Genomic DNA, 57671 nt, shown 5'->3' on the forward strand with positions numbered 1-57671 from the left:
AGGGCCCGGCTGTAGCTCGACCAGTTCGTTGTGCGAAAAAGAGGGATCGGCTTGCTCATAGAGCCAACCTAACCCGCTGACTCACAAACATGAATCCATGAGCCGGCCGGATAGTGCAACAAAGCCCCCTGAAGGCATTGAGCAATCTGACCCGCTATTTCTTCCGTGGCGAGGCTCTTCCCGCGATCGCCGATGTCGAGGGCGTCCGCCTGAAAGGCGAAGAGCCGCATGCAACGCCGCCGCGCAGCGCCCGTAAGCGCCAGGACAGCCCCCGCCAGCGCCTGGCGCAAGAGTTTCGCGGCTTGCGCGATACCCTGAGCCGCGATCCGGCGCAGGCCGATGAACAGATGTCGCTATTCTCAGTCAGCCTGATACGCGATCTGCCCGAGGCAAGCCCCCTTATGAATGATGCCCTTTCTCGGCTGCGCTCTGGCGATGATCCGTCACCCGCGCTCGACCGGCTTGCCGAGGCGCTGGACGGCCCGCCAAAGCTGGTCGCGGGTCCTGGTGACTGGACACCGATGCTATGGCCAGAGCCCGCGCCGAAAACGGCAGCGGAACCTGACATGCCCCCGGAGGCCCAGCCATGACCTTCACCTTCGCAACCGTAAAATATGAATCCGGTGACTGGGAAAGCGCCCCGAACCTGCCTGCGGCGCTGATCGACACGCTGGCAAAATACACCACCCTGCCCCTGTCGCCCTCTGGCGCGATTGTCGAACTCGGCTCGGACGAGATTTTCGAATATCCGTTCACATTCATGACCGGGCATTTCCCGGTCCGCTTTACCGACCGCGAACGCGCGAACCTCAGGCGCTATATTGATCGCGGTGGCTTCATGCTGATTGATGACCACAATCACGATATCGAGGGGGTCTTTCACCTGAGCGTGGTCGAAGAGATGAACCGGATCTTCGGCGGGCTTGAGGTCGTTCCGAACGATCATGAGATCTATCGCGCCTTTTTCACCTTTGAGGATGGCCCGCCAACGACCAGCCATGAGATGAACGGCTGGGGCGACCAGCTGGTTCATGAAGAGCTGTTTGCGGTGTTCCGCAATGGCCGGATCGGGTTGCTCTACAGCAACAAGGATTATTCCTCTGAATGGGATATGCGCCCGGAAAGCAAGCGCTTCATGGGGCTTGATCCGACGCTGTTCGGCGTGAACCTCGTTGTTTACGCGCTAAGCCGGTGACGGGGACGCGGATGATGAGAGACAGACAGATGTCAATGCGGCAGATCCTGGAACATGGCTTGCATGGGGTGGCGGTGATCGCCCTCGGAACCGCGCTATGGATCCTATCCGACAGCCAGGGCCAGGGGCCTGCCGCGCATCGCCAGCAGGTCACCGCGCCTGATCTGCGGGCCTGGACCAGGACACCGCCTGCCGGGGTCGGGCTTGATCTGGCAGAGCTGCCCGCGGCCGCGCACCGCGACTGGCTGGCGGCGCTGGCCGCCACGGGCACCCTGGTGAGCTGGCAGGCCTCTGCGCCGCTTCCGGCGCGCGGCGCAAGCCTGGAGCCGGTCGCCGACCCGCGCGCGCCCCTGCGGCTTTGGGTCAGTGCGGGCGATGGCGACACGCAGATCCGGCTGACGACAGGGCGTGAGGCAGAGGCTGGCCCCCCGCATATGTTGACCGGGGGCAAGGGCGTGTTCACACTTGCACCCGGCCCTGCAGTCGCAGGGTTCAGCCAGGCCCCGGGGGCAAAGGATATGGCCGCCGGATCGCCAGGTGCCAGCTCTTTGATCCGGGAATCCCTGGCGCTGAAGCCGCTTCTTTTGCTGGGGGCCCCCTCCTGGGAAGCGCGTTTCATGGCGCAGGCGCTGGAGGAACATGGCTGGCTGGTCGATGCCAGGCTGAAAGCCTCTGACACGGCGATCCTTGGGGTCACGCCAACTGACATCATCAAAAACACCCCACCGCCGCGCCGCGCTCAGCGTGGTCAGACCGGCGGCGGCAGGGCAGGCGGCGCCCGGAAACCGGCCGAGGCAGCCGCGCCGCCACCAGAGCCGACACCCCCGGTAATCAGCCCGGAAAACTATGCCGCAGTCATCGTAACCGATGCCAGCGCCGGGGATTATGCCGACGAGATCCGCGCCTATGTCGCGGCAGGCGGCGGACTTATCGTGACCGGACCGGATCTGCCAGCGGGGCTGACGACGATCCTGCCATCATCGCATTTTGACACGGCGCGTGAGCCCTCGAAATTCGGTGAGACTGCGCAACCGCGTGACGCGCTGGAGCTTTATCCGCTGGGCACCTTGCGTGAGGATGCGACCGCCCTTGAACAAAGCACAGAGGGCATCGCAGTCGCGCTGCGCCGCGAGGGAAAGGGGCTTGTGTTGCAAAGCGGCTATCACGATCTCTGGCGCTGGCAGATGAACGGCACGGCTGCCGATACCGAAGAGCAGTTCCGTCTCTGGCTTGCGGCGCTGCCGGCAGCTGTGGCTGACAGCCAGATGGTGCCAACCGCGGCCGATCCGGCGCTATTGGCAAAAAGCGATCCCGCTCCGCTTTCGGCCTGGTTTCAGGCGTTTGGCGAACCCGGCGCAAAGCCCGCCGCTACCGGGCAGTCTGTGTTACGGCCAGATCTGGGCTGGCTCGGCTTTCTCGCGCTGATTGCTATGGGCGCGCTGTCGCTGCAATGGGCCTCGCGCAGATTGCGCAATCTGCCCTGAGTTTCTTTTTAACCGCCGCGCCCCCCCCCATTGCTTCGCCCGGCCCCATGCCTGTGAAAGCGGAACAGCGACTACTTGCCTGAAAGCAGCCGCTGTCCTGCAAATCTCTGTTGTCAGGCTCTGCTAATTCCGCAGCAGGCGTGCTTCAAAAGCCTTTATATGCCTTCGGCTCAATACCCCGTAACAGGCCGGAGTTTCTTTCAACTCTGGAAATACGTCAAATATCTCATGCCGGGCCGCGCTGTCCAATGCGCTCATCGCGGTATCGCCTGGGTGAAAACTTTCCGACGGAACGCCCTCGGCGAAAATTATCTGGTGCCTGTCAAACATCACATGAAAATATTCGACAAGGCCGCCCGGCTGCAGCCGGATCGAGTGATCATTGACCAGATGTTTCGCAGGCACCAGGACCTCATCTTCCCCGAACAGAAGCTGCGCTTTCCAGCCAGTGATCAGCATACTGTGCTGTTGGGAAACCAGCAGCGGCCGTTTATTGCCAATGGCTCCTTTGCAAAACAGCACCGGGGCCATTGATCCTCTTGCGGGCATAACCCGCGAGCCAATCCACCGAATTTCCTGCAAGCCATCATCTTTGGTTCGCACCAGGTCCCCTGCCGCAAGGTCTTCTATATTGCGCAGGCCTGAGCAGGTTTCGATCAGCGTCCCCCTTGCGAAACATACCGGCATTCCGTCGGTGAAATCATAGCCGATCGTGGTGAGCGAGATGCTCATACTGACGCCAGCGAGTAAAGGCGCACCATCAGGATAATAGAGGTATGTGCGCATCCCCGCGCCAAGGCCAGATGCAAGTCCGGATGCAACCCCGGGGTAATAGACCTGAAAGACCAGGACCGGGCTTGGGAACCCGATGTCCAGGCCCAGAACGTCCAGAAGAACAGCCTCGCCATAGCCGACGAAAACGGCGTTAGATGATCCGTCCGAACCCGACCAGCCTGCAGTATCGCCCGGGTTTAAAATGCCATCAGCATCAGAGAGTGTGGCGCTTACCTGCGGGCTGAGCAGGCCGGCTAAAAGTAAATTGGCGTCGCCTCCAACAGCAATCGATACAAGGGTATTCAGCCTTACTAAGGTTCCCCCCCCACCTGGAATTTGAAACTCCAAATTTGCCTCCCGTAGTTCTTCCGGTGCGCGACAGCCAGGCACAACCGAAAGTTGTATTTGAGAGATTTGAATCAAATTAAGGTAGAAATGTGGCAGATCATGCGAAGCAGATTTGCTTTCGAAAGCGCATCAAAGGGCCCTGCCCCGCCTGCATTTCGCGGCGATTTCCCGTGCCACCCATAGGGTTTGCAAGACCCGCCCGGAAAGAGCCTTGCCATGAACACCTCGGTTTACGCCATGCGTTCTTAGCCCCCAGCTGGCCAGCCGGGGGGGCATTTCGCAATGTGCAGGCGGGATTGAAACAGAACGGGCGCTCGGGCTTTCTTCTGCGCGTTATTCAATTTCCAGCGGGGTGATCGCTACATCCGCAACGCCTTCGATCTGCAGAATATCGTCCATCAATGGCATCCAGTCATGGACCTGCGCACCAACAGCGCCAACAACCGTCAGGCAAAGCGTGGTGCTCTGATCGCTTGTCTTCAGGCCCGAGGATTGAAGACGCACCTGATGATCGCGCAGCGTTGCAAGCAGCCTGTCAAAGCTGGCGGGGGATTTGCCTGCTGCCGTTACATCGATCCGGATCGACTTAAAGCTCGGCAGAGCTTTCTGCAGCAGCCTGAGCGCTATCAATATTGCAATTGCGCAGGTCAGGCCGATGATGCCCAGCTCGATCATATCAGTGCCGAAGATCACACCCAGAGCAGCCGTCAGCCAAAGCGAAGCCGCCGTGGTCAAACCGTGAACCGAGGCACCGTTTCGAAAAATTACACCCGCGCCCAGGAAGCCTACGCCCGTGATTACCGCATGGGGCATGCGCGACATGTCAGACACGATCTGCGTGCCCTCGGGCAGGAAGGCCACCCATTCCGCCATTCTGAGCCCAAGAAGCGTCAGCAGGCACGAGGCGAAACAGACCAGGGTATGTGTCCGCAGACCGGCATCTTTGCCCTGCAGTTCCCGCTCCCCCCCGATCAGTATCCCTGAAATAATGCTGAACACTATGGGGACCATCATGTCCTTGTCGGTGAACCCCTGAAATATCGCCTCGAAATCCATACTCGCTTTCCGACTTTCTCGTTACTTTCCAGGCATCATCCCGCGTGCGCTCTGCAAGTCTGCACCACCTCGGGGAAGGGGCTGGCCCTTACAGGTTTCGCCCCCTGAAAAGCGCAAGCCCCACAGGCAGCTGTCAAACCTGAGCACGGTGCAGACAGACCTCTCGCTGACGGACAGCAGGACAATGCAACAGCGGGATGCGCCAGCGGGATGCGCCTGCACCTGTCCTTCATCCTGGGGCGGGCGGGGAATTTGGGCAAGCCGCAGACCTCACCGCAGATGCAAGGCAGGCAAAGCTATGCTCATGCCCTGCGCCAGGCCCTCCTGCGCCCAATGCGATGCCACGAAATACGGGGCAGCACCGGGCCCCGGGTATCAGCAAGACCAGGATCCCTGTGCGGCGGTGATAATCCGGGAAATTCCCAGGATACCCGAATATCGAAAGCCGCCCCGGAATACCCAGGGCGGCTCTTTTCGTGCTGGCTTTTTCCATTCTGGCGCTTGCATCTCAGCCAAAACCAGGCCTGCGCAAGGACCGTTGGCTGTTACTCAGCGGCTTTAAAATGGGCCTCAGCTGCGGCCAGTACTTCACGCGCGACAGCCGCTTCTTCGAAGCCTTTGGCTTCCATCCCGCCATCCGGGCCTTTGTAATTTGCGAACCAAAGACCAATGATGTCGCTGACACCGGGGTATTCACTGTCAAGCTGCGCCATGCTCTCGATATGCGAGAACGGAGAGCCTTCCGCAAGAACCGCGATAAGCTTGTCATCCTGCTCACCGCCATCAAGCATTTTCAGGACGCCGATCAACCGAACATTCGTCACCTCGCCCCGCGGGATAGCCTGTCCGATCACAAGAACATCCAGCGGATCGCCATCACCGCCCAGATCCTTCGGAAGGGCCGTGCCAGGGATGGCCCCGTAGTTTCCGGGGTAGCCAAGGTAATTCACGATGCGGGGCTTGTCGTTCTTATACTCCCAGTAGACCGCTTTCGGGTCTTCCTTGCTGACCTCCCATTTGGCCGAGGTGCCTGTGGGGATCTCGACAATCGCGCGCACCGAGCCGTCTGCATTGGTCGGCGCAAGCTTCATCAGATCATCGCTGCCAACGATAGTGAACTGATCTTTAACCTGCATGGCGTCACTGTTGCGGGTGCTGTCTGCATAGGCCAGACCACCGATGGTTTCGGCGCCAGCCGCCGGGGACAAAGCGACAAGCCCCAGCGAGGCGGTCAGGATTGCTGCGATTTTCATCAGGTCTCTCCACTCAGATTTCTGAGCGCGTGTAGCAAGGCAAGTTGACAGATACGTGACGGGGTGCGGGATCGGGCGCGGGGAAAAATCCCCCTTGTTGCAGACCCGCTAAGCCTATGGGCGCCCCTCGCTTCCCAGGCGGGCCCGCCGCAGTCACAGCCCCGGCACAGCTGTCAAAGCTTGCGCAGATATGCCGCTGAGACATAGCCTTTCAGCCCGCGGGCCTGCTTAAGAGAGACCTTGCACCAGCGCGTGCTGCCGCTTTGCTCACAACTCTGGACCCTGACCAATGCGCCATTCGGCAAGCCGACGATTATGCGATAGCCGATGCCCGGGCCAGAGCGCATCTTCAGCATATCCTCGGCTTCGACCCCGACGACCTCATACTCACCCGCGACGCCGGCCTGCACCGGAGACAGAAAGACCACGGCGGCAAGTGCTGTGGTTGCGAAAAATTGGATGGCGCGGTGCATTTGCCTCTCCTGCTTTTTGTATTGGCCCGGCATGGGCGGCCACTGGTAACCTGCGGGCGCGGGCGCGTCCACAGGAAGAGCAGGGCCGTCTGCGAACCCGGCAGATCCTGACCAGGCACCGTCAGAGGCGACGGCCCTTCTGCGACGAAGGATCTCCAAGACGGCGGAATATCCACCAAAAGGCCGGTAAAACCGCCGCTGGTGTCGGGACAGAAAACGTCCAATAATTTCCCGGCACGGTTTCCCCGCGAAATCTGGATCTCAGCACGAACCGCCTGGCGTCAATCCTCTTCCGGCGCGACCGGCAGATCAATCGAAGGGACAGGATCACGGCTTAGCAGCCCCGCATCTTCCATCGCCTCAATATCGGGCAGATCACGCAATGAGGCAAAGCCGAAATGCTCCAGAAAGCCCTGCGTTGTGACCCAGGTATAGGGTGCGCCCGGCTCCGGGCTGCGCGGACCACGCCCGATCAGCCCCTGACGAAACAGACGCGCGACCGTATCGCGGCTGACCTCGCGCCCCGTCATCCGCGAGATGGCACCACGCGTCACCGGCTGCAGATAGGCGACAGCCGTCAGGATCAGCGCCTCACCGGGCGTAAGGTTGCGACTGCTGTCAGCCGGGGCCAGCGCCGCCCGGATCGCCGGAGCAAAACGTGAGCGCGTGCGCATCTGCCAGCCCGCCGCCACCCGCGCGATTTCATAGGGGCGGTCTTGCAGACTGTTGGCGACATCCTCGATCAGAAGATCCAGGCTGACCCCCTGCCCCACCACCCGGGCCAGCACCTCACGCGTGACCGGGGTCGGGCTGGCGAAGATCACCGCCTCAGCCCGCGCCATCCATTCGCGCCAGCGCATCGCCTGGGGCAGATCGGGCAACTCAGGATCAAAGCGATCAGCCGCCATGGTCAAAGCCCGTATAGCCGGAAGGTCGCCCGGCCGGTCAACTCGCGCACCGCCCCCGCATCAATCAGCCGGTCATAGAACCGACGGGCCGAGCGGTCGCTGGTTTCGGCCCCCGCCCCGGCGGCCAGCGCATCCTCATCCAGAAGTGCTGCGACCCTTGCGGCGGCATCGCGGCCCCGCAGGCGCGGCGCGGCGCGCAGCAAAACCTCAGACCTGCGCAAAAGATCGGCGTGCTCATCCGCGGCCGCCAGCGCCGCGACCGCAAAGCCCCGCGCACAGGCATCGCGCCAGGCCGCCCCCTGCCCCGCCAGCCGCAGATCGGCCCGCTTCAGCCCAAGCGCCAGCAAAGGCACCGGAACCGCCCAGCCCAATGCCCGCGCCAGAACCGCATCGGCCAGCGCCAACCCGCGCCGAGCCGCACCAGATTGGGCCGGGCCGCCCGTGATCAGCACCTCGGCGGCGCTAGCGGCTTCGGCAATCGCAGCGCCACGTTGCGGCAATGCCAGCGCCAGATCATGCAGCCGTTCCACCAGATCCTGGTCGCCCTGCAACCCAAAACGCTGCGGCAACTGCGCCGCCCAATCCTGCAACCGCCCCCCCCGCGAAGAGGCCAGCCAGCGACACCCCGCATAGATCTGCGCCGCCGGGCCGGGGTCATCCCCCTCACGCCGCAAGACCCAATGATCGCGCAGCCTGGCCTGATCAACCCGATGACCATCAAGCTGAGCGATCACCTCTGCGACCGCGAGCGCCCGTCGCTTGCGCCACAACGCCCCCGGTGCCGTCATCGCGCGCGCCAGCGGATCCAGCCAGGCCAGTGCCGCACCGGCCGCAAAGCCGGGATCCCCCTCATGCGCCAGCCGCAACCAGCGCGGCACCGACGGATGCGCGGCCGTCAGCTCTGGCAAAGGCGGGCGGATCTTCGCCCGCGAAGCGCTGCGTGATGGGGGCTGTGGCTGGGTCATGCCCGCTCCAGCAGCTGCGCCATATCCCGCAGACCGCGCAGCACCAGATCCCGATCTGCAGTCGCGCCACCGATGCGGATCGACCAGCCCTTCGCTTCTTCATGCGCCTCGATCACCAACCCCGAAGGCAGAATATGCCGCGCCGTCGGCTCGCGTTTTGGACGCCCGCCCCGGCTGGGATCGGCGGGCTTTTCAACCAGCGCGGCCAGCGCCTTATCCAGATGGACCGCCTCTTCAGCTGCGCTTGCCGGGCTGTGAAGGGCCAGGCTTTCGCGCAGCCGCCCCTCGGCCCCGTCGCGCAGGGCAGCCGCCAGTCGCAGACCATCTTTTTCCCGCAACTGTTCGGGGAAGGCGAGCATATCGCCCAGCTCTTCAAAGACCAGCGCGAAAGAGCGGATCTTCGAACGCTTAGCCTTTGAGGCCACCGGGAACAGCGCATCCACCGCCGCCTCGACATTGGCAAAAGCGCCCTGTTGCACGGCCAGAACCGCAATCCGCCCGCGCTCATATTGGCTAAGCCCGGCGCGGACCTCATTCTCTTCGACCATCGCGGCAATCGGCCCGCCCATGGTTTCCGGGTCGCGCAACACGGCGCGGATCCGGTCGTGGCGCGGATCGCCGCTCAGCGCTTTCAGCGCCCGAACCGCCATCAGCCGCCGATAGCCCGACAAAAGACCATAGCCGCCACCGGGCAACGTGAAGACCTCAATCGGCAGCCGCAGCCCATTCTTTGCAATCGAGAGCTTCAGCTCTTCCATCTCTTCGGCGCCAATCGCGCTGCGATCACGCACCAGCGCATCGGCGTCGATGCCGTCAATCGGCAGCTCCAGCATGACCAGCCCCTGGCCCTGCGCCTCGCGCCAGGCATTGGCATCAGCGTGATCGCGGGCTGCGGCCAGCCGTTCATGCGTGGGGCGCGGATCGGCAGCGGCAGCGGCCTCGGCCGCAACGGCGGCAATCGGGGCCATGGTCGGCCGGGCCAGCGACGTTTCGCGGCGAAACTCTTCCTCGACGCGGTTGATATCGGCCAGCGATGGCGGCACCAGGGTTCTGCGTTTTGCCATATCCTCAGCCCTCCTCGCCGGCTTTTGCCATCTGCTGATCACGCCACCAGGTGCCAAGGATCAGCTCTTTCACCTCGGCCCAGGTGCGGTCAAAGGTTTCGCGCCCGCGCACCCAGGTGTCACGATTGTAGTCGCGGTAATCGGTCTCATAGATGCCCGAGACCTGCTCGCCCGCCTGCCCCACCATCGCCGTCACATCCTGACGGTAAGTGGTCATGAAATCGCCAAACCAGGCCTGAACCACATTGGCCAGATCGGTCTGCTGGGCAGCATCAAAACGGGTGATCAGCGCCCTGACCGCGTCCCATTCAAAGCGCATCTCAGGCAGCCCCGATCCACGACGGGCGCGATTCTCCCCCTCTTCGATAGAGGCGAAGGTCGAATAGATCATATCGAAAAAGCGCCCGGTCGAGTCGAATTCGAGGAAAGACGCCCCCAGTGGCACCAGCAGGATATCAGCGGCCGACAGCGCATTGATGGTCAGATAGCCAAGCGCGGGCGGGGTATCGAGCAGGATGATGTCATAGTCATCGAGCAACCCGCCCTCTGAAAGCGCGTTGGAAAGCGCATCCCAAAGCTGCCAGGACCGCAGCTGCATCCGCCAGACGGGAACCTGAAACTCGGCCCAGTAAAGATTCAGCTGCGCCCCGATCAGATCGATATTCGGCCAATGGGTCTTTTGCACAAGGTTTCGCGGCGAAACCTTCAGCGCCTCGGTCAGGGTTTCATCAAAGGTGAAAGGGGCCTCGCCATTGGCGGTGCGGATCTCATTCTCTTCCTGCAGCCGCAACGCATAGTCGCGGGCCAGCAGCGGGAAAACGGTGCTCCATTCATCTTCAACCTTGCCGCCCATGATCGAGGTCATCGAGCCCTGGCTGTCCAGATCGATCACCAGCACCTTATAACCATCCAGCGCTGCCGACATCGCCAGATGCGCCGCGGTCGAGGTCTTGCCAACACCGCCCTTGAAGTTCGCAATCGCCACGACTTTTGCGGGCAGACCCTCGGGCCGCCAGGCGCGGTATTCGCGGCCCCGCGCGCCCTCAGCCGCGAAATGCGTGCGCAGCGCAAGCACCTCTTCGAGTGTGAACCATTTGGAACCGCCTTCACCCTCGCCCTGGGGCAGATCAGGGTTCAGCCGCAAAACCCGGCGCAGATGGGCGGAATTGACCGGGATCAGATATTTGCAGACCTCCCAGGTCGAGAAGCGGCGCAGACGCTTTTTCCCATCCGGCGCATAGCCACGGCGGGCAAGATCATCGCGGCCCCGCGTCGCAAAAGCGGCAGCCTTGGCAAAGCGGGCGGTATCAATCGGCTCTGCCAGTTTCTGCGCCGCCTGGGCAGGATCAATGTTGAAATAGGGAGGAAGTTCGACCTTGCCCTGAGTCGCTGGTTTCTGTGCCATTGCTTGCCTGTATGTCCGCAGTTTATGCTGATATCGCCGCAACTATGGCACATCGTCTGGCGAATGGGAATCTCTGCATTCGACCAGGAGGCTGTTCTTCTGAGAAAATATTCAGATCAGACGCAATCAGCCAGTTGTTTAATGGATTTTTTTCTCTTTAGAAGCTTTAGAACGTCACTAATCCAGCAAAAACAGCAGGTTCAGGGCCGTTTGGTGCCCATATTCAGGGTCAGAGGCACCTGAATGCAGGCGCAAAGGTATCCGGATACAGGAAGAGAGGTTCCGATTCGCAGGGATCCCCCCGGAAAACGGGGGTGGGCATGCGAAAAAGGCCATAACAGAGCCTGTTTTGCCAGGGGGGCCGATTCTATACATAAACTATCCACAGGGGGGATACCGCAGACGGATACCTTTCGCCAGCGACCAGCTGCTTCAGGTATCCGTTTACGGTGAGCTGGATTTCCGGAGGTGACAGGCTGCTGACGGGTCTCCGCGATCTTCTTGCCTTTGGATACCTTTTGCCGGATGATCACAGGCAATCAAAGGGCAGCTGGCAGATTCGTAAGATCCTGCACAGCCCCTGAATGACCTGCTGGCATGTGCGCATATGAGGTGCTCATGCACAGGCAGGCGTGGCACGAGGGCAGGCGATGCAGGTTTCAGAACGAATGGCAGGCGAGCGGACGACACCGGACAGGCAAAACCAGGACCGGCAAAACGACGATATTCCGCGCGATCGGCTTAGCGGCCCATTGCGGCGCGGCGCGGTGAAAAAGCATGTCGCGGCGATCCATGTCTCGGGCAAGCTGACGCTTTTGCAGCGCAAGCTGTCCAATGTGCTTTTGCTGAACGCCTATGACACGCTGACCTCGCAGACCCGGCATCAGATCGACGCGCGCACGCTGTGCCTGATGATCGGCTATAATTCGAATGATATGGAGACGCTGAAGGCCTCGCTGCGCGGCCTGGCCGAGACGGTCGCCGAATGGGACATGCTGGATGCGGATGGCCAGCAGGAATGGGGCGTCTCAGCGCTGCTGTCTTACGCCAAGCTGAAGGGCGGTATTTGCGAATATGCCTATTCGCCGGCGCTGGCCGAAAAGCTGCATGATCCCAAGGTTTTTGCGCTGATCAATCTGAACATCCAGCGCCGTTTTACCTCTGGCCATGCTCTGGCGCTTTACGAGAACTGCTATCGTTTTGTGCGCACCGGCTCGACCGGCTGGTGGTCGCTGGATCTGTTCCGCCGGCTGATGGGGGTGGCGGACAGCCCCTATTATGATGAGTTCAAGCATCTGAACGCCAAGATTATCAAGCCTGCGGTGGCCGAGGTGAACAAGACCTCGAACATCTCGGTGGTGCCGGAGCTGCGCAAACTGGGGCGGCAGGTCAGCGAAATCCGCTTTCTGATCAGTGAAAACCCGCAGCTGGCGATCCTTGATCTCGATGATGGCGAGGGATTGCGCAACTCTGACAGTTACGCCCGGCTCAGGGCGCTTGGGGTGTCGGATCGGCTGGCGCGGCAGTGGATTCAGGAACATGGCGAGGACCATTTGCGCCAGAAACTGGACTATGTCGCAGGCCAGGAAGGGGTCAGGAACGCGGTGGGCTATCTTTCGAAAGTGCTGAAAGATGACGGGGCAGGCGGCAAGGGTCTGATGGTTTCGCCGCGAAACCATGAGGCATCCGCCGCTGCATTTTCGCCCGCCATGCTGTCCCCTCGGGCAAGGCGGATCGCGCGGATCCAGGAGTTGGCCCAGGCCCGCACCCCCACGCAGCGCGACGCGGATCGGCGGCTGTTCCAGGCGCGGCTGGACGGTGCGGCCCGGGATGACTTTGAACGCCATGGCTGGATGTCAGCGATCAACGCGGCGGCGATTGTGGCGTTTTGGGAAGAGGTTTCGCCCGGCGCCTTTGAAGGATTGGGAGAGCCGGAATGAATTCTGCCGGGGCAGGGGGACGCTCTTTCATCTCGCGGGGCGTGGCGCATATCGATGTCGCGCATAGGGGCGATCCGGTTTCGGTCGGCTTTGTGCTGGTGCCGCAGTTTACCATGCTGGCCTTCACCTCGGCGGTCGAGCCGCTGCGGGTTGCCAATCAGCTGGCCGGAAAGACGCTGTTCGAATGGGCGGTCTGGTCCTCTGAGGGCGAGCCTGTCATGGCCTCGAACGGGATGAAGGTGGTGGTTGATGGGCCGCTTCCGGCAGAGGCCCCCTCGGGCTATGTGCTGATTTGTGCGGGCACAGAGCCTGAAATGACCTCGACCCGGCGGCTTTCGGATTGGGTCAGGGTGCAATGGCGGCGCGGTCGCACGGTGGGCAGCCTTTGCACCGGGGCCTATACCCTGGCCAAGGCGGGCATCCTGAAGGATCGCCAGTTCACCCTGCATTGGGAGAATATCCCTGGCTTTATCGAAACCTATCCCGATCTTGAACCGCTGCGGCGGGTCTTTTGCATCGACAACCGGGTGATCACCTGTGCGGGGGGCATCGCCTCGGCCGAGCTGGTGGTGAAGCTGATCTCAGAGCATTACGGCCCGGCGCTGGCGCAGGCGGTGATGGATATGTGTCTGCTGACCCATATGCGGCGCGAAAGCGATGACCAGATGACCTCGCTTGCCTCGCGCCTTGGGACGAGGAATGAGCATGTGGTGAAGGCGGTGGCCTGGCTGGAGGGGCGGCTGGCCGAGGACTTTTTGCTGGAGGATTGCGCCGATCACGTGGGTGTCACGCCGCGCCAGATTCAGAGACTGTTCCGGCGGTATCTGGGGGTAACCCCGGTGCAATATCTGAACGGGCTGCGGCTGCAGCATGGGCGGCTTTTGCTGTCGGAAACCAATATGACGGTGATGGAGGTGGCGGTGGCCTGCGGCTATGTTTCCTCATCCCATTTCGCCCGCAGCTTCCGCCAGAAATATGGCGTATCGCCGAACAAGTATTCGCATTTCCCTGGCGGTGATCGCGCGGCTGTGGCGGATCGGGGGTAGGGGGCAGGTTTCATGGCGGGAAAGGATTTCGCAACGGTTTCGGGAAGAAGGTCGCAATCCTGTCGCTCATGTCGTAATATGACCATCGACCTGACAGGTTTGAGTTGATTTTCTAAGAAGAGGGACTCACCTGCCGTTGTTGTAGCCGCATCTGCGGCTGTTGGTAGATATGACCGGAATGACAAGACAGAGGGACATGGTCAGACTGCATTTGTCATCAGAGACTGCCCCGGCTGCGCAGGCATTTAAGCCTGATCTGCCGCTGCTCCAGCCCATTGGTCCGGGCTGCGCTGCCCTGAAAATTCATGGGGTTGCCCGACAGGCTGCATCTGACATGCCTGCTGCATGCATCGCTTTCGCGCCCCTTTCCGCCGCCCGTTCTGCAGGGCCAGACCCTGCTTTTATGAGGAGCGCGATTTTCTGAACGCCACTTTTCGCAGGACGAAGCGGTATCGCCTGCGATCTCTTTCAAACAAACCGCCAAATAGGGAGATAGCCATGAAAAGATCTGTCGCAACTGTTGCGCTTTCGCTGGGCCTTGGGCTTGGGGCAACGGCAGCTTTCGCTGACTGCGGAGATGTGACCATCGCCAGCATGAACTGGCAAAGCGCCGAGGTCCTGGCCGCGCTGGACGCGATCATTCTGACCGAGGGCTATGGCTGCAACGCCAGCGTGATCACCGGCGACACCGTGCCGACCCTGACCTCGATGGCAGAGCGCGGCCAGCCCGATATCGCGCCTGAGGGCTGGGTTGATCTGGTTCCCGAGGTGATCGCGCGCGGCACCGAAGAGGGCCGCCTGGTCAAGGGCGCGCTGGCGCTGTCGGATGGGGCTGTTCAGGGCTGGTGGATCCCGAAATATCTGGCCGATGCCAATCCGGATCTGAAAACCATTGATGATGTTCTGGCCCGCCCGGACCTTTTCCCGGACGCCGAAGATCCCTCAAAAGGGGCGGTTTTCAACGGCCCGCAGGGCTGGGGCGGCACGGTGGTGACCACCAATCTTTTCAAAGCCTATGGCGGTGAAGAGAAGGGCTTCAAGCTGATTGATACCGGCTCGGCGGCGGGTCTGGATGGCTCGATTGCGCGGGCCTATGAAAACCAGCAGGGCTGGGTTGGCTATTACTGGGCCCCGACCGCGCTTTTGGGCAAGTATGAAATGGTCAAGCTGGAGCATGGCGTGCCCTATGACGCCGAGGCCTGGACCGCGTGCAACGCCAATGCAGACTGCACCGACCCGCAAAAGAATGACTGGCCGGGTGATACCGTTCAGACCATTATGACCTCGAAATTCGCGGAAAGCGCGCCTGCGGATGTGAAAGCCTATCTCGACACCCGGTCGTGGTCGAATGCGACAGTGAACGGGCTGATGGCCTGGATGACCGACAATCAGGCCAATGGCGATGATGGGGCGCGTCACTTCCTTAAAGAGAATGAGGAAATCTGGACCAAATGGGTCACGCCCGAGGCCGCTGAAAAGATCAAAGCCAGCCTCTGATCAAAGCGCCGTTTTGGCCTGAGAACCTGCATTCCGGCGGCTTTGCGGCTGCCGGAATGTGAGACCAATTCCGCCAAATGACCAAAGAGGCCCGGCAAGGGCCGGCATGTGCATTTCCCATGTTTGACTGGGGCACCGATGGAGGGGCACCGAATGGACTGGCTTACCAAATTTCCCACCATGGAGACCGCCACCCTGCGCGATCTGCGCAAGGCGATTGACGACAGTTTCCGCAGCTTCACCCGCGCCTGGGGCGATACGTTTGAGTGGTTTTTCGAACCCCTGCGCATCTTCCTGATCCAGGCCGAGCGGCTGATGCTGAACACGCCCTGGCCCATCGTGCTGGCGGTGATCGGGCTGATCGCCTGGTTTGCCAGCCGCAGCTGGAAGATCACCGGCTTTGCGGTGGTGGCGCTGATGGTGATCGGCTGGTTCGGCATGTGGGATGATACGATGCGGACGATCTCGATGATCTTCGTCTGCACGGTGGTGGCGATTGCGGTGGGGATCCCGATCGGCATCGTGATGGCCAGATCAAACCGGGTGCAGGCGGTGGTGAACCCGATCCTTGACGTGATGCAGACCATGCCGAGCTTTGTCTATCTGATCCCGGTGGTTATGCTTTTGGGCATTGGCCGGGTGCCAGGCGTGATCGCGGTGGTGATCTATGCCATTCCGCCGATGATCCGGCTGACGAACCTTGGGATCCGTATGGTCGACAAGGATGTGCTTGAGGCGGCGGATGCCTTTGGCTCGTCCTCCTGGCAAAAGCTGAAGAATGTGCAGATGCCGCTGGCCTTGCCGACGATCATGGCCGGGATCAACCAGACGATCATGATGGCGCTGGCGATGGTGGTGATTGCGGCGATGATCGGTGTGCAGGGGCTGGGGCAGCCCGTTTTGCAGGCGATCAACAACCAGTATTTCTCGATTGGTCTGTTCAACGGCTTTGCGATTGTCTGCATCGCCATCATCTTCGACCGTGTCAGCCAGGCTTATGGCCGCCGTCTGCAAAAGCATCTGGAGATCGTCCATGGCTGATAAACCCGCAATCGGGATTGAAATCCGTAAGCTTTACAAGATCTTCGGCCCGAATGCCGCCGAGATGGTGGCGCGGGTCGAGAATGGCATGACCAAGACCGAGCTGAACGAAAAGCACGGCCATGTGCTGGGTCTGCGCGACATCAATATCTCTATGCCCGCGGGCGGGATTCAGGTGATCATGGGCCTGTCTGGCTCGGGTAAATCGACGCTGATCCGCCATATCAACCGCCTGATCGACCCGACCTCGGGCGAGGTGGTGGTGGGCGGCGAGGATGTGGTCAAAATGAACCCCGACCAGCTGCGCGAGTTCCGCCGCCATCAGACGGCGATGGTGTTCCAGAAATTCGCGCTGCTGCCGCACAGGAATGTGCTGGAAAACACCGTCTACGGGCTTGAGGTTCAGGGCGTTGATCGCGCCTCTCAGGTGAAATCGGCGACCATGTGGCTGGAGCGGGTCGGGCTGAAAGGCTTTGAGAAGAAATACCCCAACCAGCTGTCTGGCGGCATGCAGCAGCGGGTTGGCCTGGCGCGGGCGCTGGCGAATGACGCGCCGATCCTTCTGATGGATGAGGCCTTCTCGGCGCTTGATCCGCTGATCCGGGTCGATATGCAGACGATCCTGCTGGATCTGCAAAAGGACATCCGCAAGACCATTGTCTTTATCACCCATGACCTCGATGAGGCGCTGCGCCTTGGCGACCGTATCGCCATTTTGCGCGACGGCAATATGGTGCAGCAGGGCACCGGCCAGGACATCGTGATGAACCCGGCTGATGGCTATATCCAGAGCTTTGTTGAGCATGTGAACCGGGGCAAGGTTATCCGCGTCTCAACTGTGATGAAGCAGGGCGGCGCGGGTGAAGGGCTGGCAAGTATCGCATCCGATGCGCTTTTGGATGATGCGGCACGGCAGCTGATTGCCAGCAATGCCACGCATCTGCAGGTGACAGATGCGGCGGGACGCCCGGTCGGCACAGTTGATATGGCGGCGATTACGCGGGGGATCTTCCCGGCGGGTGGCGGCCAGATCTGACGCCGGGGGCCCCTGGTTTTATCGGACGTTGTTTCTTTCGACAAAGGCGGCGCTTTGGGGCGGATACAGCCATGCCCGGCGCCGCCGGTGTCGCCCCGGTTGTGTCTGTAAGCAGCACGACCGGGCGGCTGCATCCGTTTTATTTTGCGGAAGGGGGCAAAGTCGCCCGAACAGTAATCATTCTGCAATATTGGCGTGATTCAGTCTGCAGCGCCGAATTCCAGGGGGATTGCAAGTGGCAAATACTGACTTGTTTGTGCCCGGGGTTGCGTTAAAAATCACGCGGCTGTGAGTATTGCGGCCCTTTGTGCCTTCGATCCAGACATTGCTGAACGGATAAATTACATGAAGATCGTTCTTTCCGCGCTGACGGTTTTTCTCTGCACCAGCTCGATTGTCGCCGCTGAATGCGATGCAAAGTTCGAGGCCGAGCTGCGGGTGGCGACCGAAGGCATGAAATCGCTGGAACAGGCAAAGCGACGGCTGCAGTCGCGCCTGGATGGTCAGGATTTCCGGATCGGTAATCTTAGCGCAGAGCAGGATCAGACCGGCTTGCCCGATGCACCGAAGCTGCCCGATCTCGCGCTGCCCGCCGCCGAGAATGGTGAGGGGTGCACAGCCGCGCCCAGCCGCCAGACAGAGGCGGTCGCTGCGGCGACAGTGGTGCTCGATCAGATCAAAGAGGCTGTCGCAACCCGTGACAAGCTGCTGACCGAGGTTGAGAAAGAAGGCCGTATTACATCCGAGGTGCCGGTCGAGGTGCCTGTGGCGGTTTCGGATGAGCCTGCAGAAAAGAAAGAGGCAGAGGCCCCCGTGGAAACGGCCGCTGCGCCTGAGGCAAAGGCCGATGATACCCCTGCGGCAAGCGCAGATCAGGCCGAAACAGAGGCTGCTGCGGCTGATGACACTGGCGCTGCTCCTGCTGGCGCTGACAGTGCTGCCTCGGATGATGTTGGCCCGGACGATGTTGGCCCTGACGGTGGGGATACTGTCGCGGCGGCAAATGCGGATGATGCGTCGGCGCCTGAGGCAAAAGACGCTGCAGAAGATGCGGCGCAGGATCCCGCGCCTGCAGAAGTCGCCGCCGCCGATCCGGATGCGGCAGTCCCATCTGATGCCCCATCTGACACCCCCGCCGAAGACGCCGAAGCTGCACAGCCCGAGGCGGCGCAGCCTGATGTTGCGGCTGATCCTGCCGATCCTGGCACCGGGGTGGATACTGCACTGGCCGATGAGGTGCCCACGGGCCCGCTGCCGCTGACCGATCCGGAAAATGCCGAGGCCTATATCCGGGTGATCTCGCAGCCGGGCATGGTGCTTTATCCCGAGGCAGGCGCGACGGATGCGGGAACCGAGGTTCCGGTATTCTCGATTCTTTACGTTTTTGAGCGTCGTGAGATCGGTGGCGAGCCCTGGATGCAGGTTGGCCGCACCGTGCGCGGCGGCCCAGAGGGCTGGGCGCGTTCTGACAAGGGCGTTGACTGGACCAATATGCTTGTCATGCAATTCGCTCCGCGCGGCAAACGCAACCAGGTGCTGTTCTTTGAGGAAGAATCGGCGCTGAACTCGCTGGTTTCCGGGCCGTTCTATCAGCGCGACGCGCAAAAACTCTATGATTCCATCGCGGATGAGCGCGGCAAGGCCGACCCCGACTGGGACAAACGCCTGGTGGCGATTGAGCCTCAGTCGGCTGTCACTTACGATTCCAAACCCTATCTGCTGCCGATCCTGGATTGGCGCAGTGAGATGTTTGACGGCACCACCGACACGACGCTGGTTCGGGTGGCGGCGCTGCCTTCGGCCCCAACCGCCAATATCGGGGCGCGTGACGAAGAAAGCTTCAAGAACGATTCGCGGGTGGCCGCAGGCGAAAGCGGAGAGTTCCGCGTCGGCGTGGTTTTCGTGATCGACACCACGATCTCGATGCGGCCCTTCATTGATCAGACGCGCCAGGCGGTCGAGCAATTCTATGAGGCCTTCAGCAAGTATGATTCCTCGAATTACGTGTCCTTCGGGCTGGTGGGTTTCCGCGACAATATCGCAGGCAACCCCGATGGCCTGGAATATGTGACGCGGGTGTTCCAGCCGCTTGACCCCGAGGCCCCGGCCAGCACCGTCCTGTCGAACATCGGCCGGGTGACCGAGGCGACGGCGCCGACCAAGGGTTTTGCCGAGGATGCGATTGCCGGTCTGACTGACGCAATCGACCAGAATGACTGGTCGCCCTATAATGCGCGGGTGATTATCCTGGTCACCGATGCCTCGGCCCGCAGCGGTGATGGGGTGAAATACCCGGATATGACCCTTTCGCGTCTGCGCGAAAGGGCACGCCAGCAGGGGATCTCGATTGTTCCGCTGCATCTGCTGACGCCTGCAAATGCCAAGGGTGATGCCGATATCGCGCGTGGCCAATATGGCGATCTGGCGGGCACCGGCGATATCGCCAGCGATAAATATATCGCCATCGATGCGACCTCGGATGAAGAGTTCAGCCGCACCGTTATGCGCCTTGCGACAGAGGTTGCAGGCAGCACGATGGTGGTCAATTCGGGCGAATTGCTGCACGACGAAGAGGATGAGCCGGTCCCGGTCGATTACGCAAAGCCCGAGGAAAAAATCGCAGCGGTGATCAACAATGAGATCTTCCGCGCACAGCTGGAAAGCCTTGGCGATATTGACGACGGGGCGGCACCTGCCTTCCTGTCGGGCTGGGCGGCTGACCGCGATCTGACCGCGCCCGAGACCGAAACGCTGGAGGTTTCTGCCTTCCTGACGCGTAACCAATTGTCCACGCTGGACAAACGGCTTGAGGCGATCATCGGGGCTTTCCGCTCGGGCGGTGATAATCCGCAGACCTTCTTTGCCAATCTGCAAAAGCTGGCGGCCGAGACGGCGACCGATCCCGACAATATCCGTGCCGGTGATAGCTCGACGATTGAGGCGATCCTGCCCGCTTTCCTGAAAAATCTGCCCTATCGCAGCCAGGTTCTGCGCCTTGACCAGGCCTATTGGTCGTCAATGTCGGTGGCGCAGCAGCAGGAGTTCATCGAGAACCTTGAGGCCAAGCGCAAGATCTACGGCGACATTTTCAGCCAGACCAACAACTGGGCCGATTTCGGGGCAGGGGATCCGGGGCTTGAGGCCACGCCGGTTCGTCTGGTTCACCTGCCGTAAGCCCAGGACATGGAAGGACTGATTGCCTTTGAGGGGCTAAGCCTGCGCCGCCCGCCGCGTCAGGGTGCGAAACCCTGGCGGATGGAGGTTGAGGCTTTCACCCTTCATCCCGGGGCGCGGATCGGGCTGATCGGGGAAAGCGGCTCTGGTAAAAGCACGTTTCTCGATTTCCTGGCGCTGATTGCCCGGCCCGAAGGGATCGGAAAATTCAGCCTGGCCGGAGAGGATGTCACCCGCCTTGTCCGCAACGGGAAAGGCGGCGCTCTGGCCCGCAGGCGCAGTCGCAATATCGGCTATGTGCTGCAAGATGGCGGGCTGTTGCCCTATCTGACGGTGCGGGCCAATGCGGGGCTGGCGCGTTCGCTCAGCGGCAGGCGCGATCTGCCGGGGCTGGATCAGATCGCGGGCCAGCTGGGCATTGCCGGGCATCTCGACAAGCGGCCCGCGCATCTTTCTGGCGGGCAGCGTCAGCGGGCGCAGGTCTTGCGCGGCCTGGCAACCGGGGCGCAGATCCTGCTGGCTGATGAGCCGACGGCGGCGCTTGACAATGAAAACGCGCATCGCACTTTTCAGGCGCTGACATCGGCCCCGCCGGGGACCGCCCTGGTGGTCGCCAGCCACTGGCCAGAGCTTTTGCGCGATTTCGGCTTCTTCCTTTGCCGCGTTAGTCTGCGCGAATACCCCGGTGAGGTCGTCGCGGAATTGCAAGCCGCCGAGGGCCTGGCATGAGACGGGCCGCTACACTTCTTAACCTGGCGCTGCGCGATCTGGCGCATGGCTGGCCCTCGACACTGTGCCTGATTGTGGCGGTCGCGGTGGCGCTGGTTCCGGTTTTGCTTTTGGGCGGGCTTAGCCAGGGGGTGGTTGAAAATACCCTGTCGCGCCTGCGCTCGGACCCGCGTATTCTTGAGCTGAAGCTGGCCAATGACCAGCAGATTCCGCCCGAATGGTTTGAGGGCAGGGCAGAAGATGCGCGGATTGGCTTTCTCTTGCCCCGCGCTCGCTATCTGGCGGCGACCGTGCGGATGCGTGGCCCGGATTCGCGCTCGATTGCAGAGCCGCGCCTGATCCCGACGGCGGCGGGTGATCCGCTGCTGACAGGGCTGCCGGTGCCGCAGGGCCTGTCCGAAACCGTGTTGACAGAGCGGCTGGCCAAAGAACTGGCGGTCAGCGCGGGCGATGAGGTTGAGGTGATCATTCAGCGTCAGGTTGGTGAAAACCTTGAGGCGGCGCGCCATCAGATCAAAGTGTTGGCCGTTCTGCCGCGTGATCTTATGCAAAGTGACGATATTTTCGTCGACCGCGCCTTTGAAACGGCGGTCGAGCGCTGGCGCGAGGGCTACGCTGTGCCTGATCTTGGCTGGCAACCCGCGCCTGGGCGGGCCGAGGATGCGCCCGCCCGCAGCTTTGCCTCTTTCCGGCTTTACGCCCGGGATATCCGTGACGTGCCTGGCCTGCGCGATGATCTGATTGATGAGGGCTTCGACGTTACCACCCGCGCCGAAGAGATCGAGGCCGCGCTGGCGCTTGAGGCCGGAATCGGTTGGGTTTTCAGTGTGATCGGCACATTTACCGTTCTGGGTTTCGCGCTGACGCTGGGCCTGCATCTGGCCGCCGCCGCGATGGAGAAGGCCCGCGAAATGTCGCTTTTGCGGCTGTTGGGCTTTGGCACCGCCTCGGTCGCGGCGCTGCCTTCGCTGCAGGGCGGGCTGATCGCGCTTGGCGGTGCAGCGCTGGCGGGGGCGGGCGTGCTGGCGGTGCAGCCCCTGGTGAACCGCTCGCTTGCCGGGATCGGCGGGTTGCAGGGCGAGATCATGGCGCTGACGCCGTTCCTGGTTGGCCTTGCGGTGCTGGTTGCCTGTGCGGCGGGGCTGCTTTCGGGTGTTGTGGCGGGCTGGCGGATCGCCAGGTTGCAGATTGCAGAGGGGTTGCGCCATGACTGATCCGCGCAAATGGGCCGCGATTGCGCTTGGCGTTCTTCTTGGCGCGGGGCCGGGGCTTGCGCAGGACAAAGCGCCCTGGTGCCAGATCGACGATCCCGCCGCCTGGAGCCAGGCGCGCCGGGCGCTGATCGACAGCGGCGCCGAAACGCTTGATGATGTGCCCTGCCCACAGATCGCCGCGCCTTCCCTGCTGGCCGAAGAGGTCGCGCTGCCGATGCCCTGCGGGCGGCATATGATGTTTCGCCGCGTTGACGTGCCCGCGCAGCATCCGCTGGATCAGATCGCCGGGAACTTTGGCCGCATCATTGATATCGACGCCGAGACGCCGCAATCGGTGCTGTCGAACAGCCCCTGGATCGCCCCGGTTTCGGGCGCGTTCAGCCTGACGGCTGACGGCAAGGCCGCGGGCTCGGACCAGCTGCAAAACCTGGGCTCGCGCTCTTATTACCTCGCAAAATATGAACTGACCGAGCCGCAATGGCGCGCCTTTGCCGATGGTCTTCTGGCGCTGCCTCCGGCAGATACGCTGGCGGCAGATGCCCCGGCCTGCGCCGCTTATGATGCCGCTTTGCAGGCGGGCGATCTGCGCCAGATCCCGGCCAAAGGCGGCCTTTCCTGGTATGACGCGATTGCCTTCAGCCGGGCCTATAACGCCTGGATGATGGCGCTGGACCGGGATCGTCTGGCCCGATCCGAGCCGCCTTTCATGCCATGGGAGCAGGGCGCGACCGGCTATCTGCGCCCCCCGACCGAGGCGGAATGGGAATATGCAGCCCGGGGCGGGGCGGCCTTTGTCACCACGCAAAGCCGCTCGATCCGCTATTATTCGGTGCTGGATGCCAGTGGCAAAGTGCGCGAGCCGGATCTGAAAGAGATCTGCGCCGAGCCGCCGCGCGACGGTGCCCCGCGTCTGGGCGCGGTGGGAACGCGGCTGCCCAATCTTCTGGGTCTCTACGATATGTTGTGTAATGCCGAAGAGATCGTCCTGGATCTGTTCCGCCCGACCCGGCCCGATGGGCTGTCTGGCCAGACCGGGGGGGTGATCACCAAGGGCGGGTCGTCGCTTTTGCTGCGCGAGCAGAACACGGTTGGGCGGCGCTCTGAGGCGGCGGCTTTGTTTACAACGGCAGGCGAGGGGGCTTCGCCCTCGATGGGGCTGCGGCTGGCGATTTCGGCCCCGGCCTTCCCGGGGCGGCGCAATGACGGCGCGGCTTTTTCTGAGGGCATCGCCAATCAGCCGCTGGAAGAAGAGCTGATGGCGGGCCGAAATGAGTTGTTGCAGGGGGGCGCCAGTATGATCGGCCCCGAGGGCGGCAAGCTTTTGTCGGAAGAGGTCGGCCGCCTGCGCCGTGAGATCGAAGAGCGTGATATGACGCGCGAGGAACTGGGCCGCCAGACCTCGGAATTGCAGGTGCAGATCGACCGTCTCAGCGCCGAGCTGGCGGTGCGCGAACGTGAGGCGGCGCAGTTCTCGATCCGCTCTGGCGTGGTTGCGGGCAATCTGATGGACCGCGTTGGCCGCAATGTGATCAATGCGATGGATCAGCTGGCCGCCAATGAAGAGCAGCTGCCAACCCAGGCCGAAAAGCGGGCGCTGGTGACCCGGATCATGCCGCCGATTGCCAACAACCAGAACCGGATCGACGATGCCTATGATCTGTATCTGCAGGTGCAGGTTGGTCTGGCGGCGCGGCCTGAACGCTTTGCGCTGGACCGGATCGCCGAGATCCGGGCGCAGATGCAGGGCTCTGGCCAGGCGACGCTGATCGACTCGCTGATGCTGTTTGAACGCCATCAGGCTGAGATCCGGGCGCAACGTGGCCAGCTGACCGATGAGATGCGCCGGGCCTGGAAATACGACCTCGATACCACCCGCCGTGAACGTGAAGACAAATATCCCAATTATCATTGAACCGAGGAGAGTGACGATGAAATTCAGTGAAACCCTGATCGGCCGCAGCCTGGGCCGTGGCGTGATCGTGCTGACGCTGTCGGCAACCGTGCTGGCCGGCTGTGATGAGCAGATCGTTCTGGCGCCGGGTGCGGTTGATGCCAATGACAGCTGCGGCAAATATGTGACCACGATTGCCGAGGCACGTCAGACCGACATCAACAAGCAGGCGCAGAATGCGGCTGCGGGCGCGGTCTTTGGTGCGCTTTTGGGCGCAGCGGTTTCCAGCAGTGATGACCGTCTGAAGGGCGCACTGGCCGGGGCTGCCGTGGGCGGCCTGGCTGGTTTCTCGGCGACCTATTACAACCAAAAACGCGCCAATGCGCAGGATGCACGGGCGCTTTTGTCCTCGGTCAACCAGGATGCCTCGAAAGAGCAGGTTCTGGTGACGCGCACCGGGGCTGCGGTGGCTGAACTGCGCCGTTGCCGCAATGGCCAGGCCGCTCAGCTGGCCTCGGGGATCAAGTCGGGCAAGGTTGACAAGGCCAATGGCCGCAAGCAGCTGGCGGTGCTGAAAAAGCGGATCGCCACCGACAACAAGGTGATCTCGGCCTCGTTCAACGGCATCGGCCAGCGCGTTGACAGCTATGTTGATGCGACTGCGGCGACGGCCTCGGTGACGCGTGCGCAGGTTCTGGCGGCCTCGAATGCTTCGGCCCGCAATGCACGTGCGGCCACCCCGGCTGTCAGCAAGGTTACGACCAGCACCAAGAACATGACCGCCCAGGACGCCAAGGCGGCAAAAGCGCTGGAAAGCAGCATCAGCTCGATCGAGAAGCTGCTCGGATGAGGGGCGGCCGGCCCTTCGCGCCCGCCACGAAGGGCCGGCGCTTCGCAGGCTTGCGTCTGGTGACGCTTGCGCTGATCACCCTGACCATGGCGGCGCCCCGGCCCGCCATGGCCGATATTGCGCCCGATGTGCTGATCGCTTTCGGACTGCGGCCGCCGGATCGCAACTATGGCCGCGAAACCGCCGCCACGCAGACCGATCTTCTGTGGGTCGGCCATTATTCCGGCCCGACCGATGGCGTGCCCAACAATGAGATGCGGGTCTCGATCCGCAATTTCCAGGAGGCGCTCGGCGACCGCCCGACGGGCGAGCTGAATGATCGCCAGCGCGAGATTTTGCGCAATCGTGCGGCGGCGACCTCGAAAGGGCAGCAGATCCAGACCAGCACCTCCAACTGGACGGGGATCCGCATGGCGCTGCCGATGGGTTTCCTGAGCCAGCCGACCGTTGATGGCGAGGATTTCCGTAACCTGGTCTTTTCGGGCCGGGCGGCGGTGCAGTTCGATCTGCGCCAGATCCGCACCATCGGGGCGACGAATACCGCCGATCTGGCCGCCTTCCTGGTGGAAAATGCCAGGGAAAGTGACCGGAACACCAAGGTGATTTCGCGCGGAAATGCCGGGGGGGTCAGCTACCTGCTGATCGAATCCTCGGGCACGCGGGACTATATCATCATCGGCGCAGATCGTGGCGAGACGCGGGCCATCGTGATTCAGATCGCGGCGGATGCCCAGGCGGCGCTGCAGCCGGTGGTTCTTACCATGTTGGAATCTCTTGATCTTTTTGCGGGCGCGGGCGTCTCTGACAGCGAGCTGGAGGCGCGGCTTTATTCCGGTGACTACCCCGGGATGGAAGATCGCCCCGCCTGGTATCGCACGATGCGGGCGAATGGCTCGGGCTCGCTTGTCTCGACCGAGGGGCATATTCTGACCAATCACCACGTGATCGGGATTTGCACCTCGCTGACTGTGAATGGCCATCCGGCGCGGCTGATCGGGGCCGATGTGCGCACCGATCTGGCGCTGATCCAGAGCGATCACTTCGCCAACCGCGAGCCGATCTCGTTCCGCTCTTCCATGCCGCAGCCGGGCGAGAAGGTGATCGCCATGGGCTATCCGGTGTTCAGCCTGACCCAGGCGCAGAATGTGACCGACGGCATCATCTCCAGCCCTTACGGCATGGAGGGGGATCTTCTGCATATGCAGGTCACTGCGCCGATCCAGCCGGGCAATTCCGGCGGCCCGGTGCTGGATGCCTTTGGCCGACAGGTCGCGGTGGTGGTGGCAAAGCCCAGCCAGGCGGCCCGCACCAGCCGCAGTATCGAAAACGTTGCCTGGGTGATCCGGGGCGAAGTGGCGATAGAGTTTCTTGAACGCTACGGGATCCGGTTCATCCGCGACCGTGGTTCACGCGAGCCGCTGACAACGGCTGAGGTGGTCTCTGGCCATCGGCAGCAGGCGCTGCGGATTGAATGCCACTAAGACCAGTGTGCTTTCGGAACTGAGAAACGCAATGGCCGCCCCGATCCAGGCACGGATCGGGGCGGCCATTTTATCCTGGTTAATCCTCGTCCCGCTCACGCGGCGGGGCGGCGGTGGGAAGAATGTCCAGGGCCGGGTTGCGGCTCGCCGCCTCAATCCCCTGACGCTGACGATGCGCGCCCAGCTGCTCGATATCGCGGATTTCCTGGATGCTGGCCCCCATCGCAGATTCGTTGTTGTCGCCGTCCAGCTCCTGGCGAACCCGGGTCAGAAGGTCATCCGAGGCCAGGTCTGACGCAAAGGACCAAAGGCTGCGGCTGCCCTCTGGGGTGACGGTCTCGGCATCGACGGTTGCCGAGAGAATGCGGGTGCGGAACTTCGACTGCTGGACGCTGGATTCGGTGCCATAGCTGTCGTGGATCGCTTTGCCAGTCATGCTTTTTTGGGTGTTGATCGAGCCGATCAGCTCCAGCAGCACAACAGGCCCGCGATACCAGGTGACATTTTGCACCTCGATCGCGTCGCTGGTCAGACGCCCGCCCTGGCGGATCAGCCCGCGCCCGGTGGCCAGCGCCATCGCAAACCAGACCGGGGCCGAGGTCAGCTGGCGCAGGCCTGCCTCACCCTCGGCAAAGGCATTGATCGCGCCGAAAGGCAGCAGTGCGAAAAGCAGGATCCCCGCCCCGAAAAGCGCGATCAGCAGCGCCGCGATCAGCCGCTTTTGCGCCGCCGCACCTGCGTAATTGCGAATGCGCTGCGGATTGTCCTCGATCAGCACCCGCGCTTTGAAATCGGCGTGGCTGGCGTTTTCCTGGTTCACAGTCTCGATGCCCGACATCGTATAGCGCAGATCGGGGTTGAATTGCTGAAGGCGGGCGCGAAACAGGGTCAGGAACTGCTCGGGCTTTGAGTTGTTCTTCATCCAGGTCATATCGGCTTCGATACGGGCCTGGGCTTTGGGTGCGGTGCGCGGCACCAGGGCGCGGACAAAAGTGAAATCCAGCATCACACAAAGCGCCGAAACGGTAGCGGTGATCGCAATCCAGGGCGCGATGCGCATCGCCGCCTGGGGCAGGTAGCTTTGCAGAAATGCGGGAAGATCAGGCAGTTGCAGCCCGGTGACCGAGGTGCCCAGCAGCGCCAGCATGATCAGGCACAAAAGCGTCAGCGCCCCCCAGAACAGCGCCCGCAAGACGCTGGCAATCGCGCCTTTCAGTGGGTTCAGCAGCCGCCCCGCCGCCTTGCCGAAATGGCGCGGCAGATAGCGCCCGCGCTCGGTCATCAGGGCGACTTCGGCGCGGCTGAGGTTTTCGCGGATATAGCCTTTGCGGCTTTCAAACCAGGGCAGGATCTCATCGGGATTTCGCCAGTCATGCGGCAGCTCTGGCGGGATATAATCGCTTTGCCAGGCCCAGAAGCCGATCTTCAGCCAGCGCAGCGCCAGTGCCGCCAGCGCCAGCCAGGTGATCGACCAGATCAGGCAAAAGCCCATCAGCGCCACAAAGCCGGGCACGATCCCCATCAGCGAGCGCAGCTCTGCCTCGGTGGTAAAGCCAGAAGAGCCGATGCCGAACCGCTCGGCCAGGTCGATCAGAAGGTCGTTGCCAAAGCGGCTGACCGCTTCGCGGATCCCCTCTTCGCGCAGGACGGCCAGGGCGTCACCGCCCAGATTGATCACGCTTTGCCCGGTCAGTGCGGCGGATAGCGCCAGCATCAGAACAAGAATCACACCGGCCGCCAGATAGACCACGCGGATACGGCGGGGCAAATGATCGTAAAGCATCGCAAGGCTCCGTGTCGCCCAGGAAAAGAGGGGGCGGAAATTTCGTATAAAATGGGCTGAAGGCCCGGCTGGGACAAAATAACCGCTTGATATTGAACTTTATTGGCAGGCCTGCGCAAGGGCTATGGCGGTGGCGTTTCCCATTTTGATTTCCGCAATTCCGTGTCTGGATGCGGGGGCAGGGTTGCGTGCTTATTGCGGTTAGCGCCGCAGCGCCTGGCCGCTTTGATGCCTCTTGCACTTTCGCTTCATCTGGCGCACTCATCATACCAGTTGAACATGAGGAGAGAGCCCATGACGAAACTCGCCCTTTTCGGTGCCGGCGGCAAAATGGGGATGCGCCTGACGCGCAACCTGCTGACATCCGATTTCGATGTGACCTATGTCGAGGTCTCGGATGCCGGTCGGAGCCGCGCCAAAGAAACCCACGGCGTGACCTGCGTCACCCCTGATGAGGCGATTGTTGACGCCGAGGTGGTGGTGCTGGCGGTTCCTGATACCGCCATCGGCGCAGTCGCCCGCGATATCGTGCCGAAGCTGAAGTCCGGCACCATGGTAGTCTGCCTGGATGCGGCAGCGCCCTTCGCCAATCACCTGCCGGAACGCGCCGATATCACCTATTTCGTGACCCATCCCTGCCATCCGCCGATCTTCAATGACGAAGCCACGCCTGAAGGCCGCGCTGACCATTTCGGCGGCATCGCGGCGCAGCAAGGTGTCGTCAACGCGCTGATGCAGGGCCCGGAAGAGCATTACGCTCTGGGCGAAAAAGTTGCCAAAACCATCTATGCCCCCGTTGCCCGCAGCCACCGCGTTACCGTCGAGCAGATGGCTTACCTGGAGCCGGGCCTCTCGGAAACCGTCTGCGCCTCGCTGCTGGTTGTGATGCGCGAAGCCATGGATGAGGTCATCAAGACCGGCGTTTCCTATGACTGCGCCCGCGACTTCCTGCTCGGCCATATGAACATCCTTGGCGCGGTGATCTTTGATGAGGTCAAGGGCGGCCAGTTCTCGGATGCCTGCAACAAGGCGATTGAGTTCGGCAAGCCGATGCTGATGCGCGACGACTGGAAGAAGGTCTTTGATTTCGAAGAAATCAAAGCCTCGATCATCCGCATCACCTGATACGGCTATTGAAACCGCCTGCCGCGCCCCTTTCTCCTCCCATTGGCGCGGCGGGCGGCTTTTGCATGCGGGGGGAAGGGGGCGCCAATGGCACAGGAGCAGATCCGTTTTCGCTATCTGATCGAGACGCCGGATGACCCCGAGCGGATGGCGGTCAAGATCGCCACCGATCAGTCGACCGGAACTTTCACCGACCTGCCGGGCGAAACCGCCGACGTAAAGGCGCGTTGCGCGGCCCGGGTGGTTTCGGTCACGGAACTCGAGCCTGCCGCGACACCCGGCTGGCCCTCGGATGCGCCGGGGCCGTTTCGCCGCGCTGAGGTGGTTATTGACTTTCCGCTGGAATCCATCGGCACGGATTTTGCCTCACTGCAGACGATTGGCATCAATGCGCTTTACGGCACGCGGGGGCTGACGGGCGCGAGGCTCCTCGATGTAGAACTGCCCCAGGCCTATGCCGCGCATCCCGGGCCTCAGTTCGGGGTTGAGGGATCTTTCCGCCTTTGCGGCCTGAATTTCCCGGCCAAAGCGCCGATCATCGCCTCGATCATCAAGCCGTCTTTGGGGCTTTTGCCCGAAGAGGTTGCGGTGATGGTGCGCGAGCTGTGTGAGGCCGGGGTCGATTTCATCAAGGATGATGAGAAACTCACCTCGCCCGCCTATTCACCCTTTGACGAGCGGGTGGCGGCGATCATGCGGGTGATTGATGACCATGCGCAAAAGACCGGGAAGAAGGTGGTCTATGCCTTTGGTCTGTCCTCGGCCGACCCTGAGGAAATGGTCCGCCGCCATGATGTGGTGGTGAAACATGGTGGCCAGGCGGCGGTGGTGAATATCAATTCCATCGGCTATGGCGGCATGACGTTTTTGCGCAAGCGCTCACAGCTGGCGCTGCATGCGCATCGCAACGGCTGGGATCTGATGACCCGGCACCCGGCGATTGGCATGACCTTCCGCCCCTATCAGAAGATCTGGCGGCTTTTGGGTGTTGATCAGTTCCAGATCAACGGCATCGCCGCGAAATACTGGGAGCCGGACGAAAGTTTCCTGCGTAGTTTCAAAGATATGGCAGAGCCGATCTTCTCGCCCAAGGATCGCGCCTTGCCGGTTTGCTGCTCTGGCCAATGGGGGGGGCAGGCGACCGCTACCTTCCAGGGCACGGGCGGCGCGCTTGATCTGATGTATCTGGGGGGCGGCGGTATTCATGGCCATCCGATGGGGGCTGCGGGCGGCGTTCGTGCCATTCGCCAGGCCTGGGAGGCGGCGGCCCAGGGCATCGCACTTGAGGTTTACGCGCAGACCCATGCAGAGCTGGCGGCCTCGCTGGCGAAATTCGGGAAGAAGTGATGGCCGCTGATTACGCGCTTGATTTCGCCTGGTATGGCGATGATTTCACCGGGGCTGCCGCCACGATGGAGGCGCTGACATTCGGTGGCCTGCCCTCGGTCCTGTTTCTGGAAACGCCGACCGCCGCGCAGCTGGCGCGGTTTCCGGGGCTGCGCGGGGTGGGGGTGGCCTCGACCTCACGCACAGAAAACCCGGGCTGGATGCGGGAAAACCTGCCCGATGCGTTTCGCGCCCTGGCAGCGCTGCGGCCGAGGGTGCTTCATTACAAGGTCTGCTCGACCCTCGATTCTGCGCCCCATATCGGCAATATCGGAACGGCGCTTGAGATCGGGCTGGGGCTCTTCAACAACCCCTGGGTCCCCATCGTGATCGCCGCGCCGCAGATGCGCCGCTATCAGGCCTTTGGCCACCTTTTCGCGGGCGTTGGCGCGGCGGTGCACCGCCTTGACCGCCATCCGGTGATGTCGCGTCATCCGGTCACGCCGATGGATGAGGCCGATGTCGCCGCCCATCTGTCGCGTCAGACCGATGTGGCAATCGGTTGCCTGACGCTGGAGGATTACGCGGCGGGCGCGGATGCGGCGCTGGCGGCCCTGCTGCGCCAGGGCGTGCGGGCGGTGACGCTGGACGAGATGGATGCCGGGTCTGAGGCCGAGGCTGGCCGTCTGATCTGGCAGGCCTCAGACCATGAACCCCTGTTCGCAATCGGTTCGCAGGGCGTCGAATATGCGGTGATCCGGCATCTGGTGGCCCGGGGGCTGCATCAGCTGCCACCGACACCAGCAAGCCGGGGCAGGGCGGCGACGCCGATGATGGTGGTCTCTGGCTCTGTCTCGCCGATCACGGCGGCGCAGATTGGCTGGGCGCGTGGCAATGGTTTCACCACCTTCGCGCTGGATGCGGCGGCGCTTTGCCGGGGCGAGGATGTGATCGGCCCCCTGCAGGCGCAGGCGCTGGCCGCGCTGCGGTCGGGCCAGGATGTGCTGGTTCATACCGCCGAGGGGCCGGGCGATCCGGCGGTTGCGGCGCTTGCGCAGGCATTGGCGGCCACCGGGCGGGACGGGGCCGCCTTCAATCAGCAGATCGGCGAGACGCTGGGCCGTCTGCTGGCCGATCTGACCCGTGCGGCGGGCCTGCAGCGGGTGGTGATCTCGGGCGGCGATACCTCTGGCCATGCCACGCGGCAGATGGGGATCTTCGCGCTTGAGGCGCTGGTGCCGACGATCCCGGGCGCGTCCCTGTCGCGGGCCCATGCGAGCGGCGATTTCGACGGGCTGGAGATCGCGCTGAAAGGCGGCCAGATGGGCAGCGAGGATTACTTCGGCTGGATCCGCGATGGCGGCGGCGCGCGCGGCTAAAAAGTGCGGCATTGATGAACAGACGAAGGGGGCAGCCGGGAACGGTTGCCCCCTTCGTCATTGCCGGCCTCGCGCAGCGCCGTCTGAGTATGTCCTGGCATACCGCTGCATACTTTCTTTGCCGGGGTGCGACATTTTGCCTTCACTCTGGCTTTGAAACGCAGTAACGGAACGATACCGTTTCGTTTCGTTGTGGCCTGCCGCCGGACAAATCCGGCCCTGCAGGACCACGCAGGAGGCATGATGAACGACAAAACAGTGGCCGGTTCGACCGGCGGCGGCTGGCAGCGCCTGGTGCTTATCGCACTTGGCGGGCTGCTGGCTCTGGTGGGCCTGTGGCTGGCCGTGCAGGGGATCAGACTGATCTCGCTGGGCGGCAGCTGGTATTACCTGATCACCGGGATCCTTCTGGTGATCACCGGGGGCCTTTACATCGCACGCAAGCCCGTGGCGGCGCTGCTGCTGGCGCTGACCGCGCTTGGCACGCTGGCCTGGGCCTATTGGGAAGTGGGCAGCAATTTCTGGGGCCTGGTGCCGCGTCTTGCGCCTTTCCTGGTCATGGGGCTGGTCGCAGGGCTGATCCATCCGATTGTGACCCGTGGCCGCTATAAGGCCGCCAGTTTCGCAGTGGCGGCGCTTTTTGCCGTAGCGCTGGCCTTTGGCTTTGCCGCCATGCTGCGCCCGCATGGGGTGACGGTGGCATCGGTCAAACCGCAGCTTGACGAGGTTGCACTGCAAAACGATGGCAGCGCCAACTGGGAATTCTACGGCAATGACCCCGAGGGCACCCGCTATGTGCCTTTCGACCAGATCAACAAAGACAATGTGAAGGATCTGGAAGTCGCCTGGAGCTTCCGCTCGGGCGAGCTGGCCGAGGGGGCCTCGGAAAGCCAGAACACCCCCAGCCAGATCGGCGACACGGTCTATACCTGTACGCCGACCTCTGAGGTGATCGCGCTTAACGCGGACACAGGCGACGTGAAATGGCGTCACCGCGAAGAGCTGAAGAACACCAAGACCGTCTGGAACCGCTGCCGTGGCGTTGGCTATTACGAGCCGGCCTCGGTCACCAATCCCTATCCGGTCGAGGGTGAGGCGCATATCGTCCCTGCTGCAGGCTCGCTTTGTTCGCGCCGCATCATCCAGGTGACGATGGATGCCGATATCGTGGCGCTTGATGCGGAAACCGGGGCGCTTTGCACCGATTTCGGTCAGGGCGGCAAGGTTTCGATGATGACGGGCCTGGGCGATGTGAAATTCCACAACAGCTTTTCCTATGCCTATACCTCGGCCCCGACGATCATTCGCAACCTGATCGTGGTTGGCGGCTGGGTGTTTGACGGCCGTGCGCTGGACGAGCCCTCGGGCGTGATCCGCGCCTTCTCGGCTGACACTGGTGCGCTGGTCTGGGCCTGGGATCTGGGCAACCCCGAGATCACCAAACTGCCGCCCGAGGGTGAGACCTATACCCGCGGCACCCCCAATATGTGGACCCATCCGGCCTTTGATGAGGAACTTGGCCTTGTCTATATGCCGCTCGGCAATGAGCAGCCCGATTTCTGGGGTGGCTCGCGCACGGCGCAGACCGAGAAATTCTCCAGCGGTCTGGTTGCGCTGGATATTGCGACGGGGCGTGACAAATGGGTGTTCCAGACCGTTCATCACGACATCTGGGACTATGACCTCGCCTCGCAGCCCTCGCTTTACACCATGCCTGACGGTGTGCCTGCGCTGGCGCTGCCCACCAAACGCGGCCAGATCTTCCTGCTTGATCGCCGCGACGGTAAGCCGATTGCCGGGGTCGAGGAACTGCCTGCGCCCCAGGGTGCCGCCTATGGCGACTGGACCGCAGAGACCCAGCCGCACAGCACCGAGATGCCGGGCTTTGGCACCAAAGCGCTGACCGAGGCCGATATGTGGGGCGTCAGCTTCATCGATCAGCTGTCCTGCCGTATCGCGTTCAAAGAGCTGAACTATCAGGGCGAATTCACCGCCCCGCAGCTGGAGCCGACGCTGATCTATCCGGGCTATTACGGTGGCTTCAACTGGGGATCCGCCGCGCTGGACAAGCGCTCGGGCTATCTGTTTGTCAATGACATCCGCATGCCGCAGGTGGTGACTTTGCGCCCGGCGGAAGGGGTTGATTTCGACAGCCTCGTTTCGGGTCACGGGGTCGGCTCGACCTATCCGATGATCGGCACGCCCTTTGTGATCGACCATGCGGCCTTCAACTCGCCCCTGGGTCTGCCCTGCAATGCGCCGCCATGGGGTGTGTTCGGCGCGGTTGACCTGAAGACCAAATCGCTGGTCTGGGAGCGTCCTGCAGGCACGGTGGAAGATGTGGTTGTCGGCGGTATCCGCGCCGGGCTGCCGGTGCCTTTGGGCATGCCGACGCTGGGCGGCGGTGTGGTGACGGCCTCGGGTCTGGTTTTCTATGCCGGAACCCAGGACTTCTATCTGCGCGCGATGGATATCGAGACGGGTGAAGAGGTCTGGAAAGGCCGTCTGCCGGTCGGTGCCCAGGCCACGCCGATGAGCTATGTCTCGCCGGAAACGGGCAAGCAATATGTGGTGATCGTGGCAGGGGGCGCACGTCAGTCGCCCGTGCGCGGTGACTACGTGATCGCCTATGCGCTGCCCGACAAGGGGTGATGGGGTCACTCCCTATCTGGTGAAATGAATTGGGGCCGCCCGCATTCTGCGTGGCGGCCCCGATCTTGTCTGGCGGTTTTTGTCTGGCGGATGCGTTCAGGCCGGGAAATTCGCGTCATAGGCGGCGACCAGGGCGCGGGCTTTGCGGCGGATCTCATCCGCGCTGTCGCCGGGGCGATAGACGGCGGTGCCCATGCCGAAAGTGGTGACGCCCGCGCGCAGGTAATCGGCCATATTCTCTGGCGTGACACCGCCGACCGCGCCGACCACCGTGCCTTTGGGCAGAACAGCCATCAGCGCCTGGATGCCCGCAGGCCCCATCAGCGAGGCGGGGAAGAATTTCAACCCGGCCGCGCCCGCGTCCAGCGCGTCAAAAGCCTCGGTCGGGGTCAGAACGCCAGGCATCGTCACCATCCCGCGGGCGACCGCATGGCGGATCACGGCGGGGCGCATATTCGGACTGACCATCAGCCGCCCGCCCTGATCGGCTACCTGATCGACATGCGCGACGCTTAGCATGGTGCCGCCGCCGATCAGCGCTCGGTCGCCAAAACCGCGCACCATCCGGCCGATGCTTTGCAGCGGATCGGGCGAGTTCAGCGGCACCTCCAGCGCCTCGAACCCCTCTTCGATCAGGATTTCGGCGGCGGTTTCGGCCTCAGATGGGGTGATGCCGCGCAAAATGGCGACAAGGCCGCGTTTCAGACCTGGCCAGCGGGTCGGATCAGACATCTTAAAGGCTCCAGATTTCTTTCGCGGCGCAGAGCAGCCCGGCTTTGGTCGCGGTTTCCGCATCGGCAAGGCGCGGCTGATGCCCGGCACGGATCAGGCCCGCGTGGTAAAGCGCGCCCAGCCCCTCCTGGCCCAAAAGCGTGACGCCGTCGCCGGTGATTTTTGGGGCCATGCGGGCGATCTCGGCCCCGATCAGCAGCCCAGACAGCCGCGCCTGGGCGGCGACGGGGGTGCTATAGCCCAAAAGCCCGGCGGCGCGGATCGGGAACAGCGCCTCAGACAGGATCGCCGGATCGGCCAGTGCCTGATCCAGCGCGGCCAGGAAGTCGGGATCCTCGGGGCTGACATGGCCCCCTTCGGGCATCACAAAGCGCAGGACGCTTTGATTGGCCAGCAGGCTGAACAGCTCGCCCGTCATGAAGCTTTGAAATCCGGTGATTGCCGTGCCGCTTAGGCTGGCCCATTTGCAATGGGTGCCGGGCATGCAGATCAGTCCCTGATGGCCCAAAAGCATCAGGCCCAGCAGCTGGGTTTCCTCGCCGCGCATCACATCGGGCGCGGCGGGGTCGGGGTTTGAAACCCCGGGCAGAATGCGGATATCGCGGCCAAGCACCGGACCCTGTGCCAGCCGCAGCGCACCTGCGGCGAGGGCAGAAACCGGGGCGGGCAGGGGGACATAGGGAACCTCGGCCCAGCCCGACCGTGCGCCCGCCATGCCGCAGATCAGCACCGGCCAGTCGCCCGGCGCATTGACCTTTGCCAGATGCGTCATCAGCACCGGGGCAAAGCCCGTCTGCTGACATTGCGCCATGCCCTCGGCCCCGCGCGAGCTGGCCGTGGTCTCGCCCCTGGCATTGATCAGCCAGAGGCGGAAGGACGATGTGCCCCAGTCGACCGCGATGAAACCGCTCATGTTTCAGCCGCGCCAAAGGTGCCACGGCGTTCCAGCGCGGCGCCCGATGCGTCGAACAGGTGGCAGTCGGCCGCGTTGAAAGAGACGCTGACATCGGTATCGGCATCCAGTTTCTGATCACCGGGCAGCACGATGCAAAAGCCCGTCTCGCTGTCTTTCAGCGTCGCATAGGCGATGGTCTGCTGGCCGAGATGCTCGACCACGCCGGGGGTGACGGCAAGCGACATCTCACCACCGGAAAGCCGCAGATGCTCGGGGCGGATGCCAAGGCTGAGGGTCTGGCCCACCGCATTTGCCGGCGCATGCACCGGGATCGTCACCGCCTGGCCCTGCCAGTCGATCACCGCGCCCTGATCGGTGACGGCCTTGCAGGTGACGGGCAGGAAGTTCATCCGGGGATTGCCTATAAAGCCCGCAACAAAGGTGTTTTGCGGCTTGTGATACAGTTCAAGGGGCGCGCCGACCTGCGAGATATAGCCGCCGTTCAGCACCACGATTCGGTCGGCCATGGTCATGGCCTCGACCTGGTCATGGGTGACATAGATCATCGTCGCGCCCAGCTGCTTGTGCAGGCGGGTCAGCTCGATGCGCATATCGGCGCGAAGGGCGGCGTCGAGGTTCGAGAGCGGCTCGTCGAAGAGGAAGATCCCGGGTTCGCGCACGATGGCGCGGCCAATGGCGACGCGCTGGCGCTGGCCGCCCGACAGCTGGCCCGGCTTTTGCTGCAGGCGCTGATCGAGGTGCAGGATCTTTGCCGCCGCCGTGACTTTCTCGCGGATCACCGCTTCGGGGGCTTTCTCGACGCGCAGCGGGAAGGCGATGTTTTCATAGACCGACATATGCGGGTAAAGCGCATAGCTCTGGAACACCATGGCGATGCCGCGCTCGACCGGGGGCAGGTCATTGACGCGCTTGTCATCGATCACGATATCGCCCGCGCTGGTATGTTCCAGCCCGGCAATCATCCGCAAAAGCGTGGATTTCCCGCAGCCCGAGGGGCCGACAAAGACGACAAACTCGCCCTCGGTCACATCCAGATTGACCCCTTTGACGACCTCGATCGGGCCGAAGGTCTTTACCACGTTTTTCAGAGACAACTGGCCCAAGGGCTAAATCCTTTTCAACTCTGGCAAATCACGGCGGCAACCATTGGCTGCCGCCGTGAGGGCTTTTGCGGCCGGGGAGGTGCGGCCGCAAAAGTCGCTTACTTATACTCTTCCAGCGCGCCGGCGGCTTTGGTCAGCGCGGCCTGCGGCTCGGCCTTGCCGGTCACCACCGATTGCACCATCTCGATCATCACGTTCTGGAAGCCTTTATAGTCGGTGAACAAAGGCTCTGGCCCGCCGAATTCGATCCCGTCGACAAAGGGCTTCCAATAGGACGCAGCCGCGATCATCGCGTCAACGGCGGGGCTGGGGCGCAGCGGCGTCAGACCGGCGGCACCACCTGCCTCATATTCTTCCTGCACCTTGGGCGAGGTGATGAATCTTGCGAATTCAATCGTCTTGTCCTCAACGCCCGAACCTTTGAACACCGCAAGGCTGTCGGTGATCAGCAGCGTGCCCTTGCCCTTGGCCGAGGGCCCCAGCGGCAGATCTGCGACGCCCCAGTCAACCTTGGTGTCAGCCAGCAGGAAGGCCGCGCCGACCGAGGCCTGGATCATGCCGACCTGACCATCAAGGAAGATCGCCCGGATCTCGTTTTGCTCATAGGCGGTTGCACCCTCGACGGACCAGGGCGTGATGTCCTTATAGGCCTGAAGCGCGGCCAGAACATCGGGGTTGTCGATGGTTACATTGCCTTCGGCGTCAATGATCTGGCCATTGTTGGTGTAAACCCAGTGCAGGAACTGGTGCACGGTATTGTCGAAGGTTTTCGCGGGAAGGCCGTAACCTGCCTTGCCGGTCTTTTCCTTGATGATTTTGGCGTATTCGATTTCCTCGGCCCAGGTGGTCGGGGGCTTTTCGGGGTCAAGGCCAGCCTCTTTGAAAAGGCCCTTGTTCCAGTAAAGCGCCTTGGTCGAAAAGGCGATCGGCACGCCCCATTGGGTGCCGTCAAAGGTGACGGTGTCAACGATATGCGGGTAATAGGCGGCTTTTTCTTCATCCGTCATCGGCACTTCGACGATCAGATCGTTCAGCGCAAATTCCTTCAGCGTGCGCGAGCCAACATAGGCCATCGAGGCGGGCGAGCCTGCGGCTGCAAGCGTGGTTGCCTTGTCCTGGCACTGACCCCAGCCGACGACCTCTGGCTTGACAGTCCAGCCCTCATTGGCGGCTTCCCACTCCTTGATGAATTTCTCATGGACCGGGTCCATTTTGTCGCCGCAATAGATCCAGCTGATTTCCTCAGCCAGGGCGGGCAGGGCGGTTGTGGTGGCAAGCACCGCGCCGAGCAGGCTTTTCTTAATCAGATTGGTCACGTCACATACTCCCGGTTGTGATGGTTAATTATTGTTGCATCCGCTATTTCACCGCGCCGGCTGTCAGCCCGCCGACAAGGTATCTTTGCAGGAAGAAGATAATGACCAGTGCCGGGGCGATGCCCACGAAAGCGGCGGCCATCAGCTCGTTCCAGACCACGTCCTGCTTGCCGAAGAAGGCGTAAAGGCCAATCGGCAGCGGCATATATTCGGTCTTGGAGTTAAAGGTCAGCGCGAAGATGAATTGCTGAGAATAGGCGCCGATGAAGGTCACAATCGCCACCACGATGATGCCCGGGCTGGCAATCGGCAGGATCACCCGGCGGAAGGTGTAGAACTGGCTGGCGCCATCGGTATAGGCGGCCTCGTTCAGCTCTGTCGGGATGCGCATCATATAAGTGCGCAAAAGCCAGATCGCCGAAGGGATCAGGAAGGCAGCCCCCGGCACGATCATCGCCCAATAGGTGTTCAGCATGCCAAGTGTGCGCATCAGCCGGAACAGAGGGATCAGCAGCACCGCGCCCGAAAACATCGAGACCGCCAGAAAGCCGCCCAGCACCAGCCCCATGCCGCGGAAATCAAACCGCGCAAAGGCATAGGCGGCGGGCACCACCAGCAAAAGCACGATCACCGTGGCGACGGTCGAGATCAGGAAAGAGTTGAACACATACCAGGCAAAGCCGGGCACCCGCTCCCACATGGTGAAATAGGCGTCAAAGCTGCCATTCTCGGGCCAGAAGCTGTAGGGCGTCGAGAAAAGCTCGGCCAGCGGTTTCAGGCTGACCAGGAAGCCCTCGATAAAGGGGGCCAGCATGAAGAACAGGAAGACGAAGATCCCGGCATAGATGGCGATCACTTCCCACCAGCGGTAGCGGTCGATCATCGGCGTATTGTCGTTGTGAAACAGTGCCATGATTACTCCTTCCCGCCCATATTCTGCAGCTTACGCGTCACCCGGAAATAGGCCAGGCAGAAAAGCGACAGGAAGATACAGATCACCACCGCACGCGCAGCGCCTTCGCCGTATTTCTTGGATCCGATGGCGGTCTGATAGGTGTCGATGATCATCGTCGTGGTCGAGCCCGATGGCCCGCCCTGCGTCAGGATCCAGATGATATCGAAAGAGTTGAAGGTGGCGATCAGCGACAGCATCGACATGGTGACCACGGCGGGCATCATCAAAGGCAGGGTGATGCGGCGGAACCGGGTCCAGCGGCTGGCACCATCGGCCCAGGCGGCCTCATATAGGTCTTTCGGGATCGACTGGATCGCGGCCAGGAAATAGATCGTCACCATCGGCACGCCGATCCAGACGTCGGTGACAATCGTTGCCCAATAGGCGGTATGGCCATAGGCGAGGAAGGCGACCGGCCCATCGGTGATGCCAAAGCGCTGCAAGAGGCCAGAGATCATCCCGAACTGGCCGTTATACATCCAGCCCCACATGAAAATGCCAATCGCCATCGGCACGATCCAGGGCGGCATGGTCAGGATGCGGAACACATGGCGGCCCGGCACGGCGGCATTCAGAAGCACGGCCCCGAATGTGCCGATGATCATCTTCAGCGCCACCGAGAAGAAGGTCCAGGTGAAGGTGCGCCAGATCACGCCCGCGAAAGTCTCGTTGAAAATCTTTTCATAATTCGCGGTGCCGACGTAATTCGTCACCTTGCGCAGGCTGGCGTCGGTAAAGGACAGGCGGAAGGTCTCAACCAGCGGCCAGGCGACGATCACCAGCACATAGATTATCGCAGGCGCCAGCAGCGCCCAGGCAAAGAACAGCGAAGAGCGTGAATTGATCATGCGGCCCCCTTGCGGGTCAGCGCCTCGTCATAGCGGTCCCAGATCGGGCGCAGATCGACCACCTGGCGGGAATGGCGCGCCTGATCCATCGAAAGCGCCAGGACGCCTGCCTCAAGCGCGTCGAGCGTCGAGACCGGCAGCGCCGCACCTTTGGTGACATTGGCGACAATGCCTGCGGCCATTTCCTCATCCGCGCCGTAGTGCTGCGAAAGGGCGGTGGCCTTATACTCGCGGTCGATCACCCGCTCTTCGGTCAGGGCGTCGGTCACGCGGAAAAAGCCGCGAATGAAATCGCCCTCGGCCTGGGCGCGGGTGCCAAAGGCGGCAAAGCGGCGGAACTGATCGGGGGCGTTCAGATTGGTGTGGAAGTTCATCCCCACGCCATTCGCATATTCCACAATCGCCACCTGATAGTCGATGATATCGCCGTCAGAATCGAAAACCTTGTCCGAGCCATTCCAGCCCGAAGGTTTCTTATGAAAGACTGACATATCGTTAACGCCATAGCTGCGCGGGTCATTGGCGGGGATAAAGGTCTTGCGCCCGCCGAAAGAGGCCACACGCTCAGGCCGCGCCTGGATCAGACCGTTGTAAAGGTCGAGATCATGGCAGCATTTTTCCAGCATGAAGCTGCCGGACCATTTCTCATAGCGCCGCCAGTCACGCATGAAAAACGCGCCGTGATAGGGGTAGATATGCTCGGCCGCCTCAATCGAGACGATATTCCCCAGCGTGCCCGCATCGCGTGCGGCCAGCAGGTCGCGGTACAGCGGCGCATAGCGCAGCACGAGGCCGACCGAGAGGTTCTCATGGCCGTATTTCGCCAGCAACTGCGCCAGCGCATAGGTGTCCTCAATCGAAGAGACGATAGGTTTTTCTGAGAAAACCTTCACCCCCGCTTCCAGGCCCAGACGGATATGCCCGAGGTGGAAATGGTTCGGCGAGCCGATCATCAAAAGGTCAAAACCGCCCGCTTTGATCAGCGCCTCGGGGCTGTCATGGCTGATACCGGCGGGGATATTGTGCTCTTGCAAAGTCGCCATGCCAGCGGGCGCGGGATCGTAATAGCCTACGATCTCAAAATCCGGGTCCATTTCCCGAAACACATGGCCAAGATAGCCGAGACGATAGCCCAGGCCGATTATAGCGACTCGCATTCCACACTCCCTGTGGAGAAATTCTTTTTCTGGATCATGGGATCTGGCAGGGTGCCCGTCAATATAATTTCATCATTTTCTGAAAAATGTGTAATTCGTTTTCACGTGCTGCCTGTGCTCTGCGCATCGTCGCGCCGATGGCGCAGCAAAGGCGGGCCATTTGTCGGAAAGAATGCACGGTCTGCGGCCAGGCGACGTGTTTCGCCTTCGGCTCGGGCGGCGCGTTTTCGCCTTCGGCTCGGGCGGCCTGTTTCCGCCTTCGGCTCAGGCGGCGCGTTTTCGCCTTTGGTTCAGGCCAAGCACGGCCGCGCCCACCAGACCCGGCTCGATTGCGCATTGTGCGGGCACGATCAGCGGGCGGTCATAATGCTGCAGGATGCGCGCGCGCACGGCATGGTCAAGCGCGGCGATCAGCGGGCGCGCGTTCGACAGCCCGCCGCCCACTGCCATGATTCCAGCCCCCAGCATATTTTGCACCATGGCCAGCGGCCCGGCCATCAGCTCCAGCCAGATTTCAATCGTGCGGCTGGCCGAGGCCTGGCCATCCTGCCAAAGCGCGACGATTTCCTCAGAGCTGGCGGTGGCGCAGGGGTTCAGGATGGCATGCAACCGCTCCATCCCGCGGGCCGAGCAGATCGCGTCCAGGCATCCCACCTGGCCGCAGCCGCAGGGAATGGCGGGCAGCACGGTCTCGCCGATGATGCGCTGTGCAACCGGGCCGTGACCCCATTCCCCCGCGAACCCGCCCGAGGCATTGATCAGCTCGCCGCGCACCACGACGCCGCCACCGACCCCGGTGCCGATGATGATGCCAAAGACCACCGCATGGCCCGCGCCCGCGCCCAGCGTCGCCTCGGCCAGGGCAAAGCAATCGGCGTCATTTCCGAGGATCACCGGCAGGCCAAGAGCGGTCTCAAGCGTGGATTGCAGATGCAGCCCGGTCAGGCAGGGGATATTGGCGACGGTGGCAAGGCCGGTTTCAGGGTCGATCACCCCGGCGATGGAAAAGGCCAGCCCCTCTGGCGGGGTCGAGGCGTTTTCAATCGCCGCCCGCAGGACCGCAATGAAGGCGGCAAGGTCATGGCCGGGCGTGGGCACCCGCCCGCCGGGGCGGATGTCATCTTGCGCAAAGGCCTCGGCCGTTTTGATCGCGGTGCCGCCGATGTCGAAACAAAGGATCAAGGGTTTCTCCAGAGGGTCTGAGGGGCGGGCTTTGGGTTGCGATGCCGATTAAATGGGGGCCAATTATGCCGATTATACAGCGTCAGCCGGGATCTGCGACAATGGGTTTGCCGGAAATCCATGTGCCTTTGGGCTGCAGCCGGTCATTGAGGCTGATGAAATCGGCCCGCGCACCGGGGCGCAGATGGCCGCGATCACTTAGGCCCATTGCCGCAGCGGGGTGGGCCGAGGCCAGGCGCAGAGATTGCTCCAGCGGCAGGCCCAGCTGCTGGTAGCAATAGCGCACCGCGTCGATCAGCGCGATATCCGCGCCCGCAAGCGTGCCGTCCTGCAGCGTCAGCCGCCCGCCCTGGCGAAAGATCTGCCGCCCGTTCAGCATGAATCCGGTCTGATCGCTGCCAATCGTCGACATCGCATCCGAGACAAGGAAGATGCCGCCATCCGCCTGCCCGGCCCTGGCCGCGATGGCCACCCGCAGCGAGGCATCGGCGACGTGAAAGCCATCGGCGATCAGCCCGGCCCAGATCTGCGGGCTGTCCAGCCCGGCCCCGACCAGCCCGGGTGCGCGGTGGCCTAGCTGGCTCATGGCGTTGTAGAGATGGGTGACCATGCGGGCCCCGGCGGCGATCCACTCACGGGCGGTCTGCCAGTCGCAATCGCTGTGGCCCAATGAGACGCAGATCCCCGCCGCTGTCAGATCCTCGACCTGGGCGGGGGTGGTGGATTCGGGGGCCAGCGTCACGATCAGGCGCGGCAGTTCGGCTGCGGCCATGATCAGCACCGCCTGATCCTCGCAATCCATCGGGCGGATCAGGGCGGGGTCATGGGTGCCCTTGCGGGCCAGCGACAGATGCGGGCCTTCCAGATGCAGGCCCAGAAAGCCGGGCGCAGAACGGCTGGCGGCCCCGGCACTGATCGCGGCCTGGGTGACCTCGGGGCGGTCGGTGATCAGGGTGACCATGGTCGCGGTGGTGCCAAAGCGGGCATGGGCGGCGCAGATCGCGGCGATCCCCTCTGGTGTGGGGTCATTGTTGAAAAGCACGCCGCCGCCGCCATTGACCTGCAGATCGATCAGCCCGGGCGCGACAAAGCCGTCAAGGCGCGGGCCCTGCGGTGCCTCGGCTGAGGGGGTGATCGCGGTGATCATGCCGTTTTGCACGACAAGGGCCGCGTCATGGTGCCAGCTGTCACCGTCAAAGATACGCGCGGCGTGAAAGGCGGTGGCGGTCATCGGCATTTACCAGACCGTGCCGCGTGCGGCGAGTTTCTCGACCCGCGTCACCCGGCCCGCGCGGTGAAAGACCATGCGGTCAAAGAGGTTTGAGACCACGCAGGTATGGTTTGGCACCACGCGCACCAGATCACCCACCCCTGGCCCCACTCCTGGCCCCGGCGCGGTGCAGGCGCTGAGGTCAACCACCGCATGCTCCTCAGACAGCGCGGTGATGCGGGCGCCCGGCAGCCCCTCGATCTCGCCGAAATCCGTGAAGCCCAGCAGATCCGAGGTCAGCGCCTTAGAGCCGCAATCCAGCACCGCACGATCCGCCGTCGGGCGCGAAACCACGGTGGCCAGCACATGCATCGCCAGATCCTCTGGCCCGCATTCGCCCGCGCGCACCATCGAGCGGTCATTGTAGATATAGGTCCCGGCCCGATGCTCGGTCGCCGAGGGCACCAGATGCGCCTTCCACAGATCGGGCGAGCCGCCATTGGTGCGGATCGGGCAGGGGATACCGGCCTCAGCCAGCAGCGCCATGCTCTCTTGCAGGAACGTCTCGACCCGGGCCGCACCACCAGGGGCCGGATAGGTCATCAGCCCGCCAAAGCGCAGCCCGCTTGCGGCAGTGATCTGCTGGGCCAAAACCAGCGCCTCTGCCGGGCTTTGCACCCCGCAGCGCCCGCCGCCGGTGTCGCATTCGACCAGCACGCTGAGGGGTTTTTGCCCCGCGAAAACCGCCGCCAGCCCGGCAATCGTCACCGCTGAATCGGCCGTCACCGCCAGCCGCGCCACGCGTTTGTTCAGCGAGACCAGCCGCATCAGCCGCGCGACACCAAGGATGTTATAGGTGATCAGAATATCGTCGAAGCCCGCATCGGCAAAAGCCTCGGCCTCGGTCAGTTTCTGGCAATTGATGCCAACCGCGCCTGCCTCGATCTGCTGATGGGCGATGGCGGCAATCTTGTGGGTCTTGATATGGGGGCGGAAATTCAGCCCGTGCTCTGTCATATAGCTTTGAGCGCGGGCGATATTCGCGGCCAGCCGATCCTCATCGATCACCGGAATGGGCGTGGCCAGATCCTCCAGCCGGGTGCCGGCTTTGGGCCAGGGAAAGTCCTCGGAACCGGGGGCGCTCATATCGTGTCTCCGAACGGGTTTTCGATGCGCGGCCAGATGTCCTTGCGCACCAGGCGATAGGGATTGGTCGCCGGATTGTTGGGATAGGGCTTTCCGGCGCTGCAATAAAGCACCTCTGACGCGATGGGCGCGAAAGCTGCATAGAAGTGATTGGTCGATTTGATCACCAGGATCTTTTGCGCCAGCGGGTCAATCCCAAGCGCGGAGAAAAGCGAGGGATCATAGCTTTGCACGCGCACCGTGTTCAGGATCACCTCGATCCCGGTCTCATTGCCATGCGCATCCAGCAAGGCGATCCGCGCCGCCGGGCCGAAAAGCGCGATGCTTTCGCCGAAGTGCATCTCGGCCCCCGCATTCAGGCGCACGACACGCACCATCGCGTCGCAGGGCTCACCTGTCTCGGGGGCTGATTTCGCGCCAAAACGCAGCGGCATCTCGGCCCCTTCGCCGGCGACAAAGCACAGCTGCACCGCGATCGGATCCCAGATCGTGCCGACAGCCACGCCTTTGGCGCCGCGTGCGATCAGCTCTTTCAGCACGACCGTCGCATCCCCCGCCGTGCCGCCGCCCGGATTGTCCCACATATCGGCGATGACGACGGGCCAGGCGGTGGCGGCCATGGCCCGGGTGGCGGCCTCTTGCTCGTTTATCTGCGGCATCATATGGCGGCCGCGATTGGCGAAAAGCGCGCGACCGAACTCCTCGGCCAGGGCCGCGCCATGGGCGGCGTCATCATCGGTGACCGCGACCATTTTCGTGCCCATCTCAGGCACGTCACCCGCCATGAAACCATGGATCGCCGAGAGCGACAGCAGTTTCGGATCGCTGGCCTCCAGCGCCATCATACGGTCGACGAAACTGCGCATCGGCTCGCGTGAGGTGGGGAAGACGTCGATCATCCGGCAGTCGAATACCGAGGTGACGGGCCTGACCCGCCCCTCAAGCGTGTCAACCGCGATGCGCCAGAGATCCTCGGCCCGGTCAACGAAATCGGTATGGGGGAATTCCTTGAAGGCGACGAAGAAATCCAGCGCTGCCACCCGCTGTGCGGTCAGATGGCTGTGCGGGTCCATTTCCGCGCAAAAGAGCACATCGGGCCCGATCATCTGCCGGATCCGGGTCAGGAAATCGCCCTCGGGGTCCAGATAGCCCTGCGCGACCATCGCGCCATGCAGGCCCAGCACCACCGCATCAACGGGCAGCGCATCCGCCAGCTGGGCAAGGATTTCATCGCGCAGCCCCTCATAGGCCCCGCGTGAGATCAGGCCCGCCGGGTCCGCCCAGGCGGCGGTGCCCTCAATCAGCTGCCAGCCCTTTTCGGCGCAGACGCGGCGCCCGACCGTGATCGGCGCGGTGCAAAGCGTCGGCGTCACCGGGTGCTGGCCGGGGGGGGCATAAAGCGAATCCTCAAACCCTTTGCGGTCGATCACGATGGGCGAAAACGTATTCGTCTCGGTCGCAAGCGCCGCCGTGAAGATCCGTTTGGGGGCATCAGAGGACATGATCACTCCTTAATATAGGGCAGATAGCCCACAAAGCCCGCGATCTTCCACTGGCCATTTTCGCGGCGGCAGATGTAAAGCGTCTGCCAGTTCATCCGGTCGCTGCTGCCATCGGCTTTGGGCAGATGGCCGTCGAATTTCTTGCGCACGAGGGCCGCGTCGCCGGTGATCTCAATCTCTTCCAGCCGGGTTGCGGCATAGATATGCGGGCGCGGATCGCCTGCGAATTTGCCCGCCGCCTTGTCGGCCAGATAGCACTTTGCATCGGCCAGCCAGCTGTCGCGATAGGCCCCGATCGTGGGGAAGGCAAAGGTATAGCCCTGCGGGTCGGGCTGATGATTGCCCGAGATCCCGGTGAAATTCCCTGCGGTGAAATCGCCCGCGACCATCCCCCAGTTGGCGCTGGCCCAGGCGTCGATGTCGCGCGGGACCAGCATTTCCCAGATCGCGCGGCGGTCGGGGTCATCTGCGGGGAAGGGGTTCACGAATGGGTCGCGCTTTGCCGTCACTTTAGCCGTCATTTGGGCTGTCCCATGAAAATAATTTCAGCTTGATCGCTTATTATCTGGAATAATCGGAAAGATCATGGCTAAATGTCAAGGCAGAACGAAAATGAATTTCGGATTTCAGCGGATGCATGATCAGGCTCTTGACCGGGATTGCAGGACAGGTTTCCTGACCTGTGCAGCTGCCCCGGCCCAGGGGTGCCGAGGGAGATCCGCATGACTGCCATCACTGAAACCACCGCCCAGACCCCCACCGAGCTGATCGCGGCGCTGAGCGACGAAGAGGGGCGGCTTTCGGCGCTGGAAAAGCGGCTGGCAGAGCTGGTTCTCTCGGATATGACCTATGCCACCAATGCGTCGATCACCGAGATCGCGGCGAAGGCCGGGGTCTCGCCGCCGACGGTGACGCGCTTTTGCCGTCGTCTGGGGTGCTCCAGCTTTTCGGATTTCAAGGTGCAGCTGGCGCGTTCGACCTATGTCGGCCTGCGCTATCTGAAGCCCGAATCGGTGACATCGACCGCCGCCGAGGTGGCCGAGGACATCGTGACCAAGGCGCAGAACGCGCTGTTTGAGATGCATCGCAACCTGGATCTGGACGCGGTCGAGCGTGCCGTCGCGCTGATCGCAAAGGCGGAAATGGTGCATGCCTTCGGCTCTGGCGGCAATTCGGCGATGATCGCCAATGAGCTGCAAAACCGTCTGTTCCGGCTGGGGATCCGTATCTCGGCCTCGAATGATCACGGCATGCATCTGATGCTGTCGGCGGCGGCAGAGCCGGGAACGGTGGTGTTCGGATCCTCTTTCACCGGCCGCAATCACGAGCTGGCCCGCTGTTTCGGCCTGCTGCGGGCGCGGGGGATCCCGACGATTGCGTTGACGCAAAGCGGCACCCCGGTGGCCGAGGCGGCCGATGTGGTGATCGCGGTCGATCTGCCCGAGGGGCGCAATATCTTCCGCGCCACCTCGACCCGTTTCGCCTTTCTGGCGGCGCTCGATATTCTGGCGAACCTGGTGGCCTATGCGGATAAGCCGCGCTCGGCCCGGGTTCTGCGCGGCATCAAGGAACAGCTGATCCGTCACCGGGATGGCGACGACCGCCAGGTGCTGGGCGACTGAGTTCGGCCCGGGGGCGAAGGCGGCCGCCCTGGGGTTCTGGTTTTCGTGCCGCGAGGGACAGGCTGGATCATGGCTTTGGAAGCGCGCACAGAGTTGCCGAGACTTGCGATTATCACGGGGGCGGCGGGCGATATTGGCCGCGCCATTGCCGCGCGGCTGCGCCGGGATCACGACATTGTCCTGATGGCGGATCTGGATCTGGCGGCGGTGACGCGGGCGGCGCATGCGCTTGGCGATGCTTTCGTGCCGCATCAGACCGATGTGACCGATCCGCACAGCTGCCAGGCCCTGGCCGAGCGTGCCGATGAGCTGGGCAGCCTGTCAACGCTGGTCAATAACGCGGGGGCAGCGCGGGCACCGGGCCTGCAATCGACCACCCTGACCGATTGGCAAAGCGACCGGGCGCTGAACCTGGACGCGGCCTTCCACAGCTTTCACGCGCTGGCGCCGCAGCTGATTGCGGGCAAGGGCTCGGTCATCAATATCGCCTCGGTCAATGGGATGGGCGTCTATGGCCACCCGGCCTATTCGGCCGCGAAAGCAGGGATGATCCATCTGACGCGGATGATTGCGGTGGAATATGGCCGCCACGGCGTGCGGGCGAATGTGGTGGCACCGGGCACCGTGCGCACCCAGGCCTGGGAGGCGCGGGCGCAGCAAAACCCCGATGTCTTCCGTGAGGCGGCAAAGCATTACCCGCTGGGCCGGATCGTGCGCCCCGAGGATGTCGCCGAGGCGGTGGGCTTTCTGGCCTCGCCCCTGGCGGCAGCGATTACCGGGGTTTGCCTGCCTGTCGATTGCGGTCTGACCGCCGGGCAGCCGGCGCTTGCCCGCACCTTCAGCCAATCCGATGACTGGTAAGGCCCGATCATGCTGTTTTTGGAAAACACCTGGGCCGCAGAGCCGCATCCGGCAGGCACATGGATCCTGCGGCTGAGCAATCTCGCTGACGAAGGCCTTGCGGGCTTTACCCTTTCTGTCACCTCGATCACCCGCGTGCTGGAAGATCATGTGATCCAGGGCGGGCGTCTGCTGACCCGCCACGCGAATTTCCACGAATTCGCGCCGCCCGAGGGCTTTACCCTCGCGCCGGGGCAGGCCTGGGAAATGCAGATCGAGGGGCTGAACCGCTCGCCCTTCCACCGCAATGACGCGGCAAAGACGGCCTGGGTGACACAGGCAGACGGGCAGCATATCGCGGTCCAGGTTGGCGATCTGATGCAGGGATCTGCGCCCCCTGGCCTGCCGCCGCCGCGCCTGCCCGAGGGGCGGCTGACGCTGCCTTTCGCGCTGATCCCCTGGCCGAATGAAATAGAGGCGGTGCCCGGCCCCGCGCCTGTTTTGCTGCATCTGGACCCGGCCAGCAGCCTTGCCGACAAGCGCCTCGCGCTGTCGGTCGATGCGCTGCATGCGCGGCTTTACCCGGCGGCGCGGCGGGTGATCCAGCTGTCACCTGCGCCCGGCTCGCGTGGGCTGGCCTTTGAATACAGCGCCGCGATCCCGGTTGAGGGGTTCCGGCTGGATTTCGGCCCGACGATCACGCTTTCCGCCAGTTCCGAGGCGGGCCGCCGCTATGGGCTGATCGCGCTGGCGCAGATGCTGCACGGGGCCTTTGCGGATCCGAAGTTCCTGTTCCCGGCCACGGGATATATCCAGGATGCGCCGCGCTATGGCTGGCGCGGCTGTCACCTTGATTGCTCGCGTCATTTCTGGCGGTTCGATCAGGTCTGCCGGGTGGTCGATATCATGGCCTGGCAGCGGCTGAATATGTTCCACTGGCATCTGACCGATGATGAGGGCTGGCGGGCCGAGATCCGCGCCTACCCCAGCCTGACCACGGTGGGCGCGACCCGGGCCGCAGGCCTTTCGCGGATGCCACCGCAGCTGGGGGACAGTTTCGCGCCGGTCAGCGGCTTTTACAGCCAGGATCAGATGCGGGCGCTGGTCGCCCATGCGGGCGGCCTTGGCGTTGAGGTCATGCCCGAGATCGAGACCCCAGGCCATGCCATCTGCATCACCGCCGCCTTGCCCCATCTGGTGGACCCGGATGAGCCTGCGGAAAGCTATCACCCGGTTCAGGGTTTCCCGAACAACAGCTGGAACCCCGGTGTCCCGGAAACCTTCACCGTTCTGGAAACCATCATCGACGAGCTGTGCGAGATCTTCCCCTCGCGCTGGTTCCATATCGGCGGCGATGAGGTGGCGCGGAATGCCTGGCTGGAAAGCCCCCGTGCCCGGGTGCTGATGCAGCGTGAGGGTCTGGCAGGCACATTCGAGCTGCAAAGCTGGTTTCTGAACCGGATCAAGGCCTTGCTGGATGCGCGCGGCAAGGTGCTGGTCGGCTGGAATGAGGTCGCGCATGGCGGCGGCGTGTCGCCCGAGGGCACGCTGCTGATGGCCTGGGAAAAGCCTGAGGTCGGTATCGCGCTGGCGCGTGAGGGCTATGATGTGGTGATGACGCCGGGCCAGGCCTATTACCTCGACATGGTGCAGGGGCCTGACTGGCTGGAAAATGGCGCGGGCTGGGCCGGGCCTGTCACGCCCGAACAAAGCTACACTTACGAGGCCGCAGGCGAGTTCCCCGCCGACCTCGCCCATCATATGAAAGGCGTCCAGGCCTGCATCTGGTGCGAGCATTTTACCACCGACGCCTGGTTCAATGACCTTGTCTTCCCGCGTTTGCTGGCGGTGGCCGAGGCCGCCTGGACCAATGCCGGGCATAAAGACTGGCAGCGTTTTGCCGCTCAGGCCCGGCTGCATCCGCTGCTGTAAGGGGCAATCATGCGCATCGCTGTTGGCGGGATCCATACCGAATGCTCGACCTCTTCCCCCGTTCTGATGGGGGAAGAGGATTTCCGCATCCTGCGCGGGGATGATCTGACCGCGCATGAGTATTTCGCCTTTCTCAGCCGTTACCCGGTTGAAATCGCACCCCTGTTGCATGCCCGCGCGGTGCCGGGTGGCCCGGTCGCGGCGCAGACCTATCAGGCGCTGAAGGCAGAGTTTCTGGCGCGGCTGCAGGCGGCGATGCCCTTCGACGCGGTCTATCTGGCCATGCATGGCGCAATGAAGGTTGAAGGGATGCAGGATGCCGAGGGCGACTGGATCAGCGCCCTGCGCGAGGTGGTCGGCCCGGATATGCTGATTGCGACCAGCTATGATCTGCACGGCAATGTCTCGGCCAGGGTGGTCGATCAGATCGACATTTTCGCAGCCTATCGCACCGCCCCCCATATCGACACGCCCCAGACGATGGAGGCGGCGTTTGCGATGCTGCTGCAGGCGCTGGAAACGGGCCAGCGCCCCGGCGTGGTGCAGGTCACCGTGCCCCTGTTGCTGCCAGGCGAAAAATCCTCGACCGAGGATGAACCGGCCAGATCCCTTTACGCCGCCCTGCCCAGCCATGAGGGGGCGGGCGTCTGGCGGGCCGATCTGATGATCGGCTATGTCTGGGCCGATGAGCCCCGCGCTACAGCCTGCGCGATGGTGACGGGCACCGATCATCAGGCGGCATCTGCGGCGGCGGTAAAGATCGCGGCGGATTTCTGGGCGGCGCGGGATGATTTCGCCTTTGGTCCGGTGACGGGCGCGCCCGGGGCGATGCTGGATCTGGCCGCCCGCGCCACCACGCGTCCGGTGATCCTGGCCGACAGCGGCGACAATCCCACCGGGGGCGGCGTCGGCGACCGCGCCGATATCCTTGCGGCGCTGATCCGGCGCGACTGGCGTGATGCGCTGGTGGCAGGCATCACCGACCGCCCCGCGGTTGACGCCTGCTTTCAGGCAGGCCCGGGCGCGGTGCTGCCCCTGACCATCGGCGCAAGCCTTGATCCGCAAGGCGTGTCGGTTCGGGTGCAGGCCGAAGTGATCAGCCTGCATCCCGGTGCCAGCCCGCAAGAGGCGCAGGCGGTGATCCGCACCGGCAGCATCACCGTGGTTCTGGCGGCGCGGCGCAGGCCCTATCACAACCTGTCCGACTTCACGCAACTGGGGCTGGACCCGCGCGAGGTTGGGCTTTTGGTGGTGAAGTCGGGCTATCTCTCGCCCGAGCTGGCCCCGCTTGCCAATCCGAACCTGATGGCGCTGTCGGAGGGGGTGGTCTCGCAGGATATCGCGGCCCTGCCCAATCTGCACCGACCCGCTGGCACGCTTCCCTTTGCGGAGAACCGCGATTATCAGCCGCAGCCATACCTATCGCAGCGCTTTGGCGCAAAGGATTGCGGCCGCAGATGAATCCCTGGATCTCCACCCTTCGCCGCCACCGTGTCGTGCGGGCCTCGGCGCTTGCGATCTTTCTCTTTGGCTTTGCCGGGGCGGCGACGGTGCCCTATCAGGCGCTGGTCGGCATCCAGGAGCTGGGCCTTTCTGATAGCCAATATGCGCTGATTGCGCTGTGCTCGTCGATTGCCAATGTGATCCTGTCGATTGGCTTTGGCCTCTGGTCGGATCGGTTCCAAAGCTATCGCCGCCCGCTGATCTTTGTCTCTTCCTTCGGGATCTTGGGCTTTGGGATGATCTGGGCGGCCCCTTCGGCGCTGAGCTTCACCATCGCTATGATCGGGCCGCTGGCCCTGTTCTACGCCACCAATTCGATGCTGTTCGGCAATGTCCGCGCCCATATCGCGAGTTTCGATCCGGCCGAGGCTGATGTGGTCAACGCCCTGATGCGGATGATGATTTCGCTGTCATGGGTGCTGGTTCCGGGCGCGGTTGGCCTGGCGCTGGTGGGCCAGCCCAGCATGATCGGGGCCTGGGCGATTGCCGCCGTTCTGTCGGCGGCCTGCCTGTGCACGATCATCTTCGGGCTGGAGCCTGACAATCCCAGACCCCGCCCCCCTGAACTGTCGCCTGAGGCCGCCGCCATCCCCACGGGCGGCACCGGAACCTCGGCGCTGGCACCCACGGCGGGCCGGGCGGATCGGCCCGTACAGGTGCGGGCGGCGGGCGCCAGCCTCAGCGGGATCGCGCAGATCCTGCATCCGGCTATCCTGTCGAAAGTTCTGGGCGTGGCGCTGATCAGCCAGGTTTTGCATGTCAATTCCGCCGTGATGCCGCTGATCCTGACCGGGCAGGCGGCGGGTGAGGCGGATAATGTCGGGCTGATCGTCGGCATGGTTGCCGTGCTTGAGGTGATCTTCATGTTCTACTGGGCCAGCGCCACCCGCCGGATTTCGGTCGTCAAAGCGCTGATGATCACCTCGGCGCTTTATCTGGTCTATCTGGTGGCAATCGCGTTCTCGACAGCGGTCTGGCAGATCTGGGTGGCCAGCGTGGTTGCGGGCTTTGCGGCGGCGGGGATCATCTCGCTGCCGATTTCATACCTGCTGGATCTGATCTGTGACCGCCCTGGCCTTTCGGCCTCACTGATTGCGGTGAATATGTTTCTGGGCGGCGCAATCGGGGCCGGGGTTTTCGCGCTTGGCACCTGGATCGGCGGCTATCCGGCGGCCTCGGTGCTGGCCGGGGTGGCGGGCGTCCTCGGGGCCGGGCTTTTGATTGTGCAGGAGAAGCGGGCATGACCAGGGTCACGCTTGAGATTTGCGTTGATGATGCGGCGGGCATTCAGGCCGCAGCCGCGGGCGGTGCCGACCGGATTGAGCTATGCGCGGCGCTGGCGCTTGGCGGGCTGACGCCCTCGGCCGGGCTGATGGCGCTGGCGGCAAAGGTCGGGATTGCCACCATGGCGATGATCCGCCCCCGCGCCGGGGATTTTTGCTGGTCTGAGGCAGAGGTCGAGGCGATGTGCGCCGAGATCCGCGCCAGCCGCGCGGCGGGCCTGGCGGGCGTGGTGATCGGGGCCTCGCACGCTGACGGCCGCCTGGATGAGGCGGTGCTGAAACGGCTGATGCAAGAGGCCAGGGGCCTCGATGTGACGCTGCACCGCGCGATTGACCTGACCCCAGATCCCGAGGCCGCGATGCGGCTGGTCGCAGCTTTGGGCATTGGCCGGGTGCTGTCATCGGGCGGGGCGCAGAGCGCCAGCGCGGGCATGGCACGGCTGCAGGCCATGGCGGCGGCAGCGCCTGATGTCTCTGTCATGCCCGGCGGCGGCATCACAGCCGCGAATGCTGCAGATTTCGCCGCAGCCCTGCCCTTGAAAGAGATCCATGCCTCGGCCTCATCCCTCGCGCCAGCACCTGCGCTGGCAGCAGTTCAGGCCTTTGGCTTTCAGCCCCCGGGCGCGAAGGTCACTGACCGCGAAAAGGTCGCGGCTTTGCGGCAGCGCCTGCATCAGATCGCTGCTGCTGGCGGGGCGGGGGCTGGCGGGGGCGGTTAAAGCCCCGCTTCGCCGCCTGCCGGGTGCACCAGCTCGTAATAGTCGCGCAGCCGCAGCTGGCTGGCGGCGCTTTCATCAATCACCACCGTCGCTTTTTGATGCATCTGCAGCACCGAGGCCGGGCAAGAAGCCGTCACCGGCCCCTCGATCATCTGCGCCACCACCCCGGCCTTGGCCGCGCCATAGGCCAGCAAAACCACCTCAGCGGCGCGCAAAATCGTGCCGATCCCCATGGTGATCGCATATTGCGGCACATCCTCGGGCCGGGTGAAAAAGCGGGCATTGGCGTCGCGGGTCGAGCGGGTCAGCGTCTTGATCCGGGTGGCGGAATTCAGGCTTGAGGTCGGCTCGTTAAAGCCGATATGCCCGTTCAGCCCCAGGCCCAGCAGCTGCAGGTCGATCTGCCCCGCGTCCGAGATCGCGGCCTCATAGCGGATCGCCTCGGCCTCGGGGTCGGCGGCGTCGCCCTGCGGCAGATGCGCATTGGCCAGGTCGATATCGACATGGTCGAAAAGCTGCTGGCGCATGTAGTGCCAGTAAGAGCAGGGGTGATCGGGCGGCAGGCCGACATATTCATCAAGGTTGAAGCTGCTGGCGCGGGCAAAGCTGAGGCCCTCTTCGCGGTGCAGCCGGACGAGGCGGGCATAGACCGCCTCCATCGTGCCGCCGGTGGCAAGGCCCAGCACGCTGGAGGGCATCGCCCGCAGCTGCGCAGACAGCAAATCTGCGGTGCGGTCAGCGGCTGCCCCGGCATCGGGCAGGATGAGAACCTTCATCGCGGCCCCCTTACAGCGGTTTCCAGGCGATGGCGTCGATCTCGATCTTTGCATCCACCATCAGCCGCGATTCCACCGTCGAGCGGGCGGGGGGATGATCGATGAAATGCTTTTCAAACACTGCGTTGAAGCTGGTGAAATCGCGCGGATCATCCAGCCAGCAGGTGACTTTGATCACATCTTCCAGCCCGCAGCCCGCCAGTTTCAGAACGGCTTTGAGGTTTTCGATCACCGCCTCGGTCTGGGCGACGATGCCGCCCTGGACGACCTCGCCATTGACAGTGGGCACCTGGCCCGAGACATGAACGTAGTCCCCGGCGCGAACAGCCTTGGCAAAGGGGCGGCGGGTGCCACCTGCCTGCGGATCGGCGGTGTCGTAGCGGATGAGTTTCTTGTCAGACATGGCACCCTCGGATCGGGAAATAATTTTCACAGCACCGTTAGTAATATCGAAGTGGGTGGCAATATAAACAGAAAACTGCCGGAATGCTGTAATTAAATTTCATAACGCAGGGCAGGAAAAGGGAATGCCGTGCGACACTGCCGCTGCGGCCAAGCCCGCCGGGCCCGGGCAGCTGGCCTGAATATGTCAGTCTTTGCTGCCCAAAAGCCGCGACCAGAAGCCGCCAGAGCCTTTGGCAGGGGCGGGTGCGGCTGCCCCGGGCGCAGAGCCCGGTGCCAAGCTGGCGGCAGCCTCAGGCGGGGGTTTCTTTTTGCCGCCCCGGGCAGAAAGTGCCTGCTGGCCTGCCTCGCTGATGCGGTAATGCCGGGCGGTTACGATGCGCAAAAGGCCCAGATCGGTCATGCGTTCGGCTGCATCAACGGCCTCATCGCCGCGCGGGTCGTCACGCAGGGAAAGCACGCCGCCGGGGGCAGCTTTGGCCTCGGCCAGTAAAGCCAGCCAGAGCGGGGGCAGGGGTGCCGTGCTCATAGCGGGCAGAGCCCGTCAGGCAGGCGGCGGCCCGCAGTGCCCCCGCCGGATCTTTTGTCGCAAATCACGCGAATCGCCCTCCAGAGCGCCGGAAATGGTGCTCATCATGGTAACTTAGCTATGTTAACGCATTCGCCCCATAAGAGCAGTGCAAATTTCCATGATCACAGACCCTGACAGCTGATCATCAGGACGGATCTGCGGGGGGCGTGTCACCGTCTTTCAGGGAATCGGGCGATGCCCCCGCAAGGCGCATGATATCGGCGGCCAGGGCCTTCCAGGTGGCCTCTGGCAGGCCGATCAGGCCGAAGGACTTCAGGTAGAATATGCCCTCGCTTGCCAGAAAGGCCACCGCGCTGGCGCGGTCCTGCGGATTTTGCGGATCCAGATCGCTGAGGCGGGCATCATACCAGGCCTTTGTCTCGGCAACCTGATCCGGGCTTTGCAGGATCGCCGTCATCATCATCGCCGAGCGGGCGAAATCGGCCGTCACCTGGGCCAGATTGGCGCGGATATGGCCCCGGATCACCGCCTGGGGCGAGGGATCGGGGCCAAGACCCTCGTGGACATCGGCCTCGAAGGTATCGCCCCATCGGCTGACCATGGCGCGGATCAGGTTCTCGCGGGTGCCAAAGCAATATTGCACGCCGCCGCGGGTGATCCCCGCCGCCTTCGCCACCGCGCCAAAGCTAAGACCCGCCGCGCCGCTTTCGGCGACCACGCTCTCGGCGGCATCCAGCACCTTGTCACGGTCAATACTGCGAGGCCTTCCGGACATTTTCTGACTTTCTTTTCTGGCTATCTTTTCAGTGCAACTGTATTTATATCAGCGCCGGGGCGCCTTGTCGCCTTCTGTTTATGACGGGTTTTTCCAATGTCATCGGGCAATCGCTGGCTGGTGCTGGCTAT

At 63.0% G+C, this 57671-nt stretch carries 50 protein-coding genes (1 of these 50 running past the window's edge); 25 read left to right on the top strand and 25 right to left on the bottom strand.

The genetic code is table 11. The features are described from left to right. Window positions 1-113: 113 nt before the first annotated feature. The 3 genes from HOY34_RS12275 to HOY34_RS12285 are packed head-to-tail and all read left to right on the top strand — an operon-like array spanning window position 114 to window position 2679. Window positions 114-590: an ATP-binding protein gene (locus HOY34_RS12275; RefSeq protein ID WP_172363256.1), complete on the top strand. Its 477-nt coding sequence runs from the start codon at window positions 114-116 to the stop codon at window positions 588-590. Then, window positions 587-1195, top strand: a complete 609-nt coding sequence (locus tag HOY34_RS12280; RefSeq protein WP_172363258.1) for a DUF4159 domain-containing protein — start codon at window positions 587-589, stop codon at window positions 1193-1195. Before HOY34_RS12275 ends, HOY34_RS12280 begins: the two co-directional genes overlap by 4 nt. A gap of 29 nt (window positions 1196-1224) precedes the next feature. Further along, on the top strand, window positions 1225-2679 hold the full coding sequence (locus HOY34_RS12285) for a hypothetical protein (RefSeq protein WP_172363260.1): 1455 nt from the start codon (window positions 1225-1227) through the stop codon (window positions 2677-2679). A gap of 123 nt (window positions 2680-2802) precedes the next feature. On the opposite strand, the gene HOY34_RS12290 is transcribed toward HOY34_RS12285, so the two are convergent. From HOY34_RS12290 to HOY34_RS12325, 8 genes are all read right to left on the bottom strand, one after another. Beyond that, complete coding sequence (locus HOY34_RS12290; RefSeq protein WP_172363262.1) at window positions 2803-3801, bottom strand: Hint domain-containing protein; 999 nt, start codon at window positions 3799-3801, stop codon at window positions 2803-2805. Window positions 3802-4134: 333 nt separating this feature from the next. Beyond that, a complete protein-coding gene (locus HOY34_RS12295) occupies window positions 4135-4857 on the bottom strand; it encodes an MgtC/SapB family protein (RefSeq protein WP_172363264.1) in 723 nt (240 codons plus the stop codon). Window positions 4858-5402: 545 nt separating this feature from the next. Next, window positions 5403-6110: an inorganic diphosphatase gene (locus tag HOY34_RS12300; RefSeq protein ID WP_172363266.1), complete on the bottom strand. Its 708-nt coding sequence runs from the start codon at window positions 6108-6110 to the stop codon at window positions 5403-5405. Window positions 6111-6283: 173 nt separating this feature from the next. Beyond that, a complete protein-coding gene (locus HOY34_RS12305; RefSeq protein WP_172363268.1) occupies window positions 6284-6583 on the bottom strand; it encodes an SH3 domain-containing protein in 300 nt (99 codons plus the stop codon). Window positions 6584-6864: 281 nt separating this feature from the next. Beyond that, window positions 6865-7491 carry an SMC-Scp complex subunit ScpB gene (scpB, locus tag HOY34_RS12310; protein WP_172363270.1) on the bottom strand — a complete coding sequence of 209 codons (627 nt, stop codon included), beginning with the start codon at window positions 7489-7491 and terminating at the stop codon, window positions 6865-6867. 2 nt (window positions 7492-7493) lie between these two features. Further along, on the bottom strand, window positions 7494-8456 hold the full coding sequence (locus HOY34_RS12315; RefSeq protein ID WP_172363272.1) for a DUF1403 family protein: 963 nt from the start codon (window positions 8454-8456) through the stop codon (window positions 7494-7496). Continuing rightward, the gene (locus HOY34_RS12320) at window positions 8453-9520 is read right to left on the bottom strand and encodes a ParB/RepB/Spo0J family partition protein (protein WP_172363274.1); all 1068 of its coding nucleotides are present in this window, start codon (window positions 9518-9520) and stop codon (window positions 8453-8455) included. The genes HOY34_RS12315 and HOY34_RS12320 overlap by 4 nt, the downstream gene beginning before the upstream one ends. 4 nt (window positions 9521-9524) lie before the next feature. After that, window positions 9525-10925, bottom strand: coding sequence for an AAA family ATPase (locus HOY34_RS12325; protein WP_172363276.1), 1401 nt, complete (start codon window positions 10923-10925; stop codon window positions 9525-9527). Window positions 10926-11593: 668 nt separating this feature from the next. Between HOY34_RS12325 and HOY34_RS12330 the strand changes: the two genes are divergently transcribed. The 11 genes from HOY34_RS12330 to HOY34_RS12380 all read left to right on the top strand — a co-directional run bounded on the left by HOY34_RS12330 (window position 11594) and on the right by HOY34_RS12380 (window position 26824). Then, window positions 11594-12865, top strand: a complete 1272-nt coding sequence (locus HOY34_RS12330) for a replication initiation protein (RefSeq protein ID WP_172363531.1) — start codon at window positions 11594-11596, stop codon at window positions 12863-12865. Continuing rightward, window positions 12862-13911, top strand: coding sequence for a GlxA family transcriptional regulator (locus HOY34_RS12335; protein WP_172363278.1), 1050 nt, complete (start codon window positions 12862-12864; stop codon window positions 13909-13911). Before HOY34_RS12330 ends, HOY34_RS12335 begins: the two co-directional genes overlap by 4 nt. Window positions 13912-14409: 498 nt before the next feature. Beyond that, entirely contained in the window at window positions 14410-15408 is a 999-nt protein-coding gene (locus HOY34_RS12340; protein WP_172363280.1) for an ABC transporter substrate-binding protein, read from the top strand. Between the two features lie 153 nt (window positions 15409-15561). Beyond that, a complete protein-coding gene (locus HOY34_RS12345) occupies window positions 15562-16449 on the top strand; it encodes an ABC transporter permease (protein ID WP_172363282.1) in 888 nt (295 codons plus the stop codon). Beyond that, a complete protein-coding gene (locus tag HOY34_RS12350; RefSeq protein ID WP_172363284.1) occupies window positions 16442-17485 on the top strand; it encodes a quaternary amine ABC transporter ATP-binding protein in 1044 nt (347 codons plus the stop codon). The genes HOY34_RS12345 and HOY34_RS12350 overlap by 8 nt, the downstream gene beginning before the upstream one ends. A 345-nt stretch (window positions 17486-17830) precedes the next feature. Continuing rightward, on the top strand, window positions 17831-20659 hold the full coding sequence (locus HOY34_RS12355) for a vWA domain-containing protein (RefSeq protein ID WP_172363286.1): 2829 nt from the start codon (window positions 17831-17833) through the stop codon (window positions 20657-20659). 9 nt (window positions 20660-20668) lie between these two features. Next, a complete protein-coding gene (locus tag HOY34_RS12360) occupies window positions 20669-21388 on the top strand; it encodes an ABC transporter ATP-binding protein (protein ID WP_172363288.1) in 720 nt (239 codons plus the stop codon). Continuing rightward, window positions 21385-22602, top strand: coding sequence for an ABC transporter permease (locus tag HOY34_RS12365; RefSeq protein WP_172363290.1), 1218 nt, complete (start codon window positions 21385-21387; stop codon window positions 22600-22602). Before HOY34_RS12360 ends, HOY34_RS12365 begins: the two co-directional genes overlap by 4 nt. Then, the gene (locus tag HOY34_RS12370; protein WP_172363301.1) at window positions 22595-24514 is read left to right on the top strand and encodes a formylglycine-generating enzyme family protein; all 1920 of its coding nucleotides are present in this window, start codon (window positions 22595-22597) and stop codon (window positions 24512-24514) included. Before HOY34_RS12365 ends, HOY34_RS12370 begins: the two co-directional genes overlap by 8 nt. A gap of 16 nt (window positions 24515-24530) precedes the next feature. Next, window positions 24531-25343, top strand: coding sequence for a glycine zipper 2TM domain-containing protein (locus HOY34_RS12375; protein WP_172363303.1), 813 nt, complete (start codon window positions 24531-24533; stop codon window positions 25341-25343). After that, entirely contained in the window at window positions 25340-26824 is a 1485-nt protein-coding gene (locus HOY34_RS12380; RefSeq protein ID WP_172363305.1) for a serine protease, read from the top strand. The genes HOY34_RS12375 and HOY34_RS12380 overlap by 4 nt, the downstream gene beginning before the upstream one ends. A 79-nt stretch (window positions 26825-26903) precedes the next feature. Here the strand turns inward: HOY34_RS12380 and HOY34_RS12385 are convergent, their stop codons facing one another. Continuing rightward, the gene (locus HOY34_RS12385; RefSeq protein ID WP_172363307.1) at window positions 26904-28607 is read right to left on the bottom strand and encodes a hypothetical protein; all 1704 of its coding nucleotides are present in this window, start codon (window positions 28605-28607) and stop codon (window positions 26904-26906) included. 294 nt (window positions 28608-28901) lie between these two features. Between HOY34_RS12385 and HOY34_RS12390 the strand changes: the two genes are divergently transcribed. From HOY34_RS12390 to HOY34_RS12405, 4 genes are all read left to right on the top strand, one after another. After that, window positions 28902-29732: a phosphogluconate dehydrogenase C-terminal domain-containing protein gene (locus HOY34_RS12390; RefSeq protein ID WP_172363309.1), complete on the top strand. Its 831-nt coding sequence runs from the start codon at window positions 28902-28904 to the stop codon at window positions 29730-29732. 87 nt (window positions 29733-29819) lie between these two features. After that, complete coding sequence (locus HOY34_RS12395; RefSeq protein ID WP_172363311.1) at window positions 29820-31079, top strand: RuBisCO large subunit C-terminal-like domain-containing protein; 1260 nt, start codon at window positions 29820-29822, stop codon at window positions 31077-31079. Next, window positions 31079-32437, top strand: coding sequence for a four-carbon acid sugar kinase family protein (locus HOY34_RS12400; RefSeq protein ID WP_172363313.1), 1359 nt, complete (start codon window positions 31079-31081; stop codon window positions 32435-32437). Before HOY34_RS12395 ends, HOY34_RS12400 begins: the two co-directional genes overlap by 1 nt. Window positions 32438-32680: 243 nt before the next feature. Continuing rightward, window positions 32681-35089: a membrane-bound PQQ-dependent dehydrogenase, glucose/quinate/shikimate family gene (locus HOY34_RS12405; protein WP_172363315.1), complete on the top strand. Its 2409-nt coding sequence runs from the start codon at window positions 32681-32683 to the stop codon at window positions 35087-35089. A 96-nt stretch (window positions 35090-35185) separates the two neighbouring features. On the opposite strand, the gene HOY34_RS12410 is transcribed toward HOY34_RS12405, so the two are convergent. The 12 genes from HOY34_RS12410 to HOY34_RS12465 all read right to left on the bottom strand — a co-directional run bounded on the left by HOY34_RS12410 (window position 35186) and on the right by HOY34_RS12465 (window position 47677). Next, a complete protein-coding gene (locus HOY34_RS12410; RefSeq protein ID WP_172363316.1) occupies window positions 35186-35821 on the bottom strand; it encodes a 2-dehydro-3-deoxy-6-phosphogalactonate aldolase in 636 nt (211 codons plus the stop codon). Between the two features lies 1 nt (window position 35822). Beyond that, the gene (locus HOY34_RS12415; protein WP_172363318.1) at window positions 35823-36734 is read right to left on the bottom strand and encodes a 2-dehydro-3-deoxygalactonokinase; all 912 of its coding nucleotides are present in this window, start codon (window positions 36732-36734) and stop codon (window positions 35823-35825) included. After that, the gene (locus tag HOY34_RS12420; protein WP_172363320.1) at window positions 36731-37840 is read right to left on the bottom strand and encodes an ABC transporter ATP-binding protein; all 1110 of its coding nucleotides are present in this window, start codon (window positions 37838-37840) and stop codon (window positions 36731-36733) included. Before HOY34_RS12420 ends, HOY34_RS12415 begins: the two co-directional genes overlap by 4 nt. 98 nt (window positions 37841-37938) lie before the next feature. After that, window positions 37939-39156: an extracellular solute-binding protein gene (locus HOY34_RS12425; protein ID WP_366926957.1), complete on the bottom strand. Its 1218-nt coding sequence runs from the start codon at window positions 39154-39156 to the stop codon at window positions 37939-37941. Window positions 39157-39199: 43 nt separating this feature from the next. After that, window positions 39200-40069: a carbohydrate ABC transporter permease gene (locus HOY34_RS12430; protein ID WP_253944430.1), complete on the bottom strand. Its 870-nt coding sequence runs from the start codon at window positions 40067-40069 to the stop codon at window positions 39200-39202. Window positions 40070-40071: 2 nt separating this feature from the next. Beyond that, window positions 40072-40959: a carbohydrate ABC transporter permease gene (locus tag HOY34_RS12435; RefSeq protein WP_172363322.1), complete on the bottom strand. Its 888-nt coding sequence runs from the start codon at window positions 40957-40959 to the stop codon at window positions 40072-40074. Further along, a complete protein-coding gene (locus HOY34_RS12440; RefSeq protein WP_172363324.1) occupies window positions 40956-42116 on the bottom strand; it encodes a Gfo/Idh/MocA family protein in 1161 nt (386 codons plus the stop codon). The genes HOY34_RS12435 and HOY34_RS12440 overlap by 4 nt, the downstream gene beginning before the upstream one ends. A 264-nt stretch (window positions 42117-42380) precedes the next feature. Then, window positions 42381-43298 (bottom strand): ROK family protein, encoded by a 918-nt coding sequence (locus HOY34_RS12445; protein WP_172363326.1) that lies wholly within the window; start codon window positions 43296-43298, stop codon window positions 42381-42383. An 82-nt stretch (window positions 43299-43380) separates the two neighbouring features. Next, a complete protein-coding gene (nagA, locus tag HOY34_RS12450; protein WP_172363328.1) occupies window positions 43381-44529 on the bottom strand; it encodes an N-acetylglucosamine-6-phosphate deacetylase in 1149 nt (382 codons plus the stop codon). Window positions 44530-44535: 6 nt separating this feature from the next. Then, window positions 44536-45654, bottom strand: a complete 1119-nt coding sequence (locus HOY34_RS12455) for a D-TA family PLP-dependent enzyme (RefSeq protein ID WP_172363330.1) — start codon at window positions 45652-45654, stop codon at window positions 44536-44538. Then, window positions 45651-47156 carry a M81 family metallopeptidase gene (locus HOY34_RS12460; protein ID WP_172363332.1) on the bottom strand — a complete coding sequence of 502 codons (1506 nt, stop codon included), beginning with the start codon at window positions 47154-47156 and terminating at the stop codon, window positions 45651-45653. Before HOY34_RS12460 ends, HOY34_RS12455 begins: the two co-directional genes overlap by 4 nt. Before the next feature lie 2 nt (window positions 47157-47158). After that, on the bottom strand, window positions 47159-47677 hold the full coding sequence (locus HOY34_RS12465) for a hypothetical protein (RefSeq protein ID WP_172363334.1): 519 nt from the start codon (window positions 47675-47677) through the stop codon (window positions 47159-47161). A gap of 201 nt (window positions 47678-47878) precedes the next feature. Between HOY34_RS12465 and HOY34_RS12470 the strand changes: the two genes are divergently transcribed. From HOY34_RS12470 to HOY34_RS12495, 6 genes are all read left to right on the top strand, one after another. Then, the gene (locus tag HOY34_RS12470; protein WP_172363336.1) at window positions 47879-48778 is read left to right on the top strand and encodes a MurR/RpiR family transcriptional regulator; all 900 of its coding nucleotides are present in this window, start codon (window positions 47879-47881) and stop codon (window positions 48776-48778) included. A 69-nt stretch (window positions 48779-48847) separates the two neighbouring features. Beyond that, entirely contained in the window at window positions 48848-49639 is a 792-nt protein-coding gene (locus tag HOY34_RS12475; RefSeq protein WP_172363338.1) for an SDR family oxidoreductase, read from the top strand. Between the two features lie 9 nt (window positions 49640-49648). Further along, window positions 49649-51550, top strand: a complete 1902-nt coding sequence (locus HOY34_RS12480; protein WP_172363340.1) for a beta-N-acetylhexosaminidase — start codon at window positions 49649-49651, stop codon at window positions 51548-51550. Between the two features lie 9 nt (window positions 51551-51559). Further along, window positions 51560-53011 (top strand): M81 family metallopeptidase, encoded by a 1452-nt coding sequence (locus HOY34_RS12485; RefSeq protein WP_172363342.1) that lies wholly within the window; start codon window positions 51560-51562, stop codon window positions 53009-53011. Further along, window positions 53008-54297: an MFS transporter gene (locus HOY34_RS12490; RefSeq protein ID WP_172363344.1), complete on the top strand. Its 1290-nt coding sequence runs from the start codon at window positions 53008-53010 to the stop codon at window positions 54295-54297. The genes HOY34_RS12485 and HOY34_RS12490 overlap by 4 nt, the downstream gene beginning before the upstream one ends. Further along, window positions 54294-55055, top strand: coding sequence for a copper homeostasis protein CutC (locus HOY34_RS12495; RefSeq protein WP_172363346.1), 762 nt, complete (start codon window positions 54294-54296; stop codon window positions 55053-55055). Before HOY34_RS12490 ends, HOY34_RS12495 begins: the two co-directional genes overlap by 4 nt. Here the strand turns inward: HOY34_RS12495 and nagB are convergent. The 4 genes from nagB to HOY34_RS12515 form a co-directional block, all read right to left on the bottom strand. Then, window positions 55052-55831 carry a glucosamine-6-phosphate deaminase gene (nagB, locus tag HOY34_RS12500; protein WP_172363348.1) on the bottom strand — a complete coding sequence of 260 codons (780 nt, stop codon included), beginning with the start codon at window positions 55829-55831 and terminating at the stop codon, window positions 55052-55054. The genes HOY34_RS12495 and nagB overlap by 4 nt on opposite strands. A gap of 10 nt (window positions 55832-55841) precedes the next feature. Next, a complete protein-coding gene (locus HOY34_RS12505; RefSeq protein WP_172363350.1) occupies window positions 55842-56234 on the bottom strand; it encodes a RidA family protein in 393 nt (130 codons plus the stop codon). 186 nt (window positions 56235-56420) lie between these two features. Then, window positions 56421-56762 carry a hypothetical protein gene (locus HOY34_RS12510; protein WP_172363352.1) on the bottom strand — a complete coding sequence of 114 codons (342 nt, stop codon included), beginning with the start codon at window positions 56760-56762 and terminating at the stop codon, window positions 56421-56423. Between the two features lie 187 nt (window positions 56763-56949). After that, on the bottom strand, window positions 56950-57540 hold the full coding sequence (locus tag HOY34_RS12515; protein WP_172363354.1) for a TetR/AcrR family transcriptional regulator: 591 nt from the start codon (window positions 57538-57540) through the stop codon (window positions 56950-56952). Window positions 57541-57636: 96 nt separating this feature from the next. Here HOY34_RS12515 and HOY34_RS12520 point away from each other — a divergent pair, with 96 nt between their 5' ends. Beyond that, window positions 57637-57671 carry the 5' portion of an MFS transporter gene (locus HOY34_RS12520; protein WP_172363356.1) on the top strand. Its footprint extends 1474 nt past the window's final position, so only the first 35 of its 1509 coding nucleotides appear in the window; the start codon lies at window positions 57637-57639; the stop codon falls past the right edge of the window.

The organism is Pseudogemmobacter hezensis, assembly GCF_013155295.1.
Taxonomy (GTDB): domain Bacteria; phylum Pseudomonadota; class Alphaproteobacteria; order Rhodobacterales; family Rhodobacteraceae; genus Pseudogemmobacter; species Pseudogemmobacter hezensis.

Coding starts and splice junctions, on each gene's coding strand:
- nagA (WP_172363328.1), bottom strand. CDS start 44,529: ATGACCGCCACCGCCTTTCACGCCGCGCGTATCTTTGACGGTGACAGC.
- HOY34_RS12390 (WP_172363309.1), top strand. CDS start 28,902: ATGACGAAACTCGCCCTTTTCGGTGCCGGCGGCAAAATGGGGATGCGC.
- HOY34_RS12385 (WP_172363307.1), bottom strand. CDS start 28,607: ATGCTTTACGATCATTTGCCCCGCCGTATCCGCGTGGTCTATCTGGCG.
- HOY34_RS12365 (WP_172363290.1), top strand. CDS start 21,385: ATGAGACGGGCCGCTACACTTCTTAACCTGGCGCTGCGCGATCTGGCG.
- HOY34_RS12370 (WP_172363301.1), top strand. CDS start 22,595: ATGACTGATCCGCGCAAATGGGCCGCGATTGCGCTTGGCGTTCTTCTT.
- HOY34_RS12300 (WP_172363266.1), bottom strand. CDS start 6,110: ATGAAAATCGCAGCAATCCTGACCGCCTCGCTGGGGCTTGTCGCTTTG.
- HOY34_RS12440 (WP_172363324.1), bottom strand. CDS start 42,116: ATGCGAGTCGCTATAATCGGCCTGGGCTATCGTCTCGGCTATCTTGGC.
- HOY34_RS12400 (WP_172363313.1), top strand. CDS start 31,079: ATGGCCGCTGATTACGCGCTTGATTTCGCCTGGTATGGCGATGATTTC.
- HOY34_RS12320 (WP_172363274.1), bottom strand. CDS start 9,520: ATGGCAAAACGCAGAACCCTGGTGCCGCCATCGCTGGCCGATATCAAC.
- HOY34_RS12375 (WP_172363303.1), top strand. CDS start 24,531: ATGAAATTCAGTGAAACCCTGATCGGCCGCAGCCTGGGCCGTGGCGTG.
- HOY34_RS12355 (WP_172363286.1), top strand. CDS start 17,831: ATGAAGATCGTTCTTTCCGCGCTGACGGTTTTTCTCTGCACCAGCTCG.
- HOY34_RS12470 (WP_172363336.1), top strand. CDS start 47,879: ATGACTGCCATCACTGAAACCACCGCCCAGACCCCCACCGAGCTGATC.
- HOY34_RS12415 (WP_172363318.1), bottom strand. CDS start 36,734: ATGAGCGGTTTCATCGCGGTCGACTGGGGCACATCGTCCTTCCGCCTC.
- HOY34_RS12350 (WP_172363284.1), top strand. CDS start 16,442: ATGGCTGATAAACCCGCAATCGGGATTGAAATCCGTAAGCTTTACAAG.
- HOY34_RS12345 (WP_172363282.1), top strand. CDS start 15,562: ATGGACTGGCTTACCAAATTTCCCACCATGGAGACCGCCACCCTGCGC.
- HOY34_RS12380 (WP_172363305.1), top strand. CDS start 25,340: ATGAGGGGCGGCCGGCCCTTCGCGCCCGCCACGAAGGGCCGGCGCTTC.
- HOY34_RS12360 (WP_172363288.1), top strand. CDS start 20,669: ATGGAAGGACTGATTGCCTTTGAGGGGCTAAGCCTGCGCCGCCCGCCG.
- HOY34_RS12435 (WP_172363322.1), bottom strand. CDS start 40,959: ATGATCAATTCACGCTCTTCGCTGTTCTTTGCCTGGGCGCTGCTGGCG.
- nagB (WP_172363348.1), bottom strand. CDS start 55,831: ATGAAGGTTCTCATCCTGCCCGATGCCGGGGCAGCCGCTGACCGCACC.
- HOY34_RS12505 (WP_172363350.1), bottom strand. CDS start 56,234: ATGTCTGACAAGAAACTCATCCGCTACGACACCGCCGATCCGCAGGCA.
- HOY34_RS12475 (WP_172363338.1), top strand. CDS start 48,848: ATGGCTTTGGAAGCGCGCACAGAGTTGCCGAGACTTGCGATTATCACG.
- HOY34_RS12480 (WP_172363340.1), top strand. CDS start 49,649: ATGCTGTTTTTGGAAAACACCTGGGCCGCAGAGCCGCATCCGGCAGGC.
- HOY34_RS12430 (WP_253944430.1), bottom strand. CDS start 40,069: ATGGCACTGTTTCACAACGACAATACGCCGATGATCGACCGCTACCGC.
- HOY34_RS12490 (WP_172363344.1), top strand. CDS start 53,008: ATGAATCCCTGGATCTCCACCCTTCGCCGCCACCGTGTCGTGCGGGCC.
- HOY34_RS12515 (WP_172363354.1), bottom strand. CDS start 57,540: ATGTCCGGAAGGCCTCGCAGTATTGACCGTGACAAGGTGCTGGATGCC.
- HOY34_RS12465 (WP_172363334.1), bottom strand. CDS start 47,677: ATGACGGCTAAAGTGACGGCAAAGCGCGACCCATTCGTGAACCCCTTC.
- HOY34_RS12510 (WP_172363352.1), bottom strand. CDS start 56,762: ATGAGCACGGCACCCCTGCCCCCGCTCTGGCTGGCTTTACTGGCCGAG.
- HOY34_RS12340 (WP_172363280.1), top strand. CDS start 14,410: ATGAAAAGATCTGTCGCAACTGTTGCGCTTTCGCTGGGCCTTGGGCTT.
- HOY34_RS12410 (WP_172363316.1), bottom strand. CDS start 35,821: ATGTCTGATCCGACCCGCTGGCCAGGTCTGAAACGCGGCCTTGTCGCC.
- HOY34_RS12285 (WP_172363260.1), top strand. CDS start 1,225: ATGTCAATGCGGCAGATCCTGGAACATGGCTTGCATGGGGTGGCGGTG.
- HOY34_RS12495 (WP_172363346.1), top strand. CDS start 54,294: ATGACCAGGGTCACGCTTGAGATTTGCGTTGATGATGCGGCGGGCATT.
- HOY34_RS12405 (WP_172363315.1), top strand. CDS start 32,681: ATGAACGACAAAACAGTGGCCGGTTCGACCGGCGGCGGCTGGCAGCGC.
- HOY34_RS12295 (WP_172363264.1), bottom strand. CDS start 4,857: ATGGATTTCGAGGCGATATTTCAGGGGTTCACCGACAAGGACATGATG.
- HOY34_RS12280 (WP_172363258.1), top strand. CDS start 587: ATGACCTTCACCTTCGCAACCGTAAAATATGAATCCGGTGACTGGGAA.
- HOY34_RS12485 (WP_172363342.1), top strand. CDS start 51,560: ATGCGCATCGCTGTTGGCGGGATCCATACCGAATGCTCGACCTCTTCC.
- HOY34_RS12325 (WP_172363276.1), bottom strand. CDS start 10,925: ATGGCACAGAAACCAGCGACTCAGGGCAAGGTCGAACTTCCTCCCTAT.
- HOY34_RS12305 (WP_172363268.1), bottom strand. CDS start 6,583: ATGCACCGCGCCATCCAATTTTTCGCAACCACAGCACTTGCCGCCGTG.
- HOY34_RS12460 (WP_172363332.1), bottom strand. CDS start 47,156: ATGTCCTCTGATGCCCCCAAACGGATCTTCACGGCGGCGCTTGCGACC.
- HOY34_RS12330 (WP_172363531.1), top strand. CDS start 11,594: ATGGCAGGCGAGCGGACGACACCGGACAGGCAAAACCAGGACCGGCAA.
- scpB (WP_172363270.1), bottom strand. CDS start 7,491: ATGGCGGCTGATCGCTTTGATCCTGAGTTGCCCGATCTGCCCCAGGCG.
- HOY34_RS12395 (WP_172363311.1), top strand. CDS start 29,820: ATGGCACAGGAGCAGATCCGTTTTCGCTATCTGATCGAGACGCCGGAT.
- HOY34_RS12455 (WP_172363330.1), bottom strand. CDS start 45,654: ATGAGCGCCCCCGGTTCCGAGGACTTTCCCTGGCCCAAAGCCGGCACC.
- HOY34_RS12335 (WP_172363278.1), top strand. CDS start 12,862: ATGAATTCTGCCGGGGCAGGGGGACGCTCTTTCATCTCGCGGGGCGTG.
- HOY34_RS12315 (WP_172363272.1), bottom strand. CDS start 8,456: ATGACCCAGCCACAGCCCCCATCACGCAGCGCTTCGCGGGCGAAGATC.